This is a genomic window from Shuttleworthella sp. MSX8B, assembly GCF_000524295.1.
Taxonomy (GTDB): Bacteria; Bacillota; Clostridia; order Lachnospirales; family Lachnospiraceae; genus Shuttleworthia; species Shuttleworthia satelles.
This window is the reverse complement of record NZ_JAQT01000034.1, coordinates 57,672-105,238: the sequence shown is the minus strand read 5'-3', so window position 1 is coordinate 105,238 and position 47,567 is coordinate 57,672. Positions and strand designations below refer to the sequence as shown.

The 47,567-nt window shown below is 53.4% G+C and carries 42 protein-coding genes, 1 tRNA gene and 1 rRNA gene (1 of these 44 only partly in view); 3 read left to right on the top strand and 41 right to left on the bottom strand.

The window, feature by feature from the left end:
- The 11 genes from HMPREF1508_RS09165 to HMPREF1508_RS09120 form a co-directional block, all read right to left on the bottom strand.
- A 16S ribosomal RNA gene (locus tag HMPREF1508_RS09165) occupies positions 1–195 on the bottom strand; the annotation flags it as partial.
- 370 nt (positions 196–565) lie between these two features.
- Entirely contained in the window at positions 566–1,951 is a 1,386-nt protein-coding gene (locus tag HMPREF1508_RS09160) for a DUF4026 domain-containing protein (protein WP_044961344.1), read from the bottom strand.
- A 187-nt stretch (positions 1,952–2,138) separates the two neighbouring features.
- Complete coding sequence (locus tag HMPREF1508_RS09155; RefSeq protein ID WP_006905056.1) at positions 2,139–2,690, bottom strand: LemA family protein; 552 nt, start codon at positions 2,688–2,690, stop codon at positions 2,139–2,141.
- Between the two features lie 72 nt (positions 2,691–2,762).
- On the bottom strand, positions 2,763–3,737 hold the full coding sequence (locus tag HMPREF1508_RS09150) for a DUF3137 domain-containing protein (protein ID WP_242649952.1): 975 nt from the start codon (positions 3,735–3,737) through the stop codon (positions 2,763–2,765).
- A gap of 129 nt (positions 3,738–3,866) precedes the next feature.
- Complete coding sequence (locus tag HMPREF1508_RS10280; RefSeq protein WP_198015640.1) at positions 3,867–4,037, bottom strand: hypothetical protein; 171 nt, start codon at positions 4,035–4,037, stop codon at positions 3,867–3,869.
- 11 nt (positions 4,038–4,048) lie between these two features.
- Entirely contained in the window at positions 4,049–5,704 is a 1,656-nt protein-coding gene (locus HMPREF1508_RS09145) for a malolactic enzyme (protein ID WP_278244587.1), read from the bottom strand.
- Between the two features lie 23 nt (positions 5,705–5,727).
- A complete protein-coding gene (gene radA / locus HMPREF1508_RS09140) occupies positions 5,728–7,107 on the bottom strand; it encodes a DNA repair protein RadA (RefSeq protein WP_044961340.1) in 1,380 nt (459 codons plus the stop codon).
- Between the two features lie 168 nt (positions 7,108–7,275).
- Entirely contained in the window at positions 7,276–7,689 is a 414-nt protein-coding gene (locus HMPREF1508_RS09135) for a hypothetical protein (protein WP_044961375.1), read from the bottom strand.
- Positions 7,690–7,762: 73 nt separating this feature from the next.
- Entirely contained in the window at positions 7,763–10,198 is a 2,436-nt protein-coding gene (locus tag HMPREF1508_RS09130; protein WP_044961339.1) for an ATP-dependent Clp protease ATP-binding subunit, read from the bottom strand.
- A gap of 60 nt (positions 10,199–10,258) precedes the next feature.
- Positions 10,259–12,076: a hypothetical protein gene (locus tag HMPREF1508_RS09125; RefSeq protein WP_044961338.1), complete on the bottom strand. Its 1,818-nt coding sequence runs from the start codon at positions 12,074–12,076 to the stop codon at positions 10,259–10,261.
- Between the two features lie 138 nt (positions 12,077–12,214).
- Complete coding sequence (locus tag HMPREF1508_RS09120; RefSeq protein ID WP_044961336.1) at positions 12,215–12,448, bottom strand: hypothetical protein; 234 nt, start codon at positions 12,446–12,448, stop codon at positions 12,215–12,217.
- A gap of 153 nt (positions 12,449–12,601) precedes the next feature.
- Here HMPREF1508_RS09120 and HMPREF1508_RS09115 point away from each other — a divergent pair, with 153 nt between their 5' ends.
- Positions 12,602–13,837: a 6-phosphofructokinase gene (locus tag HMPREF1508_RS09115; protein ID WP_044961334.1), complete on the top strand. Its 1,236-nt coding sequence runs from the start codon at positions 12,602–12,604 to the stop codon at positions 13,835–13,837.
- Between the two features lie 20 nt (positions 13,838–13,857).
- Here HMPREF1508_RS09115 and HMPREF1508_RS09110 read toward each other — a convergent pair whose 3' ends face one another.
- The 14 genes from HMPREF1508_RS09110 to HMPREF1508_RS09045 form a co-directional block, all read right to left on the bottom strand.
- Positions 13,858–14,826, bottom strand: coding sequence for a DUF6320 domain-containing protein (locus HMPREF1508_RS09110; RefSeq protein ID WP_044961332.1), 969 nt, complete (start codon positions 14,824–14,826; stop codon positions 13,858–13,860).
- Entirely contained in the window at positions 14,823–16,097 is a 1,275-nt protein-coding gene (locus HMPREF1508_RS09105) for a hypothetical protein (RefSeq protein WP_044961374.1), read from the bottom strand. The genes HMPREF1508_RS09110 and HMPREF1508_RS09105 overlap by 4 nt, the downstream gene beginning before the upstream one ends.
- Before the next feature lie 221 nt (positions 16,098–16,318).
- Positions 16,319–17,680: an NCS2 family permease gene (locus HMPREF1508_RS09100; RefSeq protein WP_044961331.1), complete on the bottom strand. Its 1,362-nt coding sequence runs from the start codon at positions 17,678–17,680 to the stop codon at positions 16,319–16,321.
- A 398-nt stretch (positions 17,681–18,078) separates the two neighbouring features.
- A complete protein-coding gene (locus HMPREF1508_RS09095) occupies positions 18,079–19,686 on the bottom strand; it encodes a CTP synthase (RefSeq protein WP_006905071.1) in 1,608 nt (535 codons plus the stop codon).
- 4 nt (positions 19,687–19,690) lie between these two features.
- Positions 19,691–20,056, bottom strand: coding sequence for a preprotein translocase subunit YajC (yajC, locus tag HMPREF1508_RS09090; RefSeq protein ID WP_044961329.1), 366 nt, complete (start codon positions 20,054–20,056; stop codon positions 19,691–19,693).
- 299 nt (positions 20,057–20,355) lie between these two features.
- Complete coding sequence (tgt, locus tag HMPREF1508_RS09085; RefSeq protein ID WP_044961327.1) at positions 20,356–21,501, bottom strand: tRNA guanosine(34) transglycosylase Tgt; 1,146 nt, start codon at positions 21,499–21,501, stop codon at positions 20,356–20,358.
- A 123-nt stretch (positions 21,502–21,624) separates the two neighbouring features.
- Complete coding sequence (aroC, locus tag HMPREF1508_RS09080) at positions 21,625–22,722, bottom strand: chorismate synthase (RefSeq protein ID WP_044961326.1); 1,098 nt, start codon at positions 22,720–22,722, stop codon at positions 21,625–21,627.
- Positions 22,723–22,894: 172 nt separating this feature from the next.
- A complete protein-coding gene (locus HMPREF1508_RS09075) occupies positions 22,895–23,941 on the bottom strand; it encodes a lactonase family protein (protein WP_049906961.1) in 1,047 nt (348 codons plus the stop codon).
- Positions 23,938–25,179 carry a peptidase U32 family protein gene (locus tag HMPREF1508_RS09070; protein WP_044961325.1) on the bottom strand — a complete coding sequence of 414 codons (1,242 nt, stop codon included), beginning with the start codon at positions 25,177–25,179 and terminating at the stop codon, positions 23,938–23,940. The genes HMPREF1508_RS09075 and HMPREF1508_RS09070 overlap by 4 nt, the downstream gene beginning before the upstream one ends.
- Positions 25,180–25,188: 9 nt before the next feature.
- Positions 25,189–25,833, bottom strand: a complete 645-nt coding sequence (locus HMPREF1508_RS09065) for an O-methyltransferase (protein ID WP_044961324.1) — start codon at positions 25,831–25,833, stop codon at positions 25,189–25,191.
- A 4-nt stretch (positions 25,834–25,837) separates the two neighbouring features.
- Positions 25,838–27,553, bottom strand: a complete 1,716-nt coding sequence (locus HMPREF1508_RS09060; RefSeq protein WP_044961371.1) for a ribonuclease J — start codon at positions 27,551–27,553, stop codon at positions 25,838–25,840.
- A gap of 302 nt (positions 27,554–27,855) precedes the next feature.
- Positions 27,856–28,128 carry a DUF1292 domain-containing protein gene (locus HMPREF1508_RS09055; RefSeq protein WP_044961322.1) on the bottom strand — a complete coding sequence of 91 codons (273 nt, stop codon included), beginning with the start codon at positions 28,126–28,128 and terminating at the stop codon, positions 27,856–27,858.
- 173 nt (positions 28,129–28,301) lie between these two features.
- On the bottom strand, positions 28,302–28,730 hold the full coding sequence (gene ruvX, locus HMPREF1508_RS09050) for a Holliday junction resolvase RuvX (protein ID WP_314931008.1): 429 nt from the start codon (positions 28,728–28,730) through the stop codon (positions 28,302–28,304).
- A gap of 7 nt (positions 28,731–28,737) precedes the next feature.
- Complete coding sequence (locus tag HMPREF1508_RS09045) at positions 28,738–29,007, bottom strand: IreB family regulatory phosphoprotein (RefSeq protein ID WP_006905081.1); 270 nt, start codon at positions 29,005–29,007, stop codon at positions 28,738–28,740.
- A gap of 276 nt (positions 29,008–29,283) precedes the next feature.
- Here HMPREF1508_RS09045 and HMPREF1508_RS09040 point away from each other — a divergent pair.
- Positions 29,284–29,356, top strand: a tRNA-Ala gene (locus tag HMPREF1508_RS09040).
- A gap of 165 nt (positions 29,357–29,521) precedes the next feature.
- Here the strand turns inward: HMPREF1508_RS09040 and HMPREF1508_RS09035 are convergent.
- The 6 genes from HMPREF1508_RS09035 to ftsH form a co-directional block, all read right to left on the bottom strand.
- Complete coding sequence (locus HMPREF1508_RS09035; RefSeq protein WP_084640327.1) at positions 29,522–30,157, bottom strand: hypothetical protein; 636 nt, start codon at positions 30,155–30,157, stop codon at positions 29,522–29,524.
- Between the two features lie 4 nt (positions 30,158–30,161).
- Positions 30,162–30,995 carry a metal ABC transporter permease gene (locus HMPREF1508_RS09030; RefSeq protein WP_044961318.1) on the bottom strand — a complete coding sequence of 278 codons (834 nt, stop codon included), beginning with the start codon at positions 30,993–30,995 and terminating at the stop codon, positions 30,162–30,164.
- Positions 30,992–31,702 (bottom strand): metal ABC transporter ATP-binding protein, encoded by a 711-nt coding sequence (locus HMPREF1508_RS09025; protein ID WP_044961317.1) that lies wholly within the window; start codon positions 31,700–31,702, stop codon positions 30,992–30,994. The genes HMPREF1508_RS09030 and HMPREF1508_RS09025 overlap by 4 nt, the downstream gene beginning before the upstream one ends.
- A gap of 48 nt (positions 31,703–31,750) precedes the next feature.
- A complete protein-coding gene (locus HMPREF1508_RS09020) occupies positions 31,751–32,761 on the bottom strand; it encodes a metal ABC transporter substrate-binding protein (RefSeq protein ID WP_044961315.1) in 1,011 nt (336 codons plus the stop codon).
- 120 nt (positions 32,762–32,881) lie between these two features.
- The gene (locus tag HMPREF1508_RS09015) at positions 32,882–33,286 is read right to left on the bottom strand and encodes a Fur family transcriptional regulator (RefSeq protein WP_044961313.1); all 405 of its coding nucleotides are present in this window, start codon (positions 33,284–33,286) and stop codon (positions 32,882–32,884) included.
- Between the two features lie 141 nt (positions 33,287–33,427).
- Positions 33,428–35,524: an ATP-dependent zinc metalloprotease FtsH gene (gene ftsH, locus HMPREF1508_RS09010; protein ID WP_084640332.1), complete on the bottom strand. Its 2,097-nt coding sequence runs from the start codon at positions 35,522–35,524 to the stop codon at positions 33,428–33,430.
- Between the two features lie 324 nt (positions 35,525–35,848).
- On the opposite strand from ftsH, the gene HMPREF1508_RS09005 reads away from it, so the two are divergent.
- A complete protein-coding gene (locus tag HMPREF1508_RS09005) occupies positions 35,849–36,460 on the top strand; it encodes a YdcF family protein (RefSeq protein WP_049906959.1) in 612 nt (203 codons plus the stop codon).
- A 96-nt stretch (positions 36,461–36,556) separates the two neighbouring features.
- Here HMPREF1508_RS09005 and HMPREF1508_RS09000 read toward each other — a convergent pair whose 3' ends face one another.
- From HMPREF1508_RS09000 to HMPREF1508_RS09750, 10 genes are all read right to left on the bottom strand, one after another.
- On the bottom strand, positions 36,557–37,054 hold the full coding sequence (locus HMPREF1508_RS09000; protein ID WP_198015638.1) for a hypothetical protein: 498 nt from the start codon (positions 37,052–37,054) through the stop codon (positions 36,557–36,559).
- Between the two features lie 62 nt (positions 37,055–37,116).
- Positions 37,117–38,856: a RecQ family ATP-dependent DNA helicase gene (locus HMPREF1508_RS08995; protein WP_044961311.1), complete on the bottom strand. Its 1,740-nt coding sequence runs from the start codon at positions 38,854–38,856 to the stop codon at positions 37,117–37,119.
- A gap of 233 nt (positions 38,857–39,089) precedes the next feature.
- Complete coding sequence (locus tag HMPREF1508_RS08990) at positions 39,090–39,488, bottom strand: hypothetical protein (protein WP_156923222.1); 399 nt, start codon at positions 39,486–39,488, stop codon at positions 39,090–39,092.
- A gap of 109 nt (positions 39,489–39,597) precedes the next feature.
- Positions 39,598–40,968 (bottom strand): sodium-dependent transporter, encoded by a 1,371-nt coding sequence (locus HMPREF1508_RS08985; protein WP_044961309.1) that lies wholly within the window; start codon positions 40,966–40,968, stop codon positions 39,598–39,600.
- A gap of 4 nt (positions 40,969–40,972) precedes the next feature.
- Positions 40,973–42,349, bottom strand: a complete 1,377-nt coding sequence (locus HMPREF1508_RS08980; RefSeq protein ID WP_156923221.1) for an AAA family ATPase — start codon at positions 42,347–42,349, stop codon at positions 40,973–40,975.
- 49 nt (positions 42,350–42,398) lie between these two features.
- On the bottom strand, positions 42,399–43,067 hold the full coding sequence (locus tag HMPREF1508_RS08975) for a nitroreductase family protein (RefSeq protein ID WP_044961308.1): 669 nt from the start codon (positions 43,065–43,067) through the stop codon (positions 42,399–42,401).
- Positions 43,068–43,215: 148 nt separating this feature from the next.
- Positions 43,216–45,723: a glycoside hydrolase family 3 protein gene (locus HMPREF1508_RS08970; protein ID WP_044961363.1), complete on the bottom strand. Its 2,508-nt coding sequence runs from the start codon at positions 45,721–45,723 to the stop codon at positions 43,216–43,218.
- 41 nt (positions 45,724–45,764) lie between these two features.
- Positions 45,765–46,694, bottom strand: coding sequence for an alpha/beta hydrolase (locus HMPREF1508_RS08965; RefSeq protein ID WP_049906958.1), 930 nt, complete (start codon positions 46,692–46,694; stop codon positions 45,765–45,767).
- 5 nt (positions 46,695–46,699) lie between these two features.
- Positions 46,700–47,395, bottom strand: coding sequence for a nuclear transport factor 2 family protein (locus tag HMPREF1508_RS08960; protein WP_044961305.1), 696 nt, complete (start codon positions 47,393–47,395; stop codon positions 46,700–46,702).
- A 58-nt stretch (positions 47,396–47,453) separates the two neighbouring features.
- Positions 47,454–47,567, bottom strand: partial view of a DEAD/DEAH box helicase gene (locus tag HMPREF1508_RS09750; protein WP_049906957.1) — the 3' end only. It continues 3,750 nt past the right edge of the window; 114 of the gene's 3,864 nt are visible here — the last part of the coding sequence; the start codon falls outside the window, past its right edge; the stop codon is at positions 47,454–47,456.

Genomic DNA, 47,567 nt, shown 5'->3' with positions numbered 1-47,567 from the left:
CTTATGCGGTATTAACAGTCGTTTCCAACTGGTATCCCCCGGTACAGGGCAGGTTGCTCACGCGTTACTCACCCGTCCGCCACTCGAAATAAAATCATCACTCCGAAGAGATCATAATAACATTTCTCGTTCGACTTGCATGTGTTAAGCACGCCGCCAGCGTTCATCCTGAGCCAGGATCGAACTCTCATGTTAAAAGTTCTGCTTCTCTCACCTTGCGGTGACAGAAGACTTCTCCCAGAATGAATTAGCTTGGCTAATCCTTTACTGTTTTTAGGTCCTCAGATTGCTCTGAGATTCGCTTTGATTCTCTTAGAATCTTTCAAGGTTGTTTCATTGTTCAGTTATCAAAGAACTTGTCGCGCCAAGGCTCTTGCCCTTTTGCGACAGTGATGTAAATATAAGGCTTTCTCGCCGGATCGTCAAGGACTTTTTCCAAGTTTTCCGCTTTTTCCCCCTCTCTCCCCTTTACCTACAAGATCTTGTACCGGCTCTTGCCGCGCCCCTCTATTGATTCTCTCCCGGGTGCACAAGTGTATTCTCATTTGCCGGCCTGTTCCCGTCTCTATAAATCTAGAAGGTATGCCGTCTCCGGAGCGATGGAATGATCTTCCGTGTGAATCCTCCAATCACTCACAGACTCTAATGAATATACTCCCTCATCTCCCTCATGAAGATTCGGAATATTGTATGGTTCCTGCGTCAATCTGGCTCTGAAACAATCTCCCTCCATAGAGAGGGCCTCAAACCAAATATGTTCGCGATTCTCCTGATCCGGTTTGCCTTCGCTGTCCACTGTCGCAAGCCCCAGCTTGAGCAGGATGACAATGTCTTGTCTTTCTTCCTGTTTTTCCCGCAGCATCTTCACAACATAGGGAAACCGTTCTCTCGCCAAGGAGCTCATCCTCTCCGTCTCCTCATTGCTTACGAAAAAGATGGGGTTATTCTCTATTTTTTCGGTGAACTCTGATGGCCGTCTTAAGCGGTCCTCCTTTCGATCCTCTTCACTTCCATATAGGAAAATGATATTTGTCTTGGAATTATGGGATTCTCTTCTGTCATCAAGGCCTCCCAGAATAGTTTCCGGATAGTACCGCAAACCCTCGGTCCATTTTCTCGAGCTTACAAGGATTGGCTCTCCATCATAAAAGCGTCCTATTTCCAGTACTTCTTTATTCCCTCCCTCTTCATAGTCATCATCCACTTCTCCTGCTTTTTCCCGATCGAGTAACCTACATGCATAATTAGTTATTAATGAACCATGCGTCCCGTATTCATCCCGATTGGAACCGAGAATTTCCAGTTCATGGAGCCCACACCTGCACAATCCATGCGTATGAAGCCATACTTCTGTTTCATCGAAGACAGCTTGCACGGTATATAGACTGTCGGGGGACGGCAAGACCCTTGAAGCAGCTGCCAGCTCCACCCATCTCCTGTTCAAGAGTCTCTCGGCACTTTCATCAAAGAGAGCAATCATTGCCGGGGCCATTGCATAGACCAGCTTGAGCTGCAAGTGGTATGCCTTTTGGGGATCCCCCGCAAACTTCATAAATACGGTTAATACCCGCCCTGCTTTTAGAATCTCCTCCTTCTCCCTCTCTGAAAAATACTGGACCTGCCATTGTATAAGGCCGTCCCGAGAGAAATCGCCCGGAAAAAATCCCACAGCAAAATCCAATCCCTGGTATGACACAAGGGCTTGTCCGGGGCCGTCTGCACCCGGTAAATTCCTATGCTTAAGCTCTATGCCCTCCAGGGCCTCAATATTTGCGAAAATGTCCTCAGTCAGTGCAGTCAGTACATCGTCTTCCGTCAGCAAAGCTGACATATAGGAATATTCTTCCCAGTAGGCGAGGGGAGCTTCTTGACGCGAATGCGCGGACCTTTCCGGGTCTGTCTCCTTGGTCTTTTGAGATAAGCCTTGGACCATTTTCTTGAAGTAACCCATACCGCCTCCTTGATATCTCGAATGAACGATTTCATATGCCTTCTGTCTCAGATTCTATCAATCTTTCCGATCGGCCACAATCCTGTCTGCAAAACCCGGATCGGCAATCAAAAAGCGGCACAGACCTCTGATCGAAGATCCATGCCGCAGTCCTAAGCCAATAGAAATGCTTCTTGCGAAGGCACCCCTAGTCGATGTTGTAGTCCAGATCCTTCAGATCCTTCTTCCCTTCCAGATCCTCCTCCAAGAAGTCGAACTTGCTCATCCCCTTGAAGCCGGCGACAAGAGAGGTCGGGAAGCTTACGATTGCCTGGTTCATTACCCGCACATTGCTGTTGACAATCCGCTTGGATGCGGCCAGCTCATCATTCTCACTGGCGATCTCCTTCTGCAGAGTCAAAAACTGCTGAGAGGACATCAGATCCGGATAGTTCTCCGCTACCGCGCGAATCTGACTCAGCACATCATTCTGATTTGCCATGGCGCGGTTCGTCTCCTGAATGCTGGCTGACTGACGCAGACCGACTAACTCCGTAAAGACCTTCTCCTCGTGCTTGGCATAGGCCTTAGCGACCTTCAGCATCTCAGAGATGGTGTCATAGCGCTTGGCAAGCGTGATATCAACCGTCTTCTTCGACTCCTCGATAGAGACAACATAGCGATTCAGCCGATTGCTCTGACCGATAAACCAGCCGATAATAATAACTGCTGCAAGGATAACGACAACTGCAAAAACCATTTTAAACTCCTTTCATACATCTGACACCGGCCAATGACCGATTCTCTTTCCCTTCGGCAGGACGGGCATCTGTCACTGAAAAATCGCCGTGAAGCTCTGGATAAAATCTATCTCGCCCCTCAGCTTCTTGTATTCCTCCATCAAAGAGAGATGGTCGATCTCCTCCAAAGTCCTGGGGAGAGGGAAAATATCACGGTCCGTATAGCGGGAAATATAGAGCTCATGATCCTCGATATAGATGGCCGTCTGGCTCTGGGATATATTCTTATCGAACCAGTCCAGCACAGTCGGATTGAGGAAATTTCGCGCCGCAAGTTCATCCGTGCAGTATATATTGTAATTCTCGTTGTGGCGAATATCCTCCGTGTCAATCTTCATCTCACCGGCACGGGTCCCGGGATAATCCTGCACTTCGCGTTTTAAAAAAGCGCTTGTCCTCGTCGGGACGACACGGATATGCCCGTCAAATGCTCCGGGAAAACGCATCTGATAGACCTGACCCCGAAAGTCCTGTACCGTCTCGGTCGTTCGGTGCTCCCCGTCGCTGCTGGTTCTCTCCTCCGTGTGATAGGCATAGACATTGGCCACGGCCAGGTCGCTCTCATTGTGAAAGGATATCTGGCGATAGCTCTTGTAAGTTCTGGAGCTCGGGATCACTGATCTGATCGAGTCAAGAGGAAAATCCGAGTTGACACTGATCTCTCCCTCCGGGAAAATCTCCTTGACAATCGGATTGAGCATATTCTCAACATAGAGATGCTCGTTGTCCTCCTTATCTCCGCCGAAGAGCTCCTGGCGCTTCTTATATCGGGGGTAGAGAACGAAAAAGGCGATGACGGCGGCGGCAATCAACCCTTGATAGCGAAACAGCATAAATAAAAAGACACCAATGACGACACAGATGATCGTATACATCTTCCACTGGAGATTGCTGTTCATCTTCTCCCGCAGCTGTTTCAGCTTCTCCTGATAGTCCGGCGATGCCTCCAGCCGTCGAATTCGCTCCAGCTCCTCTTCCCTGTCGGATTGCATAAATTCTGATGCCACACTTCCTCCAATCTCTCTGCGAGCATTCCACAATAGAATCATAGCATTTCTTCCATGGTTCAACAATTGCCGAAGGGCAAGACGATCTGTTTTGTCAACATTCGTCGCGAATTCAACATTGCCGTCTCCCTAATTGACCAAGATCGGCAGGACCGCCAGAGCCGGTGTTGCGGACTGGATCAGCTTGGACAGGTCATTGCCAAAGCTGTCCTGAAACCAGCCCCGCTTCTGAAGAATGCAGCCCAGCGCAATCAAGGCGATAATCGGAATGATCGACTTAATCGAAACAAGAAATAACATCGCTGCTCCTCCTAGTATCTGGGCTCCCACTTGAACTCGCGGACTGCCTTTTCCATATCCTTCTCCCTGACGCGAGCCAGGCCCTGCTCCTGAGCCTTCTTAGCCACAGCCTCCGCCACCTTGGTGGAAACCTCAGGCACGTACTTAAAGGGAGGAAGTACAGGAGCGCCCTCCTGACGGATATCAGTAATCCCGCTGAGTGAGTGCGCCGCCGCTCCAATCATTTCATCCGTCAAAAGACTTGCTTCAGAAGCCAGCATCCCAAGTCCTAATCCCGGATAGATCAGAGCGTTATTTGCCTGTCCGATGGTGTAGTCAACCCCCTGATAGCGCACATTGGCAGAGGGGATTCCGGTCGCGACAAAGGCTTTCCCCTCAGACCATTTGATCAGATTCTCCGCGCGTGCCTCTGCCAGTCTGGTCGGATTAGACAGGGGGAAAATAACCGGGCGATCCGTATTTGCGCACATTGCCCTGACAATTTCCTCCGTAAACCTGCCCGGCTGCGTCGATGTTCCGACCAGAATCGTCGCCTTAACCGTTTTGACTACCTGCAGCAGGTCAGTCATCTGATCGGCATTCTCGAAGTCACTGCGCTTTTTGGCAAAGGGGCGCTGCTCGGGAGTCAGATCCTCCATGTCATCAAAGAGAAGCCCCTGCTTGTCTACCATAAAAAAGTGCTGATAGGCCTCTTCTTCTGTCAGACCGTCGACCACCATCTCACGATGGACACGGGCGGCAATTCCAGCCCCGGCACTTCCCCCGCCAAAGCAGACATATACCTGATCCGTCAGCTTCTGCCCTGAGATCTCCATTGCCGTGAAGATTCCTCCCAGCGTCACGATACCGGTTCCCTGAATATCGTCATTAAAGGTCGGAATGACATTTTTGTACTTGTTCAGGATATTCGCGGCGCTGCCGCGGCCGAAATCCTCCCAGTGCAGGTAGAGCCTGGGGAAGAGTTTTTCTGCCGCTGTTACAAACTGATCGATAAAATTGTAGTAGTGATCCCCGCGAACGCGCTCGTGGCGGTTTCCGAGATAGTTTGGATTTTCCGCCAGTTCTCTGCGGTTGGTGCCCGCGTCAATCACAATGGGGAGAACGCTGGTCGGGTCGATACCGGCGGCCCCTGTATAGACCATCAGCTTTCCGACAGAGATATCAACTCCGTTTGTCCCCCAGTCTCCGATGCCCAGGATTCCCTCCGCGTCAGTGACGACAATCAGGCGAATTTCCCGGTCGCCGGCGGCATTGCGCAGGGTGCTCTCAATATTCTCCGGATGGTTGATATCCAGATAAGCTGCGTACTGCGGATCCACAAAAAGATCGCTGTAGCCCTCGATGGTATCAGCGATGGTCGGGTCATAGACAATGGGATTGAATTCTTCCAGGTGCTGTGAAAACAGATAATAAAACAGGGTGCGATTGGTGTTGAAGATTTCCATCAAAAAGAGGCGTTTCTCAAGATCTGTCCCCTTCGTCTGCATCTGCTGGTAGGTCTGCCGTGCCTGCTCTTCAATCGTCTGCACGCGCGGAGGCAATAGGCCGACCAGTCCCAGCTCGCTGCGCTCCTCCTCTGTAAATGCCGTTCCCTTATTTAAAAAGGGATTGTTTAGGATTTCATGTGCCTTCATGGCTGCCTTCCTTTCTTGAACGCTGAAAAACATGTTCCCGACATTTTTTCTAACAGCTACATCATAGTAGATGGAAGAATCGCGCGCATGGCCTCCTGCACATTTTCGACTCCGACCAGGTCCAGCTGACTGTATTTCCCGCGAATTCCGCTCAGATTAACCTTTGGCATGATGACCCTGGAAAAGCCAAGTTTAGCCGCCTCGGCAATTCTCTGCTCTGCCAGGTTGACGGCACGGACTTCTCCGGACAGTCCCACCTCCCCAAAGCAGATGAGATCATCAGGAACAGGCATTTCCTTATAGGAGGAAATGATGGCCAGGACAATTCCTAGATCAACCGCCGGCTCATTCATGCGAATGCCCCCGGCGATATTGATATAGGCGTCGGACTCTGCCAGTCGCAGCCCGGCCCTCTTCTCGATAACCGCCATCAGCAGATTGACCCGGTTGTAGTCGCATCCGGCGGCCGTGCGGCGGGGCATATTGAAGTTGCTGTGGCAGACCAGAGCCTGAATCTCCACCAGAATGGGTCTGGTTCCCTCAATGGAACAGGCCACCACAGAACCGGAGGCCCCCCTGGGCTTCCCATTCAGCATAAAGGCCGAGGGATTGGCTACCTCCTGCAGGCCGTTTTGGCACATTTCAAAGACGCCGATCTCATCTGTAGAGCCAAAGCGGTTTTTCACCCCGCGCAGGACGCGATAAGCCGCGTGGCGGTCTCCCTCAAAATACAGAACCGTATCCACCATATGCTCAAGAACACGGGGACCGGCCACAAGTCCCTCCTTGGTCACATGCCCTACAATGAAGACTGTGATGTTCATCCCCTTGGCGATCTGCATCAGAACTGCTGTGGATTCTCTGACCTGAGAAACCGATCCCGGCGCAGAGCCGACGGTCTCACTGTACATTGTCTGAATGGAGTCGATCACAAGCACCCTGGGGCGGTTGCGATCAATCACAGAGCGAATAATGTCCAGGTTGGTCTCACAGAGAAGGGAGAGCTGATCGTCAAATGTCCCCATGCGGTCGGCGCGGATCTTAATCTGCTGCAGGGATTCTTCCCCCGACACATAGAGGACATCCACCTTTCTGCTGCAGAGATTGCGGCAGACCTGCAATAGCAGGGTTGACTTCCCGATTCCCGGATCCCCTCCCACCAGAACCATGGACCCCTGGACAATACCTCCGCCAAGAACCCGATCCAACTCAGGCATCCCTGAAGAAATCCGTTTTTCATCCGAAGAAATAATCTCAGACAGATGTGTGGGTCTGACATCTCTTTTCTCTCTTTGAGCCTTGGATGAGGTCTTCTCAACGACCTCTTCGACGAAGCTGTTCCAGGCGCCGCAGACCGGACACTGTCCCAGCCACTTTGGAGACTCATTGCCGCACTCCTGGCAGAAATATACGGTTTTACTTCCCTTTGCAGCCATCTTTCACTCCTCATCATAAAAAGCAGGGGCTCGCTTAAGCTCTTTTTTATTTACGCAAGTTATTTACGCAAGCGGGCATTCTCTTGTCATGAACAAACAGAGCACTGATCTTTTGTGGAGATCGGTGCTCTGCTCATCATCTTCTCACAGGAGGGCCTCTTGCTTGTCTTATGCCTTCCTGACCACTACCTCGACTTTGTCCTTAGCCTCAAGCTCTGCGGACAGGGTTAACTTCCCGCCCAGATTGGTCTTCATGGAACCGGCATCCTTGCCGTCGATCTGAATGTCATACTCGCATCCCGCTTCCAAACCCAAAGTGATCTCCGCGTCCTGTGGACCAGAGACCGTGAAGCTGACCTGGTCAGCGGCCACCCGCATATGCTCCACATTCGTCCCGGGAACAGATTCATAGGCAAACAGGCCATTGCGCTCCAGCTTGGTGATCTCTTCCCAGGTCTTCACCTTATAGACGTCGCCCTCTACCTTGAAATCATCCTGCTTGGACTTGACCTTCAAACCGGCATCTCCAAAACTGATGCTCCCATCCTCTTCCACTCGAATCAGTGTAGACATAATTCCCAGCCTTTCTCTAAATGTTTCTGATTTGATTATAGCCAAGCCCCGGACGAATTTCCAACGAATTCAAGGACTTTTCTCAGGTATTTTCAAATACAATCCGACCCTTTTTAGCCCTGATCACAACTGTCCCGGAGGGATCGATCTCCCCGGCCAGCAGAGCGTCCGCCAGCCTGTCCTCAATCTCCGTCTGTATCTTGCGGCGCAGAGGACGGGCGCCGTACTTGGGCTCATAGGCATTCTCGACAATATACTTTTTGACAGAGTTACGAACCTTCAATTCCAGATGCATCTGTTCCCTGCACTGTCTGGTCAGGTCTCCCATCATAATAGATACGATCTTCTTCATGTCTGTCTTCGTCAGCATCCGAAAGACGATGATCTCGTCGATTCGATTGAGAAATTCCGGCTTAAAGAGGCGCTTCAGCTCCTCCATGACGCCGGATTTCATATTCTCATAATTCTGCGCCTCCGACGCCTCCGCCCCGAAGCCCAGCTTCTTTGGGTCCACAATTCGCTGAGCTCCCGCATTGGAGGTCATAATGATAATGGTATTCTTGAAGTCCACCTTGCGTCCCTGGGAATCCGTCACATGACCATCATCCAAAATCTGCAGAAGAATGTTGAACACATCCGGGTGCGCCTTTTCAATCTCGTCGAAGAGGATGACCGAATAGGGGTTGCGACGAACCTTCTCAGAGAGCTGTCCTCCCTCCTCATATCCCACGTAGCCCGGAGGAGAACCGATGATCTTGGCCACACTCTGTTTCTCCATATACTCGGTCATATCCACCCGGATCATGGCCTCTTCGGTCCCGAAGACCGCCTCCACCAATGCCTTTGAGACCTCTGTCTTCCCGACTCCGGTCGGTCCTAAAAAGAGAAAGGATCCGATCGGCTTTCCGGGAGTCTTCAGATCCAGGCGGCCGCGTCGAACCGCCCTGGCAACCGCCTCCACCGCTTCTTCCTGGCCGATCACCCGCTTGTGGATGGTCGCTTCCAGCCTGCGCAGGCGGCTGGCCTCTGACTGGTTTAGTTTAGAGACCGGGATCTTCGTCCACTCCGCGACGACCTCAGCGACTGCGCTCTCCGTCAGGACTCGCTTTTTCCTGGCAGAGCTTCTCTTCTGGCGCTTCCGCGCCGCTTCCAACTTTGCTTTGACCTTCTCCGACTCTCCTCGTATCGCCCTGGCCCTCTCCATATCTCCTGCCTTTAAGGCCGCAAGGAGCTCTCTCTCCTGCTGCGCTAAAGCCTCCTCCATCTGATAGAGAAGAGGTCCTCTCTCATCCTCAGTCAAGCGCAGCCTGGCTGCCGCTTCATCCATCAGATCGATTGCCTTGTCCGGCAGGAAGCGATCACTGATATAGCGGGAGGCCAGACGCACACAGGAGCGAACCGCTTCCTGACTGATGCTGACCTTGTGATGCTGCTCGTAGAGAGGACGGATTCCATCTAAGATTGCGATGGCCTCCTCCTCACTCGGCTCTTCAACCATCACCGGCTGAAAGCGGCGCTCTAAGGCCGTGTCCTTTTCAATGTGTCTGCGGTACTCCTCAATGGTCGTGGCGCCGATCAGCTGGATTTCTCCGCGGGCCATGGCCGGCTTCAACATATTGGAAGCGTCGATTGCCCCTTCCGCGCCGCCCGCGCCGATCAGGGTGTGGATCTCATCGATAAAGAGAATGATATTCCCGGCGCTGATTACCTCGGCGATAACCCCCTTGACCCTCTCCTCAAATTCGCCGCGGTACTTGGACCCTGCCACCATACCGGACAAATCCAGAGAGAGGAGGCGCTTATGGCGAACACTGTCCGGAACTGATTCTGTGACAATACGCTGCGCCAGCCCCTCGACGATCGCGGTCTTGCCGACCCCCGGCTCCCCGATCAGGCAGGGATTATTCTTACTGCGTCGGCTCAATATCCGAATCAGACGGCGGATCTCCCCCTCTCTGCCGATCACCGGATCCAGCTGCCCCTGCGCCGCCATGGCTGTCAGGTCTCTGGAATATTTCTCCAGGACGGACTCCGCCTGCGCACTCTCCGCATTCCCCCTGGCAACCAGCTCCTCCCGGTAGATCTCCCCGTCCTCTCCCATCGCGGTAATAATATCGGAAAAGAGCTTCTGCGGATCGATGTCTACAGCATTTAACAGGCGGGACGCCGCGCAGTCGGGCATGCGGATCATGGCGACAAGCAAATGCTCCGTCCCGATCTCCTCCACGCGGCTGGTATTCGCCTCCATCTGGGCCTCCTCCAGGAGCTGATTCAGCTTGGGCGTATTGCCGTCCTGCTCTGCGAGAGCAGTTTCCTCTCCCCCGCCAAGCAATTCCTGCATGAGACCGATCAGACGGTCCTCATCTACCTTCTGCTCATGCAGGGCCATGGCGGACAGGGTCTTATCATGCAAAAGTCCTAAAAGCAGATGCTCCGTCCCGATGTAGTGATGTCCCAGGCGCTTTGAGATGCGCCTGGCATAATCCAGCGCGGCCTGAGCCTGTGGGGTAAATTTCATCTCAACCTCATTTCCTGTCAAAAGAGAGCGCGCTGATTGTAATCAGACACGCTCCTCAGATTAAAGATCATTTAAATCCATCAGCTGAAGTTCCGGTAAGCTCTCCTCTTTCTCATCTCTGCTCGCCGCCTCTTCTTTGGCCTGCTGCTCCGCCTTGCGTCTCGCATAGGCGACCGCTGCCTCAACCGCCTCTAAGACGCCGTCGTTAGAGCCTTTGTTCTCAGCGGCCACAGAGATGCTGCCGGGATCTAAGTTGGTCGTATCCCCGATATCGAGCGGATCCTTGGCCTGCTCCTCCGGTTCATTCGCAGTATCGTCTTCCTCCTCAATATCCATATCATTTCCAAATCGGGCAGAGATCTTGGCGAGTCTGTCTTTGCGCTCCTGCTCTACCCTGGCAAAAAGAGCGGACTCTGACGCTTCCTCTGACAGCTTTTGGTCTGTTGCATCCGGGCCCGGCCCTGCTTCCTTCAGATCCTCTGCCTCCCCGGAATTTATGTCTTGTTTTGTCTCCGCCTGATTGACACCGTCTATTGCTGTCTTAGTCTGACTGTCATCGCCCGGCTCTCTCTGGCTGTTATTATCCGGCTCTGTCTGGCTGGCATCGTGCCTGTCATCGTCTGACTTCGAGGCCGCCTCCTCCTCAGATACAGCCCCTGACCGATCCTCTGTCGAATCGGGACCCTCTGTCTCCTCTTCCGCTGGCTCATATACCAGAGTATCCTGGGCCAGGAGGCTCTCATTTTTTGCCCCTTCCCCTCCTTCTGGCCTTGTTGCCGCATTCTCGGCCGGGACAGTCTCACTTCCCTTCTTATGCCGCAGGGCGGTCAGCAGAGAGGCCAAAAGCAAGAGCAAAAGAACAAGAGGTCCCGCGATCTTGGCAGCCAGAGGCAGTGCCCTGATACGGTCCGCGAGAGTATCCTTCGCGGCAGTCGCCTCCTCTGTCTTAGGAGCTTCTTCTTCCTGTGCCACCGGCTTGATTGCGCTGTTGATATCCGCGACAGCGCTAAAGCTTCCATTTCCCGGATCCAGGCGGAACCATGAGCTGTTCCCCGTCTGATCCTTCCCGTAGGCATATATGTTGCCGGAGGCGTCTGTGTAGGTGGGATAGGTGATCCCATTCAGGGTCAGAGTCGCGCTTGTCAGTCCGCTGACCCCTTCTGTCGCCGTGAGAACCAGATACTGATTGGCGTCGCCCAGCTGATAGAAGGGCTCCACCGTCCCGTCCTGATGATAGATGAAGAAATGTCCGTCCTCATTCAGCTTGTCGGACTCCTTGAGATAGACCAGTGTCATCTGCAGGGTCGGATTGGTCAGGACCTTGTAATTATAATTATTGATGGTCTGACGGGTCTGACTGAAGCCAAAGGGCAGAGTCTGTCCCTGGAATTTCTCTGAAATCGTGTAGTTCTTGCCATTATAGTTCAGATCGGGCTCCGACTGCTGCGTCTGCGCTTCCTGCTGACGCGTATTCTCCTGGCTCTTATCCTCCTGTTTTTTGGCTGTCACATGCACAAACATGCTGCACGCCGCAAGGGAGGGGTCTGCCGCAGTCACCTTGAGACCTGCGGCTCCCTGATCGACCGCGCGAAAGGTGATGGTTCCCGAGATCCCGTTAAAGCTGATCTTATTGCCCGCCCTGCTGTAGCCGGCGGCATTAATCTGCTGCGGATCCAGAAGCGTATTGTCATAGGTAAGAGTTAAGGTGTCTGATTCAGAGGCACGCACCCGAACCGTAATCAAATCGCCGGCCTTTGGATTGGAATTGGATACATCGATATAGGTACTGCCCGCCGCATTCACAGGGATCCCCCCTGTGGACGCTACTGTGGCGCTGACAGCCAGCGCAATCGCGACTTGTGCGGCTCTTCCTCTCATGGTCTTCTCCTTATAAGCGATAGAATGCGCTCTTTGCCGACATTCCACGGTCTGAAATCAAGGGCAAATCGCCCGGGCACCCGTGTGCCTTGTTCTAACAAATTATAAGGAAATGCCCCTGCATCGTCAAACGCGCCCTCACCGGCCGCGAGCAGCCAAACAGGCAAAAATCCCCATCTGCGTGAGCAGGAAGAGACTGACCAGCTGCCAGATATCCATGCTGCTGATCCTCTGGTCAAAAACCCAGAGACCGACGCTGACGAGGACAAGTGACCAGAGAGCTGCCAGAAGTCCCAGAGCCGCGATTCTGTCCCGGTTTCCTGTCAGCTTCTCTTCTTTTCTGTTTCCGTGGTTTCCTGTTTTCATATTCATATCTGCCTCATTTCGTATTTGCTGAGGCAAGTATAATACCCGTACTATACCATTAATGGGATATTTATCCCCCTTGTAAATGCCCTTCTCTTTTTTTATGATGAAAATCAGAGCAAGACGAATCCCTTCCACGGCTAAAAGAGAGGAAATCCTATGAGAAATTGCATCATCGCCCAATCCGGCGGACCTACTGTCGCCATCAATGCCAGCCTGGCGGGCTTGCTTGACGCCAACGCAAACCGATCCTATTTCGGCCGCTGCTACGGCGCTCTAAACGGAATCACCGGCATCTTGGATGATCGTCTTTTAGATCTGTCCCGGATCATGTCAAAGACTCCCGATTTCACAGATCGTCTGATTCACACCCCGGCTATGTATCTGGGTTCCTGCCGATACAAGCTGCCGGATCCCGACAGCGAAGAAGGGGAAAGGATCTGCGAGCGAATCTTCCTCCTCTTTCAGAAATATGACATTGATTCCTTCTTCTATATCGGCGGAAACGACTCCATGGACACAGTCTTAAAGCTCTCCCGCTTCGCCGAAAAGAACCGCTCGTCGGTCAAAATTCTGGGGATCCCCAAGACTATCGACAACGACCTTGCGCATACGGATCACACGCCGGGCTTTGGCTCCGCCGCCAAATACATAGCGACCAGTCTCCGGGAAATCGCCTGCGACGCCTACATCTATGCCGTCAAGTCTGTCACCATCGTTGAGATTATGGGCCGCGACGCCGGCTGGCTGACCGCGGCCTCTGTCCTGGCTCGAACGGATAGCTCCCCAGCGCCTCAGCTGATCTATCTGCCGGAGGTTCCCTTCGATCTCGCGGCCTGCGTACGGGACACGAAGAGCTTGCTGGAACGGGAGAACAATATCATTATTGCCGTCTCTGAGGGGATCCGCGACGCCCAGGGGAACTATCTGAGCGCCAACCAGGCTGTCAGAGACAAATTCGGTCACGCCCAGCTGTCCGGCACCGGCAAGGCTCTGGAGACCGTCATGAGAGATCAGCTGCACGTCAAAACCCGTTCCATCGAACTCAATGTCCTGCAAAGAGCGGCTGCCCACTGCGCTTCCGAGACTGATCTAACCGAGTCCCACGACCAGGGCGCTTACGCGTTGACAGCCTCGATGGAGGGGAAAAGCGGACAGATGATGACGATCCATCGAATCGAGGGCGCCGGCTATCAGACCAGAATTGCGTCCTCTCCCATCGATCAGATTGCCAATGAGGTCCGGTCTGTTCCCCTCGCCTGGATCAACGATGCCGGCAATGATGTCAGACAGGAGATGATCGATTATCTGGCCCCCTTGATCAGCGGCCAGCCCTCTCTTTTCTATAAGAACGGCCTGCCGGATTATCTGGACCTGTCACACCTGCGGGGATGATCATCATAGGGGATGATTCGTCATATATGAAATCTTCTCCGCAACTCCGCCAGCGCCCTCCGGCCTCCCAGAAGCAGAGTTCCCAGGAATACCAGGACGGGAAAGAGAAGGGCGATCTCCGAAAGGAGCTCCTCTTCCGCCAGACCGAGCCAGTAAAAGACCATACTGAGGAAACCGAGGGGGAGCATGAGGATCTGAACGATCAGATAGCTCTCCCAGTTTCGGCGATTGACCAGCATAAGAATCAGCAGGGACAGCTCAATCAGCAGGACAGCAATGGGATAAGAATAGCTAAAGGACCACTGAAAGAGACCATATTGCAGGTCGATGAAGAAGAAGCAGACCAGCCCTCCGAAAACGCCCCCGAAAATACGCCGCATATAGCCCAGGTCCTTGTAGAAAAGATAGAGCATCCATGCCATAAAGAGAAGGGACTCCAGGACGGTCAGACTCCAGCTGAAAGCATGATTGAAATAATGGTCGATCAGAAGCGACAGGGAGCTGACAAGCAGAGCGGCAAAGACAAGAGCCCGCAGGACGATTGCGTACTTCTTCTGGCGGATCACTACATTGGGATAGGCAAGCAATCCCCCCTCTCTTCTCTCCCGCCGCCGCTCCAGCTTGTGCTCAGCCAGGCGAAGCTGTCCCTTTGTCATCAGCCTGCCCTCTCTGATCTGCTGTCTGAAGCGGTTTCGACTCTGTTTTATCTGCTTCCTGGCCTCTTTTGTATCGACCCTGTGGTCGGCCGCGTTCTCGCGAATCGCCTGTATCTCCCTGTCTCTTTGCCCGCAGGCAGCCTCAAACTCCTCCCTCTTTCCCCTTAACTCTTCCTCCCTGGCGTCAAGCCTCTTCTCATCCTCCTTCAGCAGGCGGATACGGGCCGCGTCGAGCGGATCGAGCTCTTTTATGGGGCAAAGGGCGCTGCGGCAGAGCGGACAATACTCCAGTTCATCCAGAATTTTAATATCGCACTTCTTACAGTATTTCATTCATTTCCCCCGTTGCACTCCAGGGCAAGTTCAATCCCGTCACGGGCGATCTGCCGGAAAATATCTCTCTGTATCCCCGTTCCCTCCCACCGGCTGCTGACCGAAAAGACCAGCGTATCCTGGTATGAAGTGATGGTCGCCTTTAACCCCTGCCCTCTGGAAAAGGCCAAAAAGCAGTGGAAGGCGCGGATATAGGAGCGATACTTATCTTCAACGCTAATATTTCCAATGTTTGTGATCGTCGTGGTATTGGCCGCCGCCGTCCGATTATAGATGAAGCGCATGGCCAGATTTTTCAGGGGCAGAGGGACTGCGCGCGCTGCCAGATAGTCCTGGTTCGAGACATTGTAGGAGAAAATCGCCTCCAGATTCTCCCTGGTAATCTGACTGCGCAGGCTCTTATGAATCATCCCGGCAATTTCCGCGAAGCTGTAGTCCTCCTTCTGCGGGAGGAATTCCGCGGAGACCATAACGAAGAAATTCTTGGTGGTCTCAGACGCGAAAAAGGGCCGCAGATTCACCGGGACAGCGACGCGAAGGGGTCTGCCGCTCCTGACCAGCCGGTGATAATCCTCCCGGTAAACCGCCCATACATATGCGGCAATCAGATACTCATTGATGGAAACCCCGTATCTGTTTCTAGCCACCTCCCTGATCTGGCCAAGAGACATATAGCCGTGAAAAACTCCCATGGCATCGGCCGGCAGCTTGCGCCCCCGGATCAGATAGGCCTTGCCCGACTTGTATTGATTCTTGTGCGCCCTGCGGTAATTGCGAAGGAAGGCGTCCTCACGATCCAAGGAGGTCTCCGGCGAGAGTCCGTCCCCCTCCCTTCGGAGTTCTTCATGAGCCAGACGCAAATACTGATAGACGATCTCTCTTAAAAATCCAATCGCGCCCACCCCGTCCGCCAGGGCATGAAAGACCTCCAGATTTATCCTGTCCCGAAAATAGCTGACTCGAAAGAGATAGGAGTTATTGCGGCTCGTATGGATCAGGCGGCAGGGATAGGCGTGTTCCTCCTTGACGCGCGGGGCCGGCTTGTGATTCTCCTCCAGATAATACCAGAAGACACCCCTCCGAAGGCGGACATGAAAGCCCGGGAATCTGGGCGTCACCAGGTCGACTGCCTCCTGCAGCGTCTCTGCGTCGACAAGCTCTTTAAGGCAGCAGGAAATCCGATAGGTATTGGTCATCTGGTCACTGGCAATCACCGGGAAAATATTTGCCGTATTGTCCAGTTTCTCCCAGGAGCGCTCTCTTTTTCCCATGCTTTCTTCCCCTTTTCCTCCTTCGGAACATAAGGTCACATTCCCGTCTAAAAGCAGGTTTTTTGCTGTAAAATCTTCTGCTGTCGCAAGCACCATTTTACCAGATATGGAAAGATCCCGCCCCCCAAAAAAGGGGACGGGATCTGACAAACAAACTCTCGAAACAATTTCTTTACAGACTCTTCACCGAGGATCAAAGGGTCTTTCCCCGGGGCAAGCACTTACATAAATCCGTACTTGAGAATAAAGAGCAGGCAGAGAATATACATGAGGGGGGTGATCTTCTTGGCCTTGCCGCAGACCAGGTTGATGATCACATAAGAGATGACGCCGACAGCAATTCCCTCGGAAATGGAATACATCAGAGGCATAGCAATCATGCACAGATAAGCGGGCACTGCCTCGGTCAGGTCGCTGAAATCAATCTCCACCACAGACTCAATCATGAGGAAGCCGATATAGATCAGAGCCGGCGCGGTCGCGAAGCTGGGGATGGTCGTGAAAATGGGCGCAAAGACGATGGATACCAGGAAGAGAAGGGCGGTCACAACAGACGCCAGTCCGGTGCGGGCTCCCTCAGCGAAACCGGCAGAAGATTCAACGAAGGTCGTCGTGGTGGAAGTACCCAGAACAGCTCCGACAGAGGTCGCGATCGCGTCTGCGGTCAGAACCTGCTTAATGCGGGGGAGTTTTCCCTCCTTATCCAGCATGCCGGCCTTGTTGGCGCAGCCGACAACCGTTCCCAGCGTATCAAAGACATCGACAAAGAGGAAGGCAAAGATGACAACTGCGAAATCCAGCGGTTTAAAGCTTATTCCCTGCATGTCAAAGGCCTTGCCGAAAGTCAGGCCGATGGATGTGATATCAAAGCTGGAATAAGAGGGAATCAGAGAATAGAAGCCCTTGGCCGCGTCCACAGTGTAGGCCCCGGTCAGCTGACAGATAATACCGATGATCCAGGTGGCAAAGATTCCGATCAGAAGAGAACCCTTTACCTTCTTAATGGCCAGGATGAAGATAATCATCAGGCCGATCAGGGTCAGAAGAGCCGAAATGCCAATTGTATGAAAATCAACATCATGAAAATTTACAATGCTTACCAAATTGGAATCATCATTGACAACAACCTTGCCGTTCTGGAAACCGATAAAGGCGATGAAGAGACCGATACCGGCGGATACTCCCTTCTTCAAGGTCACTGGAATGGCATTGAAGATAGCTTCCCGGATATTGGTCAAAGACAGGACAATAAAGATCAGGCCCTCAACGAAGACGGCCAGAAGGGCGAGGTGCCAGGAATATCCCATCTTACCGCATACAGTGTATGCGAAGTAGGCATTTAATCCCAGACCTGAGGCCAGCGCGAAGGGATAGTTGGCAAAAAGAGCCATAACCATGGTGCCGACAAAGGCAGACAGGGCCGTCGCCATCAAAACCGCGTTAGCATCCATGCCTGCCGCGGAGAGGATGGAGGGGTTGACGGCCAGGATATACGCCATGGTCATAAAGGTGGTAATTCCTCCCAGCACCTCCGTCCTCACTGTTGTGTGATTGTCCTTGAGCTTAAACAGTTTTTCTAACATCCTTTGATTCTCCTCCTTTGGATATACGGTGTCCCCGGCACTGTCCGGAGTTGCAGAGAGGGCTCCGATGTCAAGATCCCTGTCCACGTCATGGGAACAGGCCGGTCAGCACTCGCCTGCACAGCCTGTGTACACGCAACTGCCATGAATGAAGAAAGCACCTTATTCATAGCGAACAAGATGCCTTCGTAATGAACGAGTCTATTATATGCCATGGCTGGCTGACCCGACAAGGTAAATTTAATAAAAATTTTATATTTTGTTCGTCTGCAGACACACCGATTGGCCCGGCGCATTCCGGGAAATCCTCCGCCCGCAGGCCCCATCTGACAAAACCGCAGGATCCTTCTTTTGACCCGCAGGATCCCTTTTTGAAGGGGATCTGTCACCTGAACCTGTCAATCTCCCAGACTCGCCTTGATAAAGCTGGCAAAGAGAGGATGCGGCTTGTTGGGACGGGACTTGAACTCCGGGTGAAACTGCACGCCCACATGGAATCTCCTGCTCTCATCTTCGACCGCCTCAACGATCAGGCCATCCGGAGAGGTACCGCATATGGTCAGCCCCGCCTCCTGCAGAATATCGCGATACTTATTGTTGAACTCAAACCTGTGGCGGTGGCGCTCCTGAATCAGATCCTGCCCGTAGGCTCTCTTGAGGACGCTTCCCTCCGCGATCTTACAGGGATAAGCCCCCAGGCGCATCGTGCCTCCCTTGCGGACAATGTGCATCTGCTCTTCCATCAGATCGATGACATTGTTCTTGCCGTTCTCATTGAATTCTCCGGAATTGGCATCCGAAATCCCTGCCACATTTCTGGCATACTCGATGACGCTGATCTGCATTCCCAGGCAAATGCCAAAGTAGGGAATATTGTTCTCGCGGGCATAACGGCAGGTCTGTACCATTCCTTCAATTCCCCGCTCGCCAAAACCGCCGGGCACCAGGATACCGGAAACGCCAGCGAAGATCTCGGCGGCGTTCTCCCTTGTCACTTCCTCCGTATTGATCCATTCGACCTCTACCTCGGCATTATTGGCATAGCCTCCATGATAGAGGGCCTCGCGAATCGACAGATAGGCATCGTGAAGCGCCACATACTTGCCGGCGATCGCGATCCTCGTCGTCCTCTTGGGATGCTTCACCCGGTCAACCATCTGACTCCAGGCGAGCAGCTTCTCATTGTCCTCAGACAGGTCATTGCCAAGGCCCAACTGCCGGCAGACCGCCTGGTCCAGGCCGTTGCGGTGCAGCATCAGGGGCGCCTCATAGAGACAGTCCATGGTGGAATTCTCCACGACGCAATCCTTGGGGACATTGGAGAACATGGCGATCTTGCCGATGATGTCCTCTGTCATGGGCCGATCCGCGCGACAGACAATGACGTTGGGATTGATGCCGATCCCCCGCAATTCCTTGACAGAGTGCTGGGTGGGCTTGGACTTCAATTCATCCGATCCCGACAAAAAGGGAACCAGGGTCACATGAATAAAGAGACAGTTCTCAGGTCCCTTCTCTAAAGAGATCTGACGAATCGCCTCAAGGAAGGGCTGGGACTCAATATCGCCGATGGTCCCGCCGATCTCAGTAATCAGGACGTCCGCTTTGGTCGTCTCCGCGCCCATATAGATGAAATTCTTGATCTCATCGGTGATATGGGGGATGATCTGCACCGTCTTCCCCAGATAACCGCCTTCTCGCTCCCGGTTCAAGACGTTCCAGTAGGTCCTTCCGGAAGTCAGATTGGAGTACTTGTTCAGATTCTCATCAATAAAGCGCTCGTAGTGTCCCAGATCCAGGTCTGTCTCCGCGCCGTCCTCGGTAACATAGACTTCCCCGTGCTGGAAAGGACTCATTGTGCCCGGATCTATATTCATATAGGGATCCAGCTTCTGAGATGCCACCTTATAGCCGCGCATCTTGAGCAGGCGTCCCAGAGAAGCCGCGGTAATTCCCTTGCCGAGACCGGAGACAACACCGCCTGTCACAAATACATGCTTGGTCATTCGATCAATCCTTCTTTCTGCCGAGCAGTCCCTTCTTCTCAGGCTGCTCGATGGGATTTTTGCTCTCATCCGCCGCCCTGGCCGCATCCTCAGGCTTCTCTACCTGTGAAATTGCCGACTTTGACATGGGAATACGACAGTTCTTGTTGCTGCCGAACTCGACAATGACCGTCTCCTCGTCAATATCAATAACCACACCGTAGAAACCGCTGGTCGTCATGACAGTATCTCCAACTGCCAGAGAACTGAGCATGGCCGTCTTCTGCTTCTGCTCCTTCTGCTGGGGACGGATCATCATAAAATACATAAAAGCGAAGATAATGACGATCCAGATGATCATGGTAATGGAACCACCGTTTGCTGCTAACATTCTGTTCTCCTCCTAACCAAAATATACTGCCATTGTATCGGAAGCATGGGCCTTTGACAAGGCAAGATCCGCTCGAATTCTCCTGGTAAGCCCCGGTATAAGCCGCTCAAATTCACCTGGTTATAAGCCCCGGTATAAGCCGCTCAAATTCACCTGGTTATAAGCCCGGTATAAGCCGCTCGAATTCACCTGGTCATGAACCCCGGTATAAGCCGCTCAGATTCAGCCGATATAATTCCTGATATACCCTCACTCTCCTTACGCAGGCCTCGTATGATCGCTTGTTCCCGCAGGCCTCCTCAATCAGTCACTTCCCTCTCATTTCCATCCATATCGGCCAGCGTCTGCCTCTTGAATTCCGCGAAGCGGCCCTGATCCAGGGCATTTCTGATTTCCTCCATCAGATGGTTATAAAAATAGAGATTATGCATGACGCAGAGCCGCATGCCCAGCATCTCATTGGCCTTCATCAAGTGGCGGATATAGGCTCTGGAATAGGTCTGACAGGTTGGGCACCGGCAGCCCTCCTCAATGGGCTTCATGTCCTTCTCGTACCTTGCGTTTTTGATGTTGATCTTGCCCCGGTGAGTATAGAGCTGACCGTGGCGGGCATTTCTGCTGGGATAGACGCAGTCGAAGAAATCCACTCCCCTCTCGACCGCTTCTAAGATGTTCTGTGGTGTACCGACCCCCATCAGGTAGGTGGGCTTGTCCTGGGGCAGATAGGGAACCACCTCGTCCAGGATCCGGTACATCTGCTCATGGCTCTCTCCAACAGCCAGTCCCCCGATCGCATAGCCCGGGAGCTCAAGTTCAGCGATCCGCCTGGCGTGTTCGATGCGAATGTCTGGGAAAATCGCTCCCTGATTGATCCCAAAGAGGAGCTGCTGGGGATTGACCCTCCCCTCCAGAGCGTTGAGCCGCGCCATCTCCTCCTTACAGCGAACCAGCCAGCGGTAGGTCCGATCGACGGACTTTTGCACGTAATCCCGCTCAGACAGGGCATCCGGGCACTCGTCAAATGCCATGGCAATCGTGGAGCCCAGATTGGACTGAATCCGCATGCTCTCCTCAGGTCCCATGAAGATCCTGTGCCCGTCGATGTGACTGCGGAAAGTGACTCCCTCCTCCCGGATCCTGCGAAGACCGGCCAGGGAGAAGACCTGGAAGCCACCCGAATCGGTCAGAATGGGCCGGTCCCAGACCATGAACCTGTGCAGGCCGCCCAGCTCACGGATGGTCTCATCTCCCGTTCTGACATGCAGGTGGTAGGTATTGGACAACTGGATCTGACAGCCCAGTTCCTTCAAATCCTCTGTGGAGACGGCTCCCTTGATGGCGCCGACCGTACCCACGTTCATAAAGAGAGGGGTCTCTACCGTCCCGTGCACCGTGGTGAATTTTGCGCGCTTGGCCCGGCCCTCTGTCTTCAGCAATTGATACATATCTCTTCCTCACCACCGCATCGAAAAAGTCTCTGACAGCAAAACAATGGAATACAGGTCTCGCGAGAATTCCATTGTCGTGAAGCATCCTTCGGATCTGACGAGATCCTCCGATTCCAAAGCTCACTTGTCCCGGTAGAAGCTCGCGATACGATCCATCCGAGCCGTCATGTTCGCAAAAAGCAGGTCGACCAGGGTAACGGCCGCCATGGACTCGACGACGACAACGGCTCTGGGAACGATGACCGGATCATGGCGTCCCACAATCTCCATGTCGATCTCCTCCCCCGCCTCGTTGACCGTCTCCTGTCTTTGGGCAATGGAAGGGGTCGGCTTTACGGCTGCCCGAAAGATAATCTCATCCCCGTCGGAGAAGCCTCCCAGGATACCTCCGGCGTGGTTGGTCTTCTTGATGACCCTCTGACCATCCATGGCAAAGGCGTCATTGTTGTCACTGCCCCTGGACCGGGCGACGGCAAATCCGTCTCCCACTTCAAATCCCTTGACCGCTCCGATGGAGCAGATGGCCCTGGCCAAAGAGGCGTCCAGCTTGTCGAATACAGGCTCTCCCACGCCGGCAGGTACCCCTTTGATGCGGCACTCAACCACGCCGCCGGAGGAGTCCAGACTCCTCATGCAGTCGGCCAGATAGATCCCGGCCCTCTCTGCCGCCTCGTGATCCGGCATATAGAGCATGTTTTTATTGATCTCCTCCGCGTCGAAGCTCTGGCAGACGACCGGGCCAATGGCCTTGGTATAGGCGCAGACGAAGATGCCCAGCTCAGCCAGGATCTTCTCCGCAATGGCGCCGGCGGCCACCCGGCCAATGGTCTCTCTTCCGGAGGACCTGCCTCCGCCCCGGTAGTCCCGGAAGCCATATTTGGCGAAGAAGCCCCAGTCGGCGTGTCCGGGCCGAAAGGCGTGCGCGATGTCGCCGTAATCCCCGGAGTGCTGATCTTGATTGCGAACCAGAAGGGAAATGGGCGTCCCGGTGGTCTTTCCCTCGAAGACGCCGGAGAGAATCTCGATCTCATCGTCTTCTCTTCGCTTGCTTGTGAACGCAGACCGCCCGGGTCTGCGCCGATTCAAGAGGACCTGAATGTCCTCCGCGCTAAGGGAAAGACCTGCGGGAACCCCGTCCACAACACAGCCCAGAGCCTGACCGTGAGACTCTCCCCAGGTCGTCACCCGAAAGTATTTGCCAAATGTAGATCCTGCCATATGCGTCTCTTTTCTTTGGACCGCAAGAGCAGCCACTGGTGACCCGCTCCTCGGAAATATTTACTGGCACATTTTAAATTGGGCTGAATCCGAAACTCTCCGCGGTCGTCTGACCGTCATGAACAACGGAATAGGGGAACCGCAAAGCGGTTCCCCTGAAGCCTTACCAAAATCACCTGATCTCATGGATCAGAATGCAGTTGGGAGTGGACAAGGCAATGGGTTTATTTTTCATCAGTCCGTAGTTCTTTTCGTGATTGAGATGAAAACTGCGGATCTCATCGCTGTCGTGGTTTAATACCAGATAGTAATCGCCCCCCGGCAGAAGGGCCAGCTCCTTGGGATAGTCCCCGGAGATATGGGTTGTGAAGATCCAGGTCAGCCTGCCCTTGTCATCAATCGCGTTGCAGGCGACGGAATTTCTGGCGTCGACAGAGACATAGAGATACTTGCCGTCCGCGGAGAGCTTCAGGTCGGCGCAGGCGGCGTTGCCCGCCTTGGTGAAGAGATGCAGCTCCTGGGCCAGGTCAAACTGGGCCCCCCGGTCTTCTCTATAATCGAGAACCATCACCGTATTGGTGGTCTCGGTCAGGATATAGGCCTGCTTGCCATTGACACCGAAGGCCATGGTACGGGGAGCAGAATTCATGGGACAGCGGATGATGTTTTCGAGCTTTAACTTGCCCCTCTCGTAGTCCACCTCGTAGATCTTGACCTGATCGATGCCCTTGTCCACGGCGCAGAGATACTTCTCGTTCGGAGTTAGAACAACGCTGGTGACGTGGGGATTCTCTCTCTTCTCGACGGAGGAGAAGCCCAGTCGCTGATGGAAAATACCGTCGGCGATATCACCGACCGATCCGTCGGCATTGATCCGCATCATGGTCACGCGGCCATCGTGAAAACCGCCGACAAAAGCATAGCGCCTCTTGGAATCCAGGCAGAGGGAATGTCCCCGCATGCCTCCGATCCAGTTGGTATTGATGAATTCCAGGTCCCCGTTGCCATCTATATGGTAGGCGGACAGACCCTGATCCACAGTCGCGTAGAGATACTGCCCGTCTGAGGAGATACGCACATCAGAGACATTGTCTGCCTTGACCTTGGACCGCTCCCTAAGAACCGCGCTGTCGGGATCCAGGTCATAGACATGAATCCCCATCGGATCCTTCTGCGTATAAATACCGACATAGGCCACATACTTCTTGCTTGTCATCATCCTTCTCGCGCCTCCTCCTGTCTCCGCAGGATATCGTATTGGTCGACTGTGCCTCCATCGACCCCAATCCATATCATCTGCCTGGGATGGGGGCAGGACTCCTGGGGCTTGCCCTCGCTGTCGGTGATCGATGTCACAGTCACCTCTACATTATCCCCATTCGGCTTCATGATTTCAATGCTGTCTCCAAGGCAGAACTTGTTCTTCTGTTCGATAAGAAAGGTCCCGTCCTCCCGGATTTTCTGCGCCTGTCCCAGATAGGTGGCCCCCCTGACATAGGAATTTTCCTCGTAGATCTGGTCCTCCTCGCTGGGCTTGCCGAAGAAAAAGCCTGTCGAGTACTGGCGATAGGTGCAGGAGCGGATCTGCTCCCGATACCAGTCCATGTGCTTTTGATACAAACCCGGATCCTTAAGATAGTCGTCAATAGCCCTGCGGTAAGTGCGGGCTACCGTAGCTACATAGAGGGCGGTCTTCATGCGTCCCTCGATCTTGAGGGAGTCAATGCCCGCGTCAATCATCTCCGGGATATGCTCGATCATGCACAGATCCTTGGAATTCATGATGTAGCTGCCGCGCGCGTCCTCCTCGATGGGCATATACTGACCGGGCCGTTTCTCCTCCACCAGGCTGTACTTCCACCGGCAGGCGTGTGTGCACTCGCCCTGGTTGGCATCCTTTCCCGTCATATAGTTGGAGAGCAGGCAGCGACCGGAATAGGCCATGCACATGGCCCCGTGAACAAAGGCCTCGATCTCCAGATTCGAATCAATATGATCCCGGATCTCCCTGATCTCCGCAAGGGAGAGCTCCCTGGCGGCAACAACGCGGGTCGCTCCCAGGGAATGCCAGAAGTTATAGGTTCCCCAGTTGGTGTTATTAGCCTGGGTGGAGATGTGAATGTCGATCCCGGGGCAGACCTCCCGGGCGATCATAAAGACCGCCGGGTCCGCGATCAGGATGGCATCCGGCCTGATCTGATCCATCTGCCTGAAGTATTCCCTGACCCCGTCCAGATCCTCATTGTGGGCATAGATATTAGCGGTGACATAGACCTTGACCCCCCGCGCGTGGGCGAAGGAGATGCCATCCTCCATTTCCTTTAGGCTGAAGTTTCTGGCATTGGCTCGAAGACCAAACGCCTCCCCGCCGATATAGACAGCATTTGCCCCGTAGATGACCGCCGTCTTTAAAACCTCAAGACTGGAAGCGGGACAGAGCAGTTCAATAGGTCTCATGAAAAGTCCTTACTGTTTGACGCGCACGCTGACCGAGAGACCGTCGCCGACGTTGAGGATGTCGGTGACAAACCGCCCGTCGTGGGTCAACTCCCACAGGTACTCTCGCATGCGCTTGTGTATGGTTCGATTGCGCCGGGTCACAGCAAAATGGGACTCGATGATATCCCCCTCCTGCAGGACATTATCCGTGACGATGACGCTGCCAGGGCCGGACAGACGGATCAGCTGCGGCCAGTAATTGATGTACTGGCCCTTGGCCGCGTCCATGAAAATCAGGTCATAGGGGCCTTTTAATCCGGGCAGGACATCCCGGGCGTCTCCCTCCAGAAGGGTGATCTCCTCCTCTAATCCCATCCTGCGAAAGTTCTCTCTGGCGGCAGAAATTCTCGGCTGATAGTTTTCAATCGTAGTGATCCTGCAGGATACAGGATTATAGGTTGCCATAAAGGATGCCGAAAAACCGACCGCTGTCCCGACTTCAAGAATCCCGGACGGACGACGCAGGGCGAGGAGGACGCGAAGATACTGCTGGGTATCCCTGCGAATGACGGGCACATGGTCCGCCAGGGCCCTCTTTTCAACTGCGGCCAGGTCAGCAGTCAGATCCGGGTAGAGAGAACTCAAATAGCCCTTCAGCCTTCTCTCATCCATCGTCTTACACTTCCATGATAATGGGCAGAATCATGGGACTCCTCTGGGTCTGCTTCCAGACAAAGGCGGAAAGAGCGTCCTTGATCTGATTCTTAATCTCTGCCCAGTCGGAAATGCCATCCTCCTCGCACTTCCTGACCGTCGCGTTGAGGACTGCCCGGGCGTCTTCCATCAGGTCCTCCGCCCCGCGGACATAGACGAAACCGCGGGATACCAGATCCGGTCCGGCCACAATCTCACCGGAGGCGGAATCCATGGTCATGGCAACGATAATGATGCCATCCTCGGCCAGCTTCTGCCGGTCGCGCAGGACGATATTCCCGACGTCTCCGACACCGAGTCCATCGACCATAACCGCGCCGGTCTGAACCTTGCCGACTACCTTGTGGAAGTCCTCGTTGATCTCGAGAACATCGCCGGTCTGAATCATGAGAACATGATCCTTTGGAACCCCAACCGCCTGAGCCAAACGCCCCTGCGCCATGCGGTGCTTGATCTCCCCGTGAACCGGGACAGAATAGGTGGGCTTGACCAAAGAGTAGATCAGCTTGATGTCCTCGGCGCAGGCATGACCTGAGACATGGACATCCTGGTTGACAATCTCAGCCCCCTTGGCGATCAGCTCGTTCATGATGCCGGAGACAGACTTCTCATTGCCGGGAATCGGATGGGAGGAGAAGACAACAACATCGTTTGGAGTAATCTGTACCTTGCGGTGAATCCCATTGGCCATACGGGACAGAGCCGCCATAGTCTCTCCCTGAGATCCGGTGGTGATCAGGCAGATCCTGTTGTCCGGATAATTGCGGATATCATTGACGTCGATCAGGGTATTATCCGGAATGTCCAGATAACCCAGGGAAGAGGCAATCCCAATGATATTGACCATGGATCTTCCCTCGACGACCACCTTGCGGCCGTACTTGTAGGCGGAATTGATGATCTGCTGCACACGGTCTACATTCGAGGCGAAGGTGGCGATGATCAGGCGCTGGGTCTTGTGCTCGGCGAAAATGGTGTCGATGGTGTGGCCAACCGTCTTCTCGGAGGCGGTAAAACCGCTCCGCTCGGCATTTGTGGAATCACAGAGCAGGGCTAAGACCCCCTTCTTTCCAAGCTCCGCAAAGCGCTGCAGATCTATGGGATCGCCAAAGACGGGTGTGTAGTCCACCTTGAAATCGCCGGTGTGGACAATGGTTCCCGCGGGGGAACTGATGGCGAGCGCTGCCGCGTCCTGAATGGAGTGATTGGTTTTGATGAACTCAACCTTGAACTGTCCGGCGGTAATTGTCGATCCGAATTTGACCACCTTGCGCTTGACCTTGGAGAGCATGTGCTTCTCCTCCAGCTTGTGCTCGATAATAGCCATCGTCAACCTGGTGGCATAGATGGGGGCATTGATCTCATTTAGAACATAGGGAATGGCCCCGATGTGATCCTCATGTCCGTGGGTAATAAAGAAGCCCCGGATCTTGCTCTCGTTTTCTTTCAGATAGGTGATATCCGGAATCACCAGATCCACGCCGTACATATCGTCATCGGGAAAGGCCAGACCGCAGTCCACCACAATGATATCGTTGCCGTACTCAAATGCGGTGATATTCATGCCGATCTGCCCAAGACCGCCCAGAGGGATGATCTTTACCGTCGGTCCATTGGCTTTCTTACGTCCGCGTCCCCTTGCGCTCTTTACCTGGGGCAGGTCTGACTGGTCCTGCATCTCCGTTTTTCTGGGGCGCGTACTGCGTCTTGGCGCTGTTGTCCTGCTCTCTTTTTCCTGGCCGCTCTCGTTTTTCCCGCGGCCCCTTGCGCGGCTTCCCTGCTGCGTCTCCTGTCCCTGCTCGGCGCCCTCTCTGTGCGGCGCTCTGCGGCGATAAGGCCTGGCAGCCTGTTCCCTGCTGCTTTCCTTCTTCTTTTTCATCTCTTCTGTCATAATTTAATCCTTTCTTATCATCATTCGTCCTGTGTCACACCCAATTTGAGCCGCTTATCATAAATTTATGGGCGCGATATCAGGGCATCTTATTCTCTGATAAATTCCGTGTCATCCATCAGCTCTTCAAAGAGCCTGGCGATCGCCTGATATTCATCCTCATCCTCAACGGGACAATAGGTAAGGTCATCCGCATCCTCCCCCTCCTCGCGAAAGATAAAGGCATCCGCGTCTCCTGCCGGGTCCTCTGACAGCAGAAGATATTTTCTGCCGGCCAGAACCGTCTCCTCTAAGACATAGAGCTCCTCTGTCTGTCCGGTCTCAAGATCTGTAAAAGTAATCGTGGAGATTTTGTCTTCCATACAGTCCTCTCTGTCCTAAATCGTCTCTTATCCAATCCCCTGAAGAGATGGAGATCCTGCGTACTCTCCCGCAAGCTCTGCGAGGCAGACCATAAACCCATCCCAAACACACAAAAAAGAGTTCCGGGACGGAGCTCTGTGATCTCTATTCTATGCAGAAAGCAGAAAATCTGTCACTGGCGCAAATCTTCCAAATAGCGCTCCAAAATCAGCTGGGCGGAGAGCTCATCCAGGTGCCTCTTGCGTTTCCCGACAGGGACGCCGCTTTTTTCCAGGATCTCATCCGCTTCTATCGTAGAAAGCCTCTCATCATACATTTCGACGGCAATTCCGGTTCTCTGCGCGACCTGATCGGCGAAGTCTCTCGCCATCCCGGCCCTCTCGCCCTCACTGTCATCCATATTGACAGGAAGTCCCACCAGAATCAGACGAATCTCTCTGTCTCTGGCAATCTGGTCTATTCTGGCCAGTGTCTTTCGCAGCTTGTTCTCGCGCTTTCGCCAGACAGTCTCCACCGCCTGCGCTGTCAGGCCGAGCGAATCCGTGCAGGCCACTCCAACCGTCTTGGCCCCGTAGTCTAAGGCCATGATATGATCTGCCAAACGAGGCTTAGTCATGATCCTTCAATTCACTGAGAATATAGGATCTGAGCAATTCCTCGACGATCTCGTCCCTCTCCACCTTCATGATGAGACTTCTGGCGCCCTTGTGGCTGGTAATGAAGGTGGGATCTCCAGACATAATATAACCGACGATCTGATTGGAGGGGCTGTACCCCTTCTCTACCAGAGCGTCATAAACAACCCGAAGGATCTCCTTCGTGCTCACCTCATTATCCTTTGTCAACTTGAAATACTGCGTATTTTCTAAATTCTGCATATGAATCACGCACCTTACTGCTTATGATCAAGCATCGTCCTGTCAATTCTAATACACCTGCCCCGAGATGTAAACCTTCCTCCGCGGCAGTTCCTGCCGGCCAGCCCCAGCCATCCTCAGGCTTTGCTCCTGTCAGGCCATCGCCAGGATTTACTCCGCCAAACCATCCAAAAAATCTCGAAGAATTCGCCGGCCCATCTCAAAAATTCGCCGGCCCACCCCAAAATTTAGCTTGTCGGATAGGGACGACTCTGTTATTCTAAGTGCATCCGATTCGGGGGCGTAGCTCAGTTGGGAGAGCGCTTGAATGGCATTCAAGAGGTCATGGGTTCAAGTCCCACCGTCTCCACTATGATTTTTAAGACTTTACGGCACCATTGATTTTTTAGGACTTCACCAGCTTGTGGAGTCTTTTTTGTATGCTATTGTCGGCGGCTTGTAAGAGTATTTTGATCTGACCGGTCATTGTCTTTGGACAAACGTCATAGGAGAAATCATTCCCCAACAGCTTCATCTACCAGCTCAGCTCCGCATTTTTTAACCTGCAGTATTTATTTTGTCCCCCGTTTTCCTGATAGGTCTCAAAGACCCCGGTGACGCAGATCTGTGTATTTTCCCCGGGGTACTCGTCCGGATACCGGTGACTTCCGTCTCCCCAGACGAACTCAATTCCATTCTGACAGCAGCCCTGCGCGTCCTTGATAATACAGCAGTAGTAATTGTTCCCGTCCACGGAAACGACATTTAAAATTCCGGCAATTCGAATGCGCTTTCCCACAAATCTCTCCGGCTCCGTCATCATCTGAAAGACGTTGGCATAGACCATGTCGGCTCCCATCGTTGTCAGGTCACAGTCCAGCTTTTCCCTGTCTGCGTTTGCCTGCGACTGATTGCCAGTGTCCCCGGACCCGGAGGACTCTGTGGTCTGACTTTTGCTCCCCGGCTCAGGGTCCTGAGCTTTTGCCGTATCATCTGCCGCGTTTGAAGAGTCCTTTTCCTTTTGGATTTGCCCCTGGACAGTATCCTCCACCTTATTCCCGGTTTTCCCGCGGCTGACTGCCCGGTTGGCGCCACAGCCTGTAAGCAGAAAGAAGGCAGTCAGGACTGCAATTATTTTTATCGTGAATTTACATTGATACCGATGCGTCATCCGATCAACCTCTGATCTTTCCCACGACAAGGTGTAAAAAGAAAACTCCCATATCAAACAGAACGATGGTTGCCCCAACCGGCGTAGAAGCCAGAATGGAGAAGACAATTCCAAATGCGGCTCCCAGCACAGATAAGACCGCCGCGTAGATCACCGATCCTCTGAAGCTGCGAAATACCTGCATGGCCGAGAGAGCCGGAAATACCAGGAGGGCCGTAATCAAAAGCGACCCGACCAGGTCCATTGCCATGACGATAATCACCGCGATTAAAACCGCGATCATCGTCTGATAGGCCCCCACCCTGATCCCTGAAGCGGCGGCAAAGTCCTCGTCAAAGGTCACCGCGAAGATCTTATGATAAAAGAGAACGAAGATCATCACCGTGAGCAGGGACATCACGAGGCACATCTGCACCTGGGCCTGGGTCAGCGTCAGAATAGAGGTGGAACCGAAGAGAGTTGTGCAGACATCTCCTGAGACATTGGCGGAGACAGAAAAGACATTCATCAGCAGATAGCCTGCTGCCAGTGTTGAGACAGATACGATGGCGAGTGTCGCGTCGCCATGGATGCGCTCACTTGAGCCAAAGCGCAGAAGCACCAAGGCGCAGAGGATTGTAACCGGCATGACCAGAAGGCTGTAGTCTGACAGCTTTAAAATCGCAGCCACCGCCATCGCGCCAAAGGCCGCATGCGACAATCCGTCTCCGATATATGAAAATCCCCTGAGTACAAGAATCACCCCGAGAAGGGCGGAACACATGGCAATCAAAATCCCGGCAATCAGGGCGCGCTGCACAAATGGAAAATTCAGGTAATACATCAACATACCGATCATAAATCCATTGCCTCTTCTTCCCATGCCTGCAGTGTTTTCCAGTACAGGCTCTTCTGATAATCCTCCCTTGTTCCGAAGAAATGCTGTTTCCTCCCGACATGGAGCACATAACCTGCATATTCCATGGCCTTTAAATCATGTGTAATCATCATAATTGTGACTCCGGCCGCGTGAAGGTCTCCCGTAATCTGGTACAGCTGGTTCCTTGCCGCCGGATCCAGTCCCGCAACCGGTTCGTCAAGAATCAGAACCTTAGACGCCGCGCATAGAGCTCTCGCCAGCAGGGTTCTCTGCTTTTGGCCGCCGGACAGATTGCGATAACTGCTTTTGCGCATGTCCCACATACCCACTTGTCTGAGCCTTTCCTCGCACCGGTCTTTTGCCTCTCTCGAATAGAAGAGGCGGCGGTTCTTCACGGCGGTGCCGGACATAGCCACTTCCCACACGGTCGCCGGAAAATTCTTCTGGTGAGCGCTCTGCTGAGGCAGATACCCGATCTCCTCCGACTTGAGCCCGTCACCGATCTCGATTTCTCCGGATACCGGATCCAGTAAGCCTAAAAGCGTCTTCATCAAGGTGCTTTTGCCGGCGCCATTCATCCCGACAAGACACAGGTAATCCCCTGGATTCAAGTCAAAGCTCAGATCCTTTGCGACAGCTTTTCCACCATATCCCACAGACAGGTGTCTGCATCTGATATACGACATCGATCGCCTTTCTCCTTTATCCTACCCCCTTGTCCTCACTTCTCTGTTTTAATTGAGGGCCGCCTTTAAAACTTCCAAATTGTTTTCCATAGACTTCAGATAGGTCTTTCCCTTTTCAATATCATCTCTTGATACCGACTGCAGGGAGTCCATCGCCATAATCTTCTGGTTCTTCTCTCTCGTGTTCTCCCGGATGGTACTGGCAATCTTCTGATCAGACTTCTCGATTGTCAGAATGACCGGTAAATGAAGCTCATCCGCCTTTTTCGCCAGGAAGCTGATCGTCTGAAAGCTGGCCTCTGTCTCGGCGCTGCATCCGACAAAGGCAGCGTAATACTTGAGGCCGTAATCGTCAATCAGGTAGCGGAAGGGAAAGCGGTCTCCAAACAGGAGGACCTTATGTCCTGATTTCTTGATCTCGTTCTCATATCTTTCATCCAGTTCTCTGAGCTTATTCACATAATCCTGCGTATTTGCAGCGATCGCGTCGGCGTCAGACGGATCTATTTTCTTCATTTTATCTGAGATCAAGGTCACCAGAGTCTGGGCATTTTTCAGAGACAGCCAGACATGCTCATCATACTCCGGCTCCTTCTGCCCTTCCTCCTCCTCTTCTTCCTCTGTCTGCATCCCCTCTACGACCTCTTCCTCCTTCTTGCCGTCTCCGAGGGCCTCTAACATATTGACCGTCTCTATCGAGTGATTGGACCTGTCTTTCAGCGCGTCTTCCACCCATCCGTCGGACTCTCCGCCCACATAGATAAAGAGATTGGCCCCCTCGATCCTGGCCATGTCCGACGCGCTCGGCCGGTAACTGTGCAGATCGACGCCGCTCTCCATCAGATAGGATACATCAAATTTATCCTGAAGTTGACCCACCAGGTTCATCACCCAGTCATACTGCGGATATGTCGTACAGACGATCCGGTACTTTTCCTGACCGGCTTCCGCAGATTTTTTCTCCCCATCTGTTCCCTTTGCCGCAGAAAACCCGCAGCCCGTAAATACAAGCATGGCCAAAACAGGCACAAGCAGCAGAGATAGCATCTTTTTTTTCATTTGTCTTGCAGATCCTTTCTATTTCCCCATGGCGTTCCTATTTTCTCCATGGTGTTTCTATTTCCCCATGGCGTTCCTATTTTCTCCATGGCGTTCCCCAAAATGTCGGCCAAGATCTATCTACCCTCGGCAGTTCCTGCAATATCCGGACAGACCGCTGTTGTCTATTGTCACCTCAAAACCGTAGGCTTCCTGAACCTGGCGCAGGAAGTCCTCCGCGAACAGGTCTTCCAGATGAATGACTCGTCCGCAGGCTCTGCACCTGGCATGCAGATGGCGATGGCAGGACTCCCCCTCCGCGGCGCTCTGATAAAACAGACGATCTGTATCGTCCGGGCGAAAGGCAATCAGACGGCGATCTCGGGTCATCCGGTCCAGAGTTCGGTATATCGTAGCCCGGTCTACCGTCTTATCCTGTTCTCTCATGTCCCTGAGCAGTGTCCCGACGTCAAAGGCCTGTTCCGGATGCCTCTGTATGTAGTCTTCGATAACCTGAACTCCCTTGGAGTGATATCGTCTCTGCATAGCTCCTCATTTCGCGACTTATTTGCGTTTTTTATCATAAAAAGCAGCCGCGCATTTGTCAAGGCGGGTCTGAAAAAAGGGCCTCTTCTCAGCTGAGAAGAGACCCAGATACCTTGGATTCAAAAGATTTGCTTCCTTTTCTCACACTTCCTCCTCATCCGAAGTGCTGGAGGTTTTCCCGTCCATGTCCACAGGCTCCTTCGTATCGACGGATTCCTTCTCTCTGTCGATGGAATCCTCTCCTGCGTCAACTGACTCCTTCGCTCCGTCGACGGAATCCTCTGCTGCGTCAACTGACTCTTTCGCTCCGTCGACAGAATCCTCTCCTGCGTCAACTGACTCTTTCGCTCCGTTGATGGAATCCTCTCCCGCATCAATTGGCTCCTTTGCCATGGGGATTCCCCTCCGCTTAGCCGGGGCATTGAGGATCTGCATGAACTCCTCTCCTGTGATGGTCTCACGGAAGTAGAGATACTCAGCCAGTTCATCCAGCTTGGCCTTGTTGTCGGCGATCAGCTTGCGGGCCTTGTCATGCTGCTTTCGAACCAGCTCCACGACCCTGTGGTCGATCAGGGCCTGTGTCTCCGGCGAGCAGGCCAGAGAAGTATCTCCTCCCAGATATTGGTTGGTCACGGTCTCCATGGCCACCATGCCGAATTCATCCGACATTCCGTAGCGGGTAATCATGGCCCTGGCCAATTTCGTCGCCTTCTCTATATCATTGGAAGCTCCGGTCGTCACGGAATGAAACTCGATCTCCTCGGCAGCTCTGCCCCCTGTTAAGGTGGCAATCTGGTTCTCCATCTCCTCCCTGCTCATCAGATAGTGATTTCCCTCATCCTCTACCTGCATGGTATAGCCCAGGGCTCCGGAGGTGCGGGGTACAATCGTGATCTTTGTCACAGGCGCGGAGTGAGACTGCAGGGCAGCGACCAGAGCATGGCCGATCTCGTGGTAGGAGACGATCAGCTTCTCCTTGTCGCTTAAAATGGCATTCTTCTTCTGATAACCCGCGATGACAACCTCAATGGACTCCTCCAGATCTTCTTCCGTCGCGAAGGAACGCCCGGCGCGGACGGCCCGAAGAGCGGCTTCATTGACCATATTGGCCAGCTCGGCCCCGGAGGCTCCGGCTGCCATACGAGCGACCTTATCGAAGTCGACATTGTCTCCGATCTTAACCTTCTTGGCATGCACCTTGAGAATATCAATTCTGCCCTGCAGATCCGGCAGTTCAACAGGAACCCGGCGGTCAAAACGTCCGGGACGGGTCAGGGCCGGATCAAGAGCCTCCGGCCGGTTGGTTGCCGCCAGAATAACAACGCCCAGATTATCCTCGAAGCCATCCATCTCCGTCAAAAGCTGGTTTAAGGTCTGTTCTCTCTCGTCATTGCCCCCGAAGTTGCCACCCTCTCTCTTCTTGCCAATGGCGTCAATCTCATCGATAAAGACGATACAGGGTGCTTTCTCCTTGGCCTGGCGGAAGAGGTCTCTGACCTTGGAGGCCCCCATGCCGACGAACATCTCCACGAATTCGGATCCGCTCATGGAAAAGAAGGGGACATTTGCCTCGCCGGCAACCGCCTTGGCCAGCATGGTCTTACCGGTTCCCGGAGGGCCCACAAGAAGAATTCCCTTGGGCATCTTGGCGCCGATAGCCGTATACTTATGGGGATCATGCAAGTACTCCACGATCTCCTGCAGGTTCTCCTTGGCCTCCTCCTCTCCGGCCACATCATCAAATCGTATGCCGTCAGAGCTCTTGACATAGATCTTGGCATTGGACTTTCCCATGCCGAAGCTGAGCGAATTACCGCCGAGCGCGCCTCCCATGCGATCCATCATCCTGCGGGAGAGAAGCTCTCCGATAACCCAGAAGATCATCAGAGGCAGGATAAAACTCAGAAGGAAACTCATCACCGGGCTGGTCTGTGTTCGAATCTGACCCGAGAACTTTGCTCCGGACTGATAGAGGCGGTCGGTCAGACCCTGATCATTGACCAGACCGGTCGTGTATTTATTGCCGCTCTTATCCGTAAAGGTGATCTGATTACTGTCAATGTCAACCTGGTCAATCTGCTTGTCATTTGTCATCTGAATAAAGGTGGAGTAGTCCACATTCTTAATCTGCGAAGACGACAGCCTGGGCAATACCATGGTGTTAATGACAATCATAGCTAAAAGGATCACCAGATAATAGACAGCCAGGGGCAGCTTTGGTTTCTTCACTTCGTTCATAGACATTTCTCACTTTCTTCCGGGCAGGTCACCTCCACAGGGAAACTTGCCTCGCCCGCAAAATATTGCATGACTTCCCGATAGATTTTGCTCCATGTCAACAATGAATAATATCCTCTGCGCATATCCATCGCTGTGAAGCAAATTCCCGCGTAATAAATCCATTTCCCGCGGATCATGCACTGACTATGATTAGCACTCTACTACTTTGTCTGCTAATAATCCAGCCTTTGCGCGTAATTTATAGAAAGTTAAGAAATTATGATAAGATGAGTCAAAGCTCTGCTAAAGCTGTTATTCTCAAATTGTATTCCGGGAGAAAGCATGACCCTCTTAACTATTTTCATCTATATCCTTTTTTCTCTGCTTGTCTTCGCCTTTGCCATTGCGACCGGCGCCATGCTCTTCGCCGCCCGCAGACTGCAACCCGACAGGATTACAGGCCATATTCCGGATACTCTGATTCTGCTGGGCTGTAAGATCAGAACCAGATCCATTGAGAGCCGTATCCGAACCGCGGCAGACTGGATGAAGGATCATCCCGACACCATCTGTATCTGTTCCGGCGGCCAGGGGAAAGACGAGGATATCTCCGAAGCCGAATACATGAAAGAGGGGCTGACAGCACAGGGCATCGACTGGAAGCGGCTTCCTATGGAACGCAATTCAACCAATACCAGGGAGAATCTGGCCCTCTCTCACCGGGTCATCGCCTCTCTTGGCCGAGGCGATTCCGCCATCATTATCACTTCCGCCTTCCACTGCTATCGGGCTGTCTTCCTCGGCCGCAGAGAGGGACTGCACTGTCTGGCTCTTCCCGCCCCCAATCCCAGGAAGAGTTTTCTCTTCTTCTATGCGCGGGAGGTCGTCGCCATCTGGGTCACGTGGCTGGGCGAATTCTTCTTCAGGAGCAACTACAGACGTCCAAAGTCATAACAGCCCTGAAACATAGCGCATTCTACGATCAACGCAAAAGAGGCCTGACATTTTGTCAAACCTCTTTGCGTCTTCTTGCATAACCTATTTCAGCATCTAGTTCTTTGGGGATAAAGTGCGGATCAAGTTGGCAAAGATGAGGCCAAGAACCGCAAAAGACACAACAGACAGATTCATAAAATAATAGAAATCAATCAGTATCCAAATAACGATCAATACTGCAGTCAAAATCATAAATCCCTTCTTTTGCATCTTTTGCAAAGCCAGAGCGATGAGCAGAAAGGCAAGAAGAACTCCAACCGTATTCACTCCCAATTGCAAGGTCGCATGATAGGTTCGCGCCGCAATCGATTCCGCGGCCTTGCTCCCCATATCATAAATAATGCATATCACTGGAATGATCATTCCTAATACAAAATCAATCATATCCCCTCCTAATCTACTGTCGGTCAACCCCATAGCACGATCCATACCACCCTCTCTCCCGGCTATTATTGCAGGCTGGCTCAAGTCACCGTAGCTACCCAAAAGTTGATCGTTATCCGTCGGTATATGTCTTATATAAAGAATATTCTCAAATCCAACGAAGTTCAATTCGCATTACAGATAAATCCCCTTCTCATTTCTTGTTGATAATGCCATTTCACCTCTACTGATTACATGATCAGTTCCTGAAAGCGCCAGCCGAAATTCTCATACTTGGCCTTTGTCATGCCCGGAATCTGAAGCATCTCCTCCTGATTCCCCGGCTTCCTGCGGCAGATCTCCTTCAGGGTGCGCAGGTTACAAATCATATATGGGGCGACGCCGTTCTCCCTGGCAATCTTCTTGCGCATATGGTCCAACTGATCCAGGAGCTTTTGATCCTCACGGGAGAGACCATCGCCCCCGGGCGCCGGCCCATAAGCCTTGCCTCGCGCTAGGTAGCCATAGGCTCCGCGACGAGAGACTTCCCGGCTGATATCCCAATCCGAGCCCTTCCTCCCGCGACCGGCAAGCTCCCCCTGATTACCGGCTCCCTCGAAGTCGTCAAAATCCGCCGCATACCTGGTCAGATCCTCCCAGTCCATACCGGCAAAATCCCGGCCGCTCTTGTATCTCCTCCTTTTTTCTCTCTCTTTTGTCCCAAAGTCCGCAACTCTCTCTGCCAGAGCCATATCTTCGTTCTCATAGAAGATATGGCGGCAGGAGGAGCATTTTTTGCAGTCGCCGGAAGGCTTCTCTCCAAAATAGCGGAGAATATAGGAGCGCAGACAACCGGTCGTCCTGGTATAGCCCTCCATAGCCCGAAGCCTCTCCCGGTCCTGATCCTGAGCCATGAGAATATCCGCATCAGACATTCCCTCCGGATACTCCTTATGCTCAAGCAAGTACCTGGCAATAACGTAGTCCTGGGCGTCTGCCAGGAGGATGGCTTCCGCCTCCTCCCCATCACGTCCGGCGCGCCCCGCCTCCTGATAGTAATTCTCCATGCTCTGGGGCATATTGTAGTGGATCACCCTGCGCACATCCGGCTTGTCGATCCCCATGCCGAAGGCATTGGTGGCCACGATCATCTGAACCCGATCGGTAATAAAGTCCTCCTGGCTCTTAGCCCTCTCCTCCGGTTCCATACCGGCGTGGTATCTGCCCACAGAAATGCCCTCCTGGCGCAGAGCCTCATAGACCTCCTCCACCTTCTTTCTGGTGGAGCAGTAGATGATGGCGCTCTCCTTCTTGTGCCGGGTCAGGTCCTCCACCAGCCAGGCCAGCTTATTTTCAGGATGACCCACAGCAAAGAAGAGATTGGGGCGGTCAAAGCCGGTCACCAGAAGCCTGGGCTCGCGCAATTGCAGGTTTTTTGCGATATCCTCCCGAACCCGCCTGGTGGCGGTCGCCGTAAAGGCGGCGACTACCGGTCGTCTGGGAAGACTGTTCGCGAAATCACGGATTCTCAGATAGCTGGGGCGAAAATCCTGCCCCCATTGCGAGATGCAGTGGGCTTCATCCACGGCGATCAAGGAGATCTCCGTCGTCACGGCAAAGGTCATAAACTCCGGGTGAAAGAGTCTCTCCGGCGCCACATAGACCAAGTCATAGCGCCCCTGGGACGCGTACTCTAAGGCCAGGGCAATCTGGTGTTCACTCAGAGCTGAATTGATATAGGCCGCGTGAATCCCGGCAGCGTTGAGCGCCCGCACCTGATCCACCATCAGAGAAATCAGAGGAGAAACGACAATGGTCACTCCGGGCAGTATGAGGGCGGGCAGCTGATAGCAGACGGACTTGCCGGCCCCGGTGGGCATGACGGCCAGGACATCTCTCCCCTCCAGGATGGCATTTACCATCTTCTCCTGACCCGGGCGAAAATCCTCATAACCCCAGAACTGCTTCAGTGTACGCTCCGCTCGATCCATGTGACATCATCCTTCTCTCGTCTTCTTTGCTTTTCCCATCTTCATACCGAAAGGGATCTCTTGCGCTGTCATTGAGTACTGTAGCACGCTCGCCTTGCGAGCATATCATTGTTATGAACGATAGTATGTTCATGAATCAGAAAGTCCCAGCGGCAAACACCACCGGGACTCTCAAAGCTTTCAAAATAAGTGCCGTCAGATACCGGCAATCACGTCATCCGATACCGGCAAAATCAAGAAGTACTCCGCCCCCTGATATGCAGGCTGAGTCTGGTCAAGACAGCAGCATACGCGAAGTCAGGCGCGAAGCTGATGAATCCGAAAATGTAGGCGACCCGATTACTTCCGTCTGATGTCAGGTAGAAATAGATTGCGGCGCACACAAAGGTAATCGCCAGCAGCGAGAAAACCATCTTCCTCAGTTTCTTGATATGCTTTTCCAGAGGACCCACAAGACTTTCTGCCGTATAGATCAAGATCAATATGGAAAGCGTCATTTGCAGACCAAGCAAAACACTGCCCAATTGATAAATCCTCTCCGCTCTCATGCCATTGAGAAAATAGAAGTAAACCAATGTATCAAAGAGGGAGAAGATAAAGACGGCCTTCGACATGATTTTAAAGTTTTTCAAAAAGTCAATTTTCATATGCGCATACCCGGGCAAATGCTCATCGCAGGATACCCCTGCCGCAATCGGATCCGAATCAGAGGCAGTCACAGTCTCCTGACCAAAATCAAGTCTACTTCAAGAATACACTGACTAATCCATACGCCAGAATCAGGCAGACGATCACCGGCAGGGCATAGGTCATATAGCCCCGCATCCAGCCGGCCACCTTGATTCCCTTTCCCTCATTGGCCTCAGCTGTAAACTTCTTCCAGCCCCAGCCGTAGCGGCTGATACAGAAGAGAATAAAGATGAGCGCGCCGCCGGGCAAAAGGATATTGGACACCAGAAAATCCTCAAGGTCCAGAATCGTCGTTCCCTTTCCCATCGGCTGAATGAAAGAGAGGATGTTGTAGCCCAGAGCGCATGGCAGAGAGAGAACTCCGACAATAATCATATTCACCATGCCGGCCTTCTTCCTGGACCAGCCGGTCAGATCCATGCAGCATGCCATGATATTCTCAAAGACGGCGAGAACCGTAGACATGGCCGCAAAGGACATAAACACAAAGAAGAAGCTTCCCCAGAGCCGCCCCAGAGCCATGTGATTAAAGACATTCGGCAGGGTGATGAAGATGAGACTGGGCCCCTGATCCGGCTGAATCCCATAGGCAAAGCAGGCCGGGAAAATGATCAGGCCGGAGGTGATCGCCACGAAGGTATCCAGAACAGCCACATTGACAGCTTCGCCCATCAAAGACCGCTTCTTGTCAATGTAGGAGCCAAAGATAGCCATGGATCCGATTCCAAGACTCAGAGTGAAGAAGGCCTGGTTCATGGCGCCGACAATTACATTGAAAATTCCCGCCTGCCTGATGTGCTCGGCAGAGGGCATCAGGTAGAACTTCAGTCCCTCTTCCGCGCCGGGCTGGAGGACAGAATTGACAGCTAAAACGATCATCACCAAAAGGAGGGCCAGCATCATCCACTTAGTCACCCGCTCCAGACCGCTCTGCAGACCTCCCATATTGACAACAAAGCCGAAGACCACGACCGCTAAGACGGCGATCACATTGGCTGCGGGATTGCCGAGCATGGAGGAAAAGGCATCTGCCGTTCCCTCCGCAGACAGGCCATCAAAGCGCCCCTGCGCCATATAGACAAAGTACTGGAGCATCCAGCCGGCCACTGTCGTGTAGTACATCATGAGCAGGTAGTTGCCCAGCATGGCGAATGTCCCGTGGATGTGCCATTTGCTTCCCGGCTTCTCCAGCTTCTGGTAGAGCCTGACCGGGCTCTTCTGCGCGGCCCGTCCCAGGGAGAACTCCATTGTCAGAACCGGCACTCCCAGGATGACCAGAAAGAGCAGATAGATGAGGACAAAAATCCCTCCCCCATACTGTCCGGCCATATAGGGAAACTTCCACACATTGCCGATACCGATGGCGCATCCCGCCGAAATCAAAATAAAGCCCAGGCGGCTTCCCAGTTTTTCTCTTTCCATTCCCTTACTCCCCTTTCAGCGTGCTCTCTGAATCCGGATCTTCAGTCTCTCTTTGACCATCCTCTTCTGTCATGACAGCCGGCGGATTCGACAAATCCATTTCCCCGGAGTCATCCGCTTCGGTCTCAGCAGTCTCCACTTCCCCGGAGTCATTCGCTCTGGTCTCAGCAGCCTCTACTTCCGCACCCGTCTTAGCTGTATCCTTTTTCTCACCCGGCTCATCCCTTAAGTCCTCCGGGAGAATCTGTCTCATCTCCTCCGCGCTCGGGTGCTCCATCCCCGCGATGCGGCGGGCCTGGTTGGTGATGACGGTCTCGAAGAGATTCCTGGCTTCCCTGGCATTGGCAAAATTCTGTAAATTCTGCGCCTTTTTCAAGAGCAGCAGGCTCTTGACTTCTTCTTTGGCCTCATCCGCGAGCACATACTCATACTTCCTGCAATTTCCCTCAAAGATGGTCAGAAGCTCCTCGATACTGTAATCCGGGAAATCAATGTACTTATTAAAGCGGCTCTTGAGTCCCGGATTGGACTCCACAAAATGCCTCATGGGCCCTGTGTAACCGGCGACGATGACTACCAGATCATCCCGATGATCCTCCATGGCCTTCAAGATGGTCTCGACCGCCTCCTGACCATAGTCATTGGTCCCGTCGCCCGGGGTCAGGGCGTAAGCCTCATCGATAAAAAGAACCCCTCCCAGAGCCGCCTGTATCTTTTCCTGGGTCTTTAAGGCCGTCTGCCCGACGAAGCCGGCTACCAGACCGGATCGGTCGCACTCCACCAGCTGTCCCTTGGAGAGGACGCCGATCTGCTTGTAGAGACGGGCAATGATGCGGGCAACCGTCGTCTTACCGGTACCCGGGTTCCCGGAGAAAACCAGGTGCAAGGAGACCGGAGCCACCTTCATCCCGGCATCTTTGCGCATCTTCTGCACCTTGACGAAGTCGTAGAGCTCCCTGACGTCGTGTTTGATGGATTCTAAGCCGACCAGGGCGTCCAGATCCTCCATGGGATCGGTCTCTTCTTCCTCCTGTTTGGCTTCCGCGCCTTCCTTTTCCTTCGTCTTTTCCTGAGAAACGGCGCTTTTCTCTCCTTCCCCCATCTGAAGCTGATACAAATGATCCGCATAGCTGGGTCCTATTGCGGTCTTTCCCAACGGATCCTGTCCCTGATCCAGCTTCCCGAAGCGATCCTGCACCTGTTTTAAGGCCTCCTGGGCCTGCCGCAGGGCCTCCTGCGACTGAACCAGGCGGTCGGCGGAGCTCAGCAGATCCCCCGCCTTTTTCTTCAGTCGGTTGGAAGGGCTGAAAAAATCGCTGTAGGTTGACTTGATCGAACGTCCGCTCTTTTTCTCTTCCTCTGAGCCAAAATGAAGTTCCATAACTCTCCTTGTTCTCATTTGAACTGGGAATAAACGCGCCCGACCGGGCTTATACCAGTGTCACCTCATGACCGCTGGCCGCCTCAAAGTGATAGCGGACAATCCCCTTGTCCAGTTTGGTGTAAAAGCCAAACTTCGTCGAGAGCCGGGCCGTCTCTCCCGTCTGCTCAAAGACGAATTTCTGCTGATTCATGGCTGTCGGGGCCAGCAGCGCAGCTTCGACCCCTCTGACATACCAATCTGCCGCCTCCTGGCGCCTGGTCTTTGATACGGCGTCAAAGTCCTTGCTTTTGCTGGCCTTCCCCCGTGTCATTCCATATCCGATGGCGATCACGGCGTAGAGCTTCTGATCGGATCCCACCTTGGCCTTGCAGGCCTTGCGGTTAAAGGATCCGGCAACCCAGCAGGTATTCAGGCCCATCTTCTGCGCTGTGAGTACCAGCTCTTCTCCGATATAGCCCAGACGCTCCATTGCCCCGTCCTGCTTTTTTGCAACCAGGGCGATATAGTTCTGAACGCCGTCAAACCTGCCATTGCGATTCATAAAAGAATCAAAGCAGGCCGGATCCCCGTAGATGATCTGCACATGGGAAATTCCGTCCTCCTGATTCCTCTCCTCAATGACGCGCTCCAGCTCCGAGCGCACATCCTCAGGGATCGGTCTGCCGGAATACTGACGCACGGAGTGACGCACGCGAATTGCCTCTATTGTGTCCATAGCCTTCTCCTCGTCTCCTATCTTCCATCAGGTCTTTTGTCCTGCGAAAACAGTCAGGCAAATCCCTGTGATTTTGCAAAAGTTTCCTCACAACCTTACTGTTTCTCAGCAAAAAAAGCAAGATTACAGCCCGTCCTCCGCCTCGCTGTCAGCGCTCTTCGCGTCTGTGCGCGCGATCCTTCGCGCGATCGGCCTCCGATGTCAGCCTCTTTATCATGCGGATCAGGCGGGAGGCATCCCTGAGCAGGTCCTCTCTTCTCACACGCCCCTGAGCCAGCCCGGCCAGAGTCCTCTGATAGTCCTTCCTGCTGCCCGGCATAAAGAGGTCGTTGCCCGCCGCGGCGACCAGAGCCGGATCCGGAGACGGATACTTGCCCCTCTTGGGGGCCGTCCCCCTCTCAATGAGCCAGTCCGTCATAACAATGCCCTCAAAGCCAAACTCGGACCTTAAAATGTCTTCATTTAAGGCCCTGCTGCAGGAGGTATGAACCCCGTTGAGCAGGTTATACGATGTCATCAGCGCGCAGGGCTGGGATTCCCGAATACAGATGTCAAATCCCCTTAAGTAGATCTCCCGCATGGCCCGTTCAGAGACCATAGAATTGTTCCCATAGCGGTTGGTCTCCTGATTATTGGCCGCGAAATGCTTGATGGTTGTCCCGCAGCCTGGATTCTGCTGAACGCCCCTGGTAATGGCCGCTGCGAATTTACCGGAGATCAGCGGATCCTCGGAGTAATACTCGAAGTTGCGTCCACAGCGGACATTTCTGTGGATATTCAAAGCCGGCGCCAACCAGAGATGAATCCCGAAGCGCTCCATCTCATCACCGACAATTGCCCCCCAGGAGACAGCTAATGGCAGATTCCAGGTCTGGGCGATTGCCGTCCCGATCGGGATTGCCGTTGCGAACTGATCATATACGGTCATTCCGGATTTGCGGATCCTGCGCATGGCCCGATTGGAGCTGCGCCGCATCCACCAGAGAACCACTTTTGGCAGCAAAAGCCCCATGCTGTCTATCATCGGATTTTGACCATAGCTGCTGACGGTTCCGCCCCTGTTGACCACATAGTGGGGGTTTAAGCGCAGACCGGCCGGCCCGTCCGCCATGATCAGAGACTTCAGTCCCTTCTTGCGCAGACGATTGCTTGTTTCGCCTGCCGCCCCGGATACATGCACAGAGGCCTCTCCGATTGCCGTGAGATAAAGGGCATTGGGGTTGAAGTCTCCCGTCGTCAGAAGGGCCAGCTCCTCGTTGCTCAGACTCTCAGCCAGAGGGTCCGTGTCCTTTTTTCTCTCATAGGAAATTGTCCGACAGGCAATCTCTCTTCCACTGATCTTAACAAGAGGAAGCTCCTTTGGCAAAGGCTCCCTGTCCGCCTTCTCAGGTTTCCAGTCAGTGAAGTCAACGGTTCCCAGCAGATTTTTCACCCTGCGGGTAATGCAGGTATGCTCCAGTTCCACTCCCATGATCAGGCGGGTATCCCGACTGTTTGTCCCCATGCGCAAGAGATACAGTCCCTTTTCCAGCAGATAGCACTCCCTCTCGCTGTCATAGCTCGCCAGGTCGGTCAGGTCAAACTCCAGGTGCAAAAGGGCCTCTCCTTTTGGAGGCAGCTCCCCGCTCTTGGCAAATGCCGCCAATTCCTGATAGGGCTTATCCAGCTTCCCGTCGGGCGAAGAGAGGTAGATCTGAACCGTCTCCTTCCCCGGGTAATCCCCCGTATTTTTCACCCTGACCTCAAGCGAGACATGACCGGTCGGATCCACAGAAACCCGCTCCTCTCCCAGACGAAACTCGCTGTAGCCAATCCCATAGCCAAAGGGAAAGAGAACCGGCTGCCCTGCCGTGTCATAGAAGCGATAGCCGACATAAATTCCCTCCCGATAGCGGGTGTCGTTCTTTTTGGCAAAATCTCCAATCTTTGGATCTCCTGCCTGACCTGCCCAGCTGGTTGTCAATTTTCCGGAGGGATAATCAATTCCCAGAAGAATCCGGGCACAGACCAGGCCGGTTACAGACCCCAACTGAGAGAGCAGAAGGATATTCTCCACCTGATCCGCAACAGGGCTTAAATCCACCGGCCCTCCGACATTCAAGACCAGCATAAAGTGCCGGTATTTGGCCTGACAGGCCAGAATATCCCGGATCTCAGTCTTGGTCAGAAGGAAATCTCCGGGCAGGAATCTGCGGTCGCTCCCCTCCCCGGAGACCCGGCTCAAGACATAGACCGCCGTATCCCCCTTGCCTTCCAGCGAAAGATCATAGGTCGGCTCCGGCATAACGGCCCCCATGCCGTAAATCGCAAGAAACTGACGGGCCTCCCTGGCCTCTTTTCTCAGTCGCCTGATCCATGGCAGGACTGCCTCTCTTTTCACCCGATCATAGGCATCCAGCCAGTCTTTGGTCGTAATAATAAAGCCGGCGCGCTTCAGCCCCTCCTCGATATTAACGTCAAAGCGGGAGTTGACGTCTCCGGAACCGGTCCCCCCCTTGATCGTTCTGCGGGCGCCGGAACCGTAGAGGGCAATCCTGCCGGGTTTCTCAAGGGGAAAATCGCCCTTCTTCTTCAACAGGACAGCGCACTCTGAGGCCTCCTCCAGGATGGACTCCAAATGGGCCTTCTCATAGTCATTCAAACGCAGTGCGGACATTCTCTTCTCCCTCATTTCCTCTTACCTGATCCGGCGCGGTCTCATTTCCTGTGGGGCCGCATGTCCTCTCCTATGACCTGTCCCAGAAAGGCCCCCACATAGCGGCGATAGCGCTCCGGATCTGTGAGAACACTCTCGGCGTGACCCGCCCCCTCAAAGAGATGCACTTCACAGAGTCCCCCGGTCGCCTCAGCCATTCGCTGACTGTTTTCGGGAGGAATAAAGCCATCCTCTTTCCCGTGAATAAAGAGGATGGGAATCTCATTTTTCTTCAGGCTGTCAATGGGTCTGGCTTTCTTTAAGTCAAAGCCAAAGAGCAGCCTCCCCATAGCCATGGCCGAATCGAGAACAAAGCCTGGGATACGGGCAGCGGACATGGCTTTCCTCAAGACATTTTCAATATCCGCAAAAGCGCAGTCGGCAACTGCGAAAGCGACCTCTGGCCCGGCGTAGAGACTTGCGATCGTGGTCGCGCCGCCAAGAGACTCTCCGTGCAGGCCCAATATGATATCGTCCCCATAGCGCTTTTTGCTGTCCCTGATCAGGGCAAGCAGATCTTCCCTCTCCCGAATGGAATAGGAGCAGCGCGACGGCGCATTGATCCCGTGGCCGCGCAGGTCATAGATAATACAGTGAAAGCCCAGGCTTAAGTAGACAGGTAAATACTTCAGATCCCCCATGCGATTGTCTGTGTAGCCGTGGGAGAGAATGACGTATTTCTTCGAGTCCGGATCTTTGGGATTGACCACAAACATCGCGTGAAGCAGATAATTTCTGAAGCCCCTGACCTCATATTCCGTCCTCTCCAGTTCGTCCCAGAATGAGGTGTCATAGTGGTCATCCTGCCAGGCCTTGGCCTCCCGGAGCGACTGCCTCTTGATCCCTGTGATATAGAAGGCCAGGCCGGCGGACACAAGGCAGAAGGCCACCAAAACAATCGCGATAATCAGTGCAATGATCTGAAATAACATACGCTCTATTCTCCTATATAAATCCATCGCCCATTTTCACGCCGGAGCCTGGCGACAAAATGCCGGTGGAAGTTTCCGCCCATACCATAGATTCTGGCTCTCTGCAGGCTGGCCCCGGTCACTGTCGCATAGCAGTCATCTTCTCCGGGCGAATTTTCGGAATCCAGATCAGATTCCTCTGTTCTGTCGTCGATATCTCTGTCGTCTGTATCTCTGTCATCTGCATCTCTGTCGTCTGTATCCGTCTTCCCGGCTTTCGGTTCCCGGTCAAATACCAGATGCACCTGGACCTTCTGCAGATCGATTCTGGAGTAGGAGACGTCTCCTCTCTCCAATTCTCCCAGGAAATCATCCAGCTTCTGATCTCTGCCGTTGACCCCGCTCATGCGGACGTCCCTGTCCATCAGCTGGCGAAGAAGATCGATGTCCGCCTTACATAAGGCGTCCATCATGCGGCGATAGGCCCAATAGGCCTCCTCTTCGGTCGGAGTCAGCTCCTTAACGAAGCTGTCATGAAATGTCTTTTTTTTGGCCATCCCTCTCTCTTCACCTGCTCTTTCATCCATCGAAGCTCTTTCGATCCGCCTGATCGCAGCCGTCGCTTGCAGCTGGCGGCAGCCGGTAACCCTTGCATATTTTATCACACCCCGTGCGGCGCGGCTCTGCCCCGGCAGAGGTCGCCCGGTATTTTTCGTCTGCATACAAGGACCCGCTTTTCCTCTTCATCCGACAGATATCCCCCTCTTCACCCGCAGATCATCATCCCAGAAGCTCCAGCAGTTCCTCTTTGGACAGCTGTCCAAGGGATTCCGACTGGCCGCTCAAGATGGCGTCCGCCAGATCTTTCTTCTTCTCCTGCATCTCCAGGATATG

Bases quoted from the DNA above. Each gene is read 5' to 3' on its own strand.
- HMPREF1508_RS09160 (WP_044961344.1), bottom strand. From the start codon at position 1,951: ATGGGTTACTTCAAGAAAATGGTCCAAGGCTTATCTCAAAAGACCAAG.
- HMPREF1508_RS09155 (WP_006905056.1), bottom strand. From the start codon at position 2,690: ATGGTTTTTGCAGTTGTCGTTATCCTTGCAGCAGTTATTATTATCGGC.
- HMPREF1508_RS10280 (WP_198015640.1), bottom strand. From the start codon at position 4,037: ATGTTATTTCTTGTTTCGATTAAGTCGATCATTCCGATTATCGCCTTG.
- HMPREF1508_RS09145 (WP_278244587.1), bottom strand. From the start codon at position 5,704: ATGTTTTTCAGCGTTCAAGAAAGGAAGGCAGCCATGAAGGCACATGAA.
- radA (WP_044961340.1), bottom strand. From the start codon at position 7,107: ATGGCTGCAAAGGGAAGTAAAACCGTATATTTCTGCCAGGAGTGCGGC.
- HMPREF1508_RS09130 (WP_044961339.1), bottom strand. From the start codon at position 10,198: ATGAAATTTACCCCACAGGCTCAGGCCGCGCTGGATTATGCCAGGCGC.
- HMPREF1508_RS09125 (WP_044961338.1), bottom strand. From the start codon at position 12,076: ATGAGAGGAAGAGCCGCACAAGTCGCGATTGCGCTGGCTGTCAGCGCC.
- HMPREF1508_RS09120 (WP_044961336.1), bottom strand. From the start codon at position 12,448: ATGAATATGAAAACAGGAAACCACGGAAACAGAAAAGAAGAGAAGCTG.
- HMPREF1508_RS09115 (WP_044961334.1), top strand. From the start codon at position 12,602: ATGAGAAATTGCATCATCGCCCAATCCGGCGGACCTACTGTCGCCATC.
- HMPREF1508_RS09110 (WP_044961332.1), bottom strand. From the start codon at position 14,826: ATGAAATACTGTAAGAAGTGCGATATTAAAATTCTGGATGAACTGGAG.
- HMPREF1508_RS09105 (WP_044961374.1), bottom strand. From the start codon at position 16,097: ATGGGAAAAAGAGAGCGCTCCTGGGAGAAACTGGACAATACGGCAAAT.
- HMPREF1508_RS09100 (WP_044961331.1), bottom strand. From the start codon at position 17,680: ATGTTAGAAAAACTGTTTAAGCTCAAGGACAATCACACAACAGTGAGG.
- HMPREF1508_RS09095 (WP_006905071.1), bottom strand. From the start codon at position 19,686: ATGACCAAGCATGTATTTGTGACAGGCGGTGTTGTCTCCGGTCTCGGC.
- yajC (WP_044961329.1), bottom strand. From the start codon at position 20,056: ATGTTAGCAGCAAACGGTGGTTCCATTACCATGATCATCTGGATCGTC.
- tgt (WP_044961327.1), bottom strand. From the start codon at position 21,501: ATGTATCAATTGCTGAAGACAGAGGGCCGGGCCAAGCGCGCAAAATTC.
- aroC (WP_044961326.1), bottom strand. From the start codon at position 22,722: ATGGCAGGATCTACATTTGGCAAATACTTTCGGGTGACGACCTGGGGA.
- HMPREF1508_RS09075 (WP_049906961.1), bottom strand. From the start codon at position 23,941: ATGATGACAAGCAAGAAGTATGTGGCCTATGTCGGTATTTATACGCAG.
- HMPREF1508_RS09070 (WP_044961325.1), bottom strand. From the start codon at position 25,179: ATGAGACCTATTGAACTGCTCTGTCCCGCTTCCAGTCTTGAGGTTTTA.
- HMPREF1508_RS09065 (WP_044961324.1), bottom strand. From the start codon at position 25,833: ATGGATGAGAGAAGGCTGAAGGGCTATTTGAGTTCTCTCTACCCGGAT.
- HMPREF1508_RS09060 (WP_044961371.1), bottom strand. From the start codon at position 27,553: ATGCAGGACCAGTCAGACCTGCCCCAGGTAAAGAGCGCAAGGGGACGC.
- HMPREF1508_RS09055 (WP_044961322.1), bottom strand. From the start codon at position 28,128: ATGGAAGACAAAATCTCCACGATTACTTTTACAGATCTTGAGACCGGA.
- HMPREF1508_RS09045 (WP_006905081.1), bottom strand. From the start codon at position 29,007: ATGCAGAATTTAGAAAATACGCAGTATTTCAAGTTGACAAAGGATAAT.
- HMPREF1508_RS09035 (WP_084640327.1), bottom strand. From the start codon at position 30,157: ATGACGCATCGGTATCAATGTAAATTCACGATAAAAATAATTGCAGTC.
- HMPREF1508_RS09030 (WP_044961318.1), bottom strand. From the start codon at position 30,995: ATGATCGGTATGTTGATGTATTACCTGAATTTTCCATTTGTGCAGCGC.
- HMPREF1508_RS09025 (WP_044961317.1), bottom strand. From the start codon at position 31,702: ATGTCGTATATCAGATGCAGACACCTGTCTGTGGGATATGGTGGAAAA.
- HMPREF1508_RS09020 (WP_044961315.1), bottom strand. From the start codon at position 32,761: ATGAAAAAAAAGATGCTATCTCTGCTGCTTGTGCCTGTTTTGGCCATG.
- HMPREF1508_RS09015 (WP_044961313.1), bottom strand. From the start codon at position 33,286: ATGCAGAGACGATATCACTCCAAGGGAGTTCAGGTTATCGAAGACTAC.
- ftsH (WP_084640332.1), bottom strand. From the start codon at position 35,524: ATGAACGAAGTGAAGAAACCAAAGCTGCCCCTGGCTGTCTATTATCTG.
- HMPREF1508_RS09005 (WP_049906959.1), top strand. From the start codon at position 35,849: ATGACCCTCTTAACTATTTTCATCTATATCCTTTTTTCTCTGCTTGTC.
- HMPREF1508_RS08995 (WP_044961311.1), bottom strand. From the start codon at position 38,856: ATGGATCGAGCGGAGCGTACACTGAAGCAGTTCTGGGGTTATGAGGAT.
- HMPREF1508_RS08985 (WP_044961309.1), bottom strand. From the start codon at position 40,968: ATGGAAAGAGAAAAACTGGGAAGCCGCCTGGGCTTTATTTTGATTTCG.
- HMPREF1508_RS08980 (WP_156923221.1), bottom strand. From the start codon at position 42,349: ATGGAACTTCATTTTGGCTCAGAGGAAGAGAAAAAGAGCGGACGTTCG.
- HMPREF1508_RS08975 (WP_044961308.1), bottom strand. From the start codon at position 43,067: ATGGACACAATAGAGGCAATTCGCGTGCGTCACTCCGTGCGTCAGTAT.
- HMPREF1508_RS08970 (WP_044961363.1), bottom strand. From the start codon at position 45,723: ATGTCCGCACTGCGTTTGAATGACTATGAGAAGGCCCATTTGGAGTCC.
- HMPREF1508_RS08965 (WP_049906958.1), bottom strand. From the start codon at position 46,694: ATGTTATTTCAGATCATTGCACTGATTATCGCGATTGTTTTGGTGGCC.
- HMPREF1508_RS08960 (WP_044961305.1), bottom strand. From the start codon at position 47,395: ATGCAGACGAAAAATACCGGGCGACCTCTGCCGGGGCAGAGCCGCGCC.